Here is a 56,508-nt window from a genome sequence, read left to right as displayed (position 1 = left end):
CGTGGCCTGCGCGCTGGCGAGGAATTTCTCGAAGGCCTTGCGCGCCTGATCAAAGCTCGCTTCGGCCATCGAACGCATTTCCTTGGGGAACTCGAATCCACGCCCGTTTTCAGTCATCGTCCACCTCATCGCTGTTGCTGCTTGGATCGGCACGGCTGCGCCCCCAACCTGCCCATTGATGTCCGCTGACTTTGAAGCCCCTGAGCGAACAGGTTCGAAGATATCCCGCAATGGCTGCGCCGGTATGACGGGCCACGCGCTGGCCATATCGTGGACACCTCGGTTGGAATTGCAACATGCAACTTTTGCGTAACTGCGCGGCCGCGCGCCTGCGCAGGCGGAACCTTCGGGGCAGATTAAGGTTATCCAAGGTTTCGCTCAAACGGCCGTCGGTCGGACCGTGGACCTCGCGCTCAGAAACAGGCGATAGTAACGTATTGTTAAGGATGCCGTCCCGGGCGGCGATGTCGAGGATCTCACCAGGGCTGTTCAGCGACCGACCATCATGAACCAAACCGACCTCCAGCTGCTGGGCTTGAGCGATCCGCGGCTGGCCGTCCATGCCGTCGGCGCGCTTCCCGCATGGCTGTGGTCTGCCGATGGCCGCCGGGTGCTCTGGGCCAATCCGGCCGGCGCCAAGACGTTTGGCGCAGCCAGCGGCATGGCCTTGTCCGAGCGATCATTTGGTCCGGCCGATGTGCATCGGCGCCAGGTCGCCCAGCTCTGGCGCCGGCTGCCGGAGAACGGCGCGATCCGGCTGGAGCGGTTGCGCGGCTTCGGTGCGCGGCTCGGCACGCTGGCGACCTGCGGCTGCGCCAGGATCGATCTTGCCGACGGCTCGCATGCCGTGCTGATCACCGGCACCGATCCGGCCGCACGCAGCATGCCGCTGGGGGAGCGCTTGCAGCAGCTGGTTGCGGATGGCGACGCCGCGCTGATCGCTTTCACCCGCGACGGCGTGTTTGCCGGAGCGAGCGCTTCCGGCAGCCTCCTGTTCGGCTATCGCGATCTTGCCATTGCCGGTCTCGCCGAGGCCCGTGATGCAGCCCTCGCACACGGCCATGCGGAGGCTCAGCTCGGACTTGTGCGCGCCCTGCTTTATCGAGTCGGCAGCGGCCAGCAGATCGGGCTCGTGGCGGCGCTGATGCCAGTCGCGGCCGAAGCGTCGGCGCCGGATCCCGCCGCTGACGCAGAGCAGACAATTTCACCGCAAGAGGTGGCTGTGGAACCGGAAGATGAGAGCAAGCCCGCCGTCACAACGCCGGACAACGAGGCGCCGGCAGCACCGACCTATGAAGCCCCGGAGCTGACGAACGAGGCGCCCTCGGAAATCCTGCTGATCGATGATGCTGCGGAGACAATGACCGGTACGGACTTCGCGGATTTGCCGCAACAACCAACCCAGCCGAGCCTGGTCGACGACACTGCGGAGCACGCGCGCGCCGGCGACCGGATCGCCGATCAGCCGTTCGAGGCGGCGGCCGCAGCCGCAGCCGAACCGAAAGCTGTCCTCGCGCATCCCGGCCCGACCGACACCGAGCTCGCCGAATCCGAACACGGCACGGCCCTAGATGCGCCGCCGCCCCCCGCCACGATCGCGGCCGGGACGCACGAGAATGCGGCGCCCCCGCCAGTTCCAGCAGCCGCCGACGACAGCACGGAAGCGACCGACAATGTGGTGCCGTTCCGGCCGGCAAGCGAGACCAGACCGGCAAGCGAGAGCAGGTTTGCGGCGCTGACCCCGGTGGAGAAAAACGCGTTCCATGAACTTGCGCGGCAATTGTCGGCCCGGCTCGAAGGCGAGATGCGCGCAACGCCCACGGACCTGCTTGCCGCGCTCTCGGAGAAGGAGAGCAGCCTGCGTGTGAGCGAGCCCCCTTCCGAGCCACCGGATGGCGCCTGGCCGGGTGAGACCCAGGCCGCCGACGGGCTGGCGACCAACGGCCACGCCGAATGGCTCGCGCCCGAACCGCCGCCGGCACAGGGCGACAGCCAGCGTGACCGCATCCTGCTCGATCTCCTGCCGACCGGCGTGCTGATCTACCGGCTCGACCGGCTGCTCTATGCCAATGACGCGTTTCTCGCGCAGATGGGTTATGCCGATCTGGCGGCGCTGGAGCAGGCCGGCGGGCTTGATGCGCTCTATGTCGAGCCCGGCGTCTCCGCGAGCTCGAGCGGATCCGAGGCCGGAACCCCGGTCACGATCTCGGTCGTCGACGGCTCGGGGCGCGACGAAAAGAAAGCCACCGCCCGGCTGTTCACGATCGCCTGGGACGGCGACATCGCCCATGCCCTGGTGTTCACGCCGCGCCCGAATTCTCCGCCTCCGCAAAACACGGCACCACTCGAGCCGTCAGCGGCGCCCCCTGCGACACAGCCGCCGCCGCTGGTCATACCGCCTGCCGCCGCCAGCCACGCCGGCGCGGAAGATTTCGGCGCGATTCTCGACGTCACCGCCGAAGGCGTCCTGATGTTCGATGCCGGCGGCAACATTCACGCCTGCAACCGCAGCGCCGAGGCGCTGTTCGGTTATGACGGCGCGGAGCTGGTGCGCCGCAATCTCACCGAGCTGTTTGCGCCGGAGAGTACGCGGCTGGTGCTGGACTATCTGGACGGCATCCGCGAAGCCGGGGCCGCCAGCGTTTTGGACCAGGGACGCGAGGTGCTCGGCCGGGTCCGCCAGGGCGGCCTCATTCCGCTGGCGATGACGATCGGCCGGACGCGGCCGGATGGCCCGAACTTCTTCGCGGTGTTTCGCGACTTATCGCAGGCCCGCCGCGGCGAGAACGAGCTGTTGCAGGCGCGCCGGCTCGCCGATCGCGCGGCCAATGCCAAGGCCGACATGCTGGCGCGGATCAGCCACGAGATCCGGGCGCCGCTGAATGCGATCATCGGCTTTGCCGACGTGATGATTGGCGAGCGCTTCGGCGCGATCGGCAACGAACGCTACGTCGACTATCTGAAGGACATCCGCAGCTCCGGCGAGCGGGTGGTCGCCTTGATCAACGACCTGCTCGAACTGTCGCGGATCGAGACCGGCAGGCTGGAGCTCACCTTCACCAACCAGAACCTCAACGAGCTGATCGAAAATTGTGTAGCGGTGCTGCAGCCGCAGGCGAACCGCGCCCGCATCATCATCCGCAGCTCGCTGTCGCACGCGCTGCCGCCCGTGGTGGCGGATGCACGCGCGCTGCGTCAGATCGCGCTCAACCTGATCTCGAGCTCGATCTCGCTCGCCAATCCCGGCGGTCAGGTCATCGTCTCCACCGCGGTGTCCGATTTCGGCGAGGTCGTCCTGCGCATCCGCGACACCGGCCACGCGCTCAATGACCAGGAGGTCGCGGCCGCGTTGGAGCCGTTTCGGCCGCGGGCGCCCTCGGAGCGGACGTCAGAGAATGCCGGGCTGAGCCTCTCGCTCACCAAGGCGCTGGTCGAAGCCAACCGTGCGCAATTCCACATCAAGGCGGCGCCGAAATCCGGCACGCTGATGGAGGTGGTGTTCTCGCGCGCGATGGCCCGCAACCAGAGCCTAGGCTGAGCGCACCGCAAGCGCCCGGCGCTTGAGGCCGAGCAGCAGCGGACCATAGGCCAGCGCAAAGCCGAGAAACGCGGTGACCCAGGCGAAGGCCGCCACATGCAGCAGGAGCTCGCTGTGCGCAGGCTCCAGCACGGCGCAGATGCGCGCGAGCGCCGCAATGACGATCGCAGCATAGATCGCCTGCGTCGCGGCCGATGCCGTCAACTGCTGGCCGGTATGGCCGAGGGTCGCGCGCGTCATCACCGCAAGCGTCATGACGCCGGCCGCACCCGCCATCCAGGCATGCAGGCCTGCGCTCGGCAGCACCGCGCCAAAACTTGCCGCCGCATTGATCAGGAAGCCGAGCGGCACGAAGGCGTAGCCGACATGCAGGATCACGAGCAGCCGCTCCCGCAACGTGCGGTCGCCGGCCCAGCGCGCCAGACGAATGAGATGCAGCACGCCGGCCAGGGCGAGCGCGATGCCGGTGAATGCATGATCGGGGACGATGATCCAGGCCAGCAGCACAAGCGCACTGACCAGCACGACGACGACATCGAAGCGGCCGAACGGCACCGGCAGGCGCCCCGGATTTTCGCGGACCAGCCAGTTTCGGGTGAAGCTCGGGGTGATGCGCCCGCCGATCAGCGCAATCAACAGCACGACGACGGCGACACCGATGCGAATGCTGGTGTCCGCCGCGCCGCGAACATGTGCTTCGACATGGAAGCCGATATTGCCGGCCAGCAGCATGGCGACCAGCAGCACCACCTGCAGATTGCGCCAGTTCCTGCCGGCGATGATCTCGCGCGCGGCAGCGCCGACCACGAGCAGCAGGAAGCCGCAATCGACCGCGGCCACCAGCCACCAGCTCGCGCCTGCCGAGAAGGTGACGGCGATCCGGCCTGCGATCCAGGCGATCACCAAGGTCAGCAATGGCATGCCCTGCAGCGGCAGCCGCCCGGTCCAGTTCGGAATCGCGGTGAACAGAAAACCGGTGATGATGGCCGGCAGGTAGCCGTAGAGCATCTCGTGGACATGCCAGTCGCGCGGCGCAAAGGCTGAGGTGAGTTTCAGCTCGCCATAGAATACCGGCAGCCAGACCAGGATCGTCAGCGCCGACTGCACGGCGCCGAGCAGGAAGAACGGCCGAAAGCCGTTGGCGAGAATGGGCAAGCCATGATGCTCACGGAAGCGGGGTATCGCCATCTGCTCTGTCCTGCTCGAATTGATTGCGTCAGCGAACAACCTATTCGGCCGCAGCCGCAACCAGATTGTCCCTGCGCAAACTTCCATCTGGTCCGGCCGCCGTGCTATTCACGGCTCGGTGACAAGACCCGGGCGGAGAACTCATGGCTTCGATCGACCGATCGCTGGTGGCTCATCTGCCATTGTTTGCGGGGCTCTCCCCCGACGATCTGACCGAGGTGCTGCGCGAGGCGCGTTCGATTCGCGTGGCGCGCAACGGCGCCGTGTTCGAGCAGGGCGCGGACGCGCATTCCTTCTTCCTGCTGCTGCATGGTCACGTCCGCGCCAGCAAGGCCACGCCGGCCGGTGATCAGGTGGTGGTCCGCTATGTCGTGCCCGGCGAAACCTTCGGCGTCGCTCCGGCGATCGGGCTGAAGCACTATCCGGCGACTGCGCTCGCCGTCGACGACAGCATCGTGCTGGCCTGGCCGTCGGCCGCCTGGCCGCGGCTGGTGGCGAAGTTCCCCTCGCTCGCGGCCAACACGCTGCAGGCGGTCGGCAGCCGTCTGCAGGAAACCCACGACCGCGTGATCGAGATGTCCACCCAGCAGGTGGAGCAGCGCGTCGCGCATGCACTGCTTCGGCTCGCCACACAGGCCGGCCGCAAGCTCGATCACGGCGTGCAGATCGACTTTCCGATCAGCCGGCAGGACATCGCGCAAATGACCGGCACCACCCTGCACACGGTGAGCCGCATCCTCTCGGCCTGGGAACAGATGGGCCTGGTCGAGAGCGGACGGCAACGCATCGTGCTCCGCGAGCCGCACAAGATCGTGCTCTTGGCCGAGCAAGCCTCCGACAGCACCTGATCCCGCCATCAACTGCAGGCGCAGAGCGCGGCCAGGAACTTGCCCGGATCGACACCATGCTCGCGGCTGGCGTCGGCCACATTGTGGAAGCAGGCGATCGGACAGCCGACGCAACGCATGCGAAACGCCAGGAACACGCGGATCGTTTCAGGTGCCCTGCGCATCACATCGTCGACCAGATCATCAAAGGTAAACGGCATGCGTCCCTCCTTTTTGAAGGAAGCATATCGCCGCCGACAACAGCGCTCTTTGTCGGCGGACAAGCAGGAACAGGCTTGAGTTAAACGGCGCGGCTGTGCAGCTGCCTGGAGGCATCGAGATGCGCGTCGAACGCTGCGGCGACGCTGCGCACCAGGAAGCGGGAGCCTTCGGCAACCGCAAGCGTGGCGCCCTCGAGCTCGACCACGCCGTCCGAGAGCAGCGCCTGCAGCCGCGGCGCCGAGTTCAAGACCGCGTCCGGCTCGACGCCATGACGCGCACAGGTCGCCTGGAGGTCAACACCATAGTCGCACATGATGCGCTCGATGATGTCGGCCCGCAGCCGGTCGTCGTCGGTCAAGGCGTACCCCTTCGCGGTTGCGAGCCGACCGGAGGCGATCATTTCCTGATAGGCGCGGACCTGCGTCGCGTTCTGGACGTAGCCCTGCGGCAATTGTCCGATCGCCGAAGCGCCGAAGCCGATCAGCAATTCGCTCTCGTCGGTGGTGTAGCCCTGGAAATTGCGGTGCAGCCGGCCCTCACGGAACGCGACCGCCATCGCATCCGTCGGCAACGCAAAATGATCCAGGCCGATCTGGATATAACCGGCGTCCTTCAGTGCATTCGCAATCGCGCAAGCCTGGTCATAACGCTGCGCGCTGTCCGGCAGCCATGCATCCGCGATCTTGCGCTGATGTTTCTTGAACGACGGAACATGCGCGTAGCCGAACACCGAGAAGCGATCGGGGCGAAGCTCGACGCTGCGCCGCACGGTGTCCAGGCAGGAGGCCACGGTCTGGTGCGGCAGCCCGTAGATCAGGTCGAAGTTGATGCCGGTGATCCCGGCCTGCCGCAGGCCGGCCGTGGCCGCTGCGGTCTGCGCCAGCGTCTGCACACGGTTGATCGCCTGCTGCACCACGGGGTCGAAGCTCTGTACGCCGAGGCTGGCGCGATTGACGCCGCCGAGCGCCAGCGCATTGATCATCGCAGGAGTCAGCGTCCGCGGATCGATCTCGATGGCGATCTCGGCCGACGGCAGCACGAAGAAGACGTGGCGCAGCAATCCGACCACGTCGAGGAAGGCTTCGGGCGTCATGATGGTCGGCGTGCCGCCGCCGAAGTGGATATGGCCAACCTGGAGGCGGCGCCCGATTTGCCGCGACACGAGGTCGATCTCGCAACGCAGGGCCGACTCGTAGACCGCGATCGGCTCATCCTGCTTGGCCACCATCGTGTTGCAGCCGCAGTACCAGCACATCCGCCGACAGAACGGGACGTGCAGATAGAGCGACGCCTTGGCATTCGTCGGAATCGCGCGCAGCCAATCAGCGTAAGTGACAGGTCCTACGGCGGGCGAAAAATGCGGCGCAGTCGGATAGCTCGTGTAGCGCGGCAAGCGCTCCTGCCCATAATGGACTGCCAGATCTGGCCTCATGTTCTACCTGCCTCATTGCAATATCAAATCTGCTTTTGGACATAAGGGCGCGCCCAGAATCCGCACTGCAGCATCCAATCAAACCGTATTTTTCGGTGTGGACTTTGAGCTTGCTCAAAGCCGCAGCCTGAATTTGCTCGGATATAGTGTTGAGGATCAAGGATTCGGGGGGGCGACATGCACGGTCTGGAAATACTGATCCGGTTCTTCGCTGTTCTGTCCGAGATTCGCGGGCACATTCCGCAATCCGACGGATTTCCGGCGTTCCCAAATCATTCCAGGCCAGATGCGAGCTTGGCCGGCACCTTCATCAAGGTGCTGGGCTTCGTCGCAGCCGCCGGCGGTGTTGCTGCGGCCCTCGCCACCATCAGCGTGGCGGCGCTCCATTGGCTCAGCTAAGCCCGCTTAGCCGTTAACACATCATTCATCATGTTGCTCGCCGGGCGCGCGCTGTTGCCTCCGGCTTGCATCTTCCTGCCTTGCGCCATGAGCGGCACCAATCCGCACTAAATCAGATCAAGCTCGATGGGATCAGGCTTGGTCTCTATCGCAATTGCACACAAGATTGCTGCAGCACAAACAAGCTTGCAGCGAACAGGCGCATGGTGATCGCGGCACCACAACAGATCCGATCTAAGGAGCGATCACATGTTGACCCGCCGAGCCGCGATGTTCAGTGCAGCCGTTGCAGCGATGATGCTGGCAACGCCTGTCAACGCCGATGACCTCAAGCTGCCGCGCCAGAAGGTGGATCTGGTTGCGCCGCCCTTCGTGCATCCGCACGAGCAGGCCACCAAGCAGGGCCCCAAGATCATGGAGTTCAAGCTCGTGATCCAGGAAAAGAAGGTGGTCATCGACGAAAAGGGCACCACCTTCCAGGCCATGACCTTCAACGGCTCGATGCCGGGTCCGCTGATGGTCGTGCATGAGGGCGACTATGTCGAGGTGACGCTGGTCAATCCCGCGACCAACACCATGCCGCACAACATCGACTTCCATTCCTCGACCGGCGCGCTCGGCGGCGGCGCCCTTACCCTGGTCAATCCCGGCGAGCAGGTGGTGCTGCGCTGGAAGGCGACCCGCACCGGTGTGTTCGTCTATCATTGCGCGCCGGGTGGCCCGATGATCCCCTGGCATGTCGTGTCCGGCATGAACGGCGCCGTCATGGTGCTGCCGCGCGACGGTTTGAACGACGGCCACGGTCACGCGCTGCGCTATGACAAGATCTACTACATCGGCGAGCAGGACCTCTACGTGCCGCGCGACGAGAAGGGTAATTTCAAGTCCTACGACTCGCCCGGCGAGGCCTATGCCGATACCGAAGAGGTGATGCGCAAGCTGATCCCGACCCATGTCGTGTTCAACGGCAAGGTCGGCGCGCTGACCGGCAAGAATGCGCTGACCGCCAATGTCGGCGACAACGTGCTGATCGTGCATTCGCAAGCCAACCGCGACAGCCGTCCGCATCTGATCGGCGGCCATGGCGACTATGTCTGGGAGACCGGCAAGTTTTCCAATGCTCCGGAAACCGGGCTCGAGACCTGGTTCATCCGCGGCGGCTCGGCGGGAGCTGCAATGTATAAGTTCCTGCAGCCCGGCATCTACGCCTACGTCACGCACAATTTGATCGAGGCCGCCGACCTCGGCGCGACCGCCCACTTCAAGGTCGAAGGCAAGTGGAATGACGATCTGATGACCCAGGTGAAGGCGCCAGCCGAGATTCCCAACGGCGCTACCAACTGAAGACCGATCAGGGGCCGGCACCGCCGGCCCCTGCTTCTTGGTTCGGAGGCCATCATGCTGCTCGCCCTCAAGATCAAACTGACGCTCGCTTGTGTTGCGGGACTGGCTGGCCCGCTTGCCGTGGCGCCGCTGGTCGGCGAATTCAACGCAACGCGGGCTCCAGGACTGCTCGCGCCGGCGCTGGTCGATATCTCGCCGGGCGCTGTGACCTATCGCGACTCCGGCGATTTCACCCGCAACGGCAAGCAGAGCGACGCGCCGTTGACAACGGTTCGCTTCGATCGCCCCTTCGCCATCATGAAAACCCAGGTCAGCGCCACGGACTATCAGGCCTGCGTCAATGATCATGCGTGTCGCGCCCTCGACCGCGATGTCGCCATTGCCGTGGACCGTCCGGCGGTGCAGGTGAGTTGGCACGATGCGGTGGCTTATGCTGCCTGGCTGTCTGTCAAGACCGGCGAGACCTATCGGCTTCCGACTGACGCCGAATGGGCCTATGCCGCCGGTGGTCGTTTCCACGACGACGGGATCGTCGGAGACGATCAAGACCCGTCCCGGCGCTGGATCGAACGTTACGAGCGTGAACAGGGCAAGTCCGAAGAGCAGGAACCGCAGGCCTTTGGCAGCTTCGGCGTCAATGAGAACGGCATCGCCGATCTTGCCGGCAATGTCTGGGAATGGACCTCGACCTGCTTTACCCGCAACATCCGCGACGAGACCGGTCACACGATCAAGAGCCATGCCAATTGCGGCGTCCGCATCGCCGAGGGCGCGCATCGCGCTTACGTCACGGACTTCATCCGCGACGCCCGCGCCGGCGGCTGCGCCTCCGGCACGCCGCCGAGCAATCTCGGTTTCCGACTGGTGCGGGAGCAGAGATCATGGCTCGGCCCGATGGTAGCCCGGATCAAAGCGAGGCTGACGACGCTGCGCTCATAGCGCCGCGGCACGAACCGTCCGCGGAGAAAAGAGAAAGGGGAAGACGACAGCATCTTCCCCCTCAGCCGGGATCTTCAGGAATATCTGCGCTTAAGTGTTCGTCAGCGCGACGCGGAATTCGGCTTCGGTCTTGGCCTTCACCTCGTCGAGCGTGACGCCCTCGGCGAGCTCGATCAGCGCCATGCCGTCATTGCCATGCTTGTCGATCGTGAACACGGCGAGGTCGGTGACCACCATGTCGACCACGCGCTCGCCGGTCAGCGGCAGCGTGCACTTCTTGAGCAGCTTCGGGCCGTCCTTGGCGGAGTGCTCCATGACGACGACGACCCGCTTGACGCCCGCGACGAGATCCATCGCGCCGCCCATGCCCTTGACCATCTTGCCGGGGATCATCCAGTTGGCGAGATCGCCGTTCTGGGCCACCTGCATGGCGCCGAGGATCGACAGGTCGATATGGCCACCGCGCACCATCGCGAAGGAATCGGCCGAGGAGAAATAGCTGGTGATCGGCAACTCGGTGACGGTCTGCTTGCCGGCGTTGATGAGGTCAGGGTCCTCTTCGCCCTCGTAAGGGAAGGGTCCCATGCCGAGCATGCCGTTCTCGCTCTGCAAGGCGACGTCGACGCCCGGCGGGATGTAGTTCGAGACCAGGGTCGGGATGCCGATACCGAGGTTGACGTAGTAGCCGTCGCGCAGTTCCTTGGCGGCGCGGGCCGCCATCTGCTCTCTGGTCCAGGCCATCAGACTTCCTCTCCGGTTGCGGCGGCGTTCTCGCGCTTGCGCACGGTGCGCTGCTCGATACGCTTCAACGCAGTACCGACCTGAACGATGCGCTTGACGAAAATGCCGGGCGTGTGGATGTGGTCGGGATCGATCTGGCCGGCCGGCAACAGATGCTCGACCTCCGCCACCGTGATCTTCGCGGCCGTCGCCATCATCGGGTTAAAATTGCGCGCAGTCTTGCGATAGACGAGATTGCCCGCAGTGTCGCCCTTCCAGGCGTGGACGATGGCGAGGTCCGCGAACAGCCCGCGTTCCATCAGATATTTCTCACCGTCGAACTCACGGACTTCCTTGCCCTCGGCCACCAGGGTTCCAACCCCGGTCTTGGTGAAGAAGGCCGGAATGCCCGCGCCGCCCGCGCGGATGCGCTCGGCAAGCGTGCCCTGTGGACAAAACTCAAGTTCCAGCTCGCCGGCCAGATATTGCTGCGCGAACAGCTTATTCTCGCCGACATAGGATGAGATCATCTTCTTGATCTGGCGCGTCTCCAGGAGGCGGCTCAAGCCGATGCCGTCAACGCCGGCATTGTTGGAGATCACCGTCAGATTCTTGACCCCGGAATCGCGGATCGCGTCCGACAAGGTCTCGGCAATGCCGCAGAGGCCGAAGCCCCCCGACATGATGGTCATGCCATCCTTGAGAAGGCCAGCGAGGGCCGTTTTGGCGTCGGGATAGACCTTGTTCATGGAAATGACCTGATCGAAAGTACGGCCATGCGCCGGATGATCCGGATTATTAGGCGAAATCTTCGCAACGCGTCAATGACACCCTCCCGGACGTTCTCCCGTGCTTCGGGAACGCGCCGGCGCTCCCTCATCCACCCCCGCCGTGGATCTACGGAACGCCGCACCTTAAGGGATCGCCGTAATCCGGCCACATCCGAGGCGCGGCCTTGAAAGCGTCAAGAAATCCGATCAAGTTGTTGATGTTGGCACGGGTTTCGGCGCGCCCTGCCCATCTCCCTGAAACAGCGATCCGACGACAATCCAGGACATGTCAGTGACCATGGCCCAAGGAATGAGGCGCCTCGGCACGCCGATTGCGGCACTGCTCGGGCTCGCCCTGATCGGCATGGTCACCAGCTCCTGGCTGATCAATCGCGACGCGTTGCGTCGGGCGGTGGAGACACAGATCCGCGCTGTCACCGGGCTTGAGCTCCTGGTCAACGGCAATATCGATGTCTCGGTATTTCCGGGCAGCTACGTCTCCTTCCACGATGTCGGCCTGAAGGGCGGCGCTGCGGGCGACCCGGCGCTGCGTGTCGACGTGTTGACCGCCAATCTGCGGCTGTTGCCGCTGCTGCTGCAGCGCTTCGAGATCGCCGATCTGATGATGTTGCGGCCGCATATCAATGTCATTCACGATGCCGACGGCTCCAGCAACTGGACGCCCTTCATCCAGACCATCACGCGCACGATGCGGCCCGGCTCCGAGAGCCAGATGTCGTTCTCCGAGATCCGCATCCAGGACGGCACGCTCGCCTACGAGAATGGCGGGACAGGCGCATCGGAAAAGCTCGACGACATCGACCTGTCACTGGCCTGGCCATCGATCTCGCGGTCCTTCGCCGCAACCGGGCAATTCGACTGGCGGGGCCAGCGCATCGAGGGCTCGATCAGCGTCAGCGATTTCCTGGCCGCGCTCTCGGGCGACCGCTCGGGCCTGAAGATGCGGCTGGCCAGCCCGCCGGTGAAGGTCGCGTTTGACGGCACCATTGCCAACCGCACCAGCGCCCTGATGGAAGGCACGCTCACCATCGACAGCCCATCGCTGCGCGAGGCGCTGCGCTGGACCGGGCAGACGCCGCTCGGCGGCAGCGGCTTCGGCCGCTTCGCGCTCCGCGCGCGGGCCAATGTGGTGGGCGCCTCGATCGCGCTGACCAATGTCAATGTCGAGCTCGACGGCAATTCGGCCGAGGGCGTGATGACCTATGCCAATAACGGCCGGCAGACCTTGCAGGCCACGCTGGCCGCCGACGGCCTCGACTTCACGCCTTACATCTCGACCTTCCGTCTGCTCGCTAATGGCGCGCGCGACTGGAATCGGCAGATGTTCGACCTGAAGGCGCTCTCGACCACCGACCTCGACATGCGCCTGTCGGCGGCGCGCGTGACGGTGGGCCCCTCCAAGCTCGGACGGACAGCTTTCGGGGCGAACTTGCGCAACGGTGTGCTGGCGCTCTCGGTCGGCGAGGCGCAGATGTGCGGCGGCATCATTCGCGGATCGTTCGGGCTCGCCCGTGCCGACACCATGGCCGACATCAAGGCCGAATTGCAGTTCAGCGACGTGGACCTGCAGGCCTGCGCCAGCGAATTGTTCGGCGTCTCGTCGTTGTCCGGCCACGGCAATCTCAACGTCTCGCTGACCGCATCCGGGTCGAGCCCGTTTGGATTGGCGCAATCGCTCGACGGCAACGCCACATTGCAGGGGCACGACGGCGCCATTTCCGGCTTCAATGTCGAGCAGTTGTTGAAGCGGCTGGAGCGGCGGCCGCTGTCGGGCAGCGGCAATTTCCGGACCGGCGCGACGCCCTATGACAATCTCACCATCGCGGTCAAATTCGCCGAGGGCATCGCTACGGCCGAAGACATCCGCGTCGACGGCCCGACCGCACGTATCACGATGACCGGCACTGCGTCGGTGCCGACACGGGAATACGATTTCAAAGGCACCGCCAGCCTGCCCGCGGCAGCCAATGGCGGCAACGGCTTCGAATTGCCGTTCGTCGTGCAGGGACCTTGGGAAGACCCGCTGATCTTCCCCGACCCCGAGAGCCTGATCCGTCGCGCGCCGGCGGCCGCGCCGCTCTTGGACGCGCTGAAAGACCGCAAGGTGCGCTCCATGATCGAGCGCTTCACCGGCGGCCTGCGGCCGACGCAGCAGGAGGCACCACAGCCTTCCACCACCGATGCGCAAGGCAACAACGATTCCCCCAAGTCGAACTAAATGTCGAATTGAGCGTCGCATTGAACAGCGACCTTCTGCCTCACCTCTCGCGCACGACCTATGTCTGATATCTTGCAACTGGATCGCACCAACGTGCTGCGCTAGTGTCCGCTCCGGCCGACCAGACAAGATCGGCAGAACAGGGAGAGACACGTGAAATCCAGAGGAATGGGCGCGCTTTCGCTCGCGGCTGCAGTGGCCGGACTGTTTTGCGCTGCAGCACCAGCCATCGCACAGGACACCATCACCGTCTGGTGGGGCAAGGGCTTCTACAAGTCGGAAGACGATGCGCTCTTGAACGTCGTCAAGAAATTCGAGGCCAAGACCGGGATCAAGGTCGAGCTGTCGCAATACGCGATCCAGGACATGATTCCGAAGACCGTGGCGGCGCTGGATTCCGGCACCGTGCCCGATGTCGCCTATTCCGACACCTATGATGTGCAGGCGCAGGGCAAATGGGCCTACGAGGGCAAGCTCGAGGATCTCAGCGACATCCTGGAGCCGATGAAGTCGGCGTTCGCACCCAACACGATCGAGACCGCCTATCTCTACAACAACGTCGCCAAGAAGAAGGCCTATTACGGCTTCCCGCTGAAGCAGCAGAGCATGCATGTGCAGATCTGGGGCGACATGCTGGAGAAGGCCGGCTTCAAGCAGAGCGACATCCCGACCAAGTGGGAGGACTACTGGTCGTTCTGGTGCGACAAGGTGCAGCCGGCGATCCGCAAGGCAACCCGCGAGCGCATCTATGGCGTCGGGCAGCCGATGGGCGTGGAATCGACCGACTCCTTCCAGTCGTTCTACACCTTCATGGACGCGTATAACGTCAAGCTGGTCGACGACGACGGCAAGCTGCTGGTGGACGATCCCAAGGTCCGCGACGGCTTGATCCACGCGCTGAAGGATTACACCGACACCTACATCAAAGGCTGCACCCCGCCCTCCTCGACCACGTGGAAGGACCCGGACAACAACGTCGCGTTCCACAATAAGACGATCGTGATGACCCACAATTTCACGATCTCGATCGCGGCGAAGTGGTTCGAGGACTCCACCAATCCGGCACTGACGCCCGAGCAGCGCGCCGCCGGCAAGAAGGCCTATGAGGAGGACATCATCACGGCGTCCTTCCCCAACAAGCCGGATGGCACGCCGATCAAATACCGCTCCGACGTGAAGACCGGCCTGATCTTCGCCAACGCCAAGCACAAGGAGCAGGGCAAGGAGTTCATCAAATTCCTGATGCAGGAAGAGAACCTCGGGCCCTATGTCGAGGGTGCGCTCGGCCGCTGGTTCCCGGTCACCATCGCAGGCCAAAAGAGCCCGTTCTGGCAGGCCGACCGTCATCGCAAGGCGGTCTACACCCAGTTCACCGGCGGCACCTCGCCGTTCGACTTCACCAAGAACTACAAGTTCACCATCCTCAACAACGAGAACGTCTGGGCCAAGGCGATGAACCGCGTGGTCAGCGAGAAGGTGCCGGTCGACAAGGCGGTCGATGAGCTGATTGCGCGGATCAAGGAGGTCGCGGGTTAAGTAGAATGGCCGCCCGAACAACAACTGGTGTCGTCCCCGACTAGCGCGCAATTGCGCGCGCGGAGCGGGGACCCATAACCACAGGCCGTTGTGATAGGAGGGGACGTCGTTGACGCCGTCTTTCAAAATGACTGCCGCGGCGTATGGGTCCCGGCGTTCGCCGGGACGACACCGCCACTGCAGCAGCATCACCGCGAGAAAGTAACCGATCATGGCGATCACGCTCTCAGCATCGGATCAGGCGATAGCCGTCGCACCACGCCCGCCGCGGCTGACGTCACCGCAGGTCTGGGGCATCGTGATGCTCGCCCCCTACCTGCTGGTGTTTCTCGCCTTCGTGGTCTATCCGGTCGGCTACGGCCTCTGGCTCGCCCGCCATCCGGCGAGCTATGTCGCGCTGTACAACGATCCGATCTTTGCGCGCGCGGCGATCAACACGCTGATCTTCCTCGTGATCGGCATCAACGTAAAGATGGTGATCGCGCTGTTCCTGTCCGGCTTCTTCGTCCAGCAGCGCAGCTGGATCAGATGGCTGTCCGTCATCTTCATCCTGCCCTGGGCGGTGCCGTCGATCCCGACCATCCTGTCGGTGCGCTTCATGCTCAACCCCGAATGGGGGGTGATCAACCAGCTCATCTTCCAGTTCACCGGCGATGATGGGCCGAACTGGCTGAACGATCCGGCGGTGGCGCTGTCGATGGCGATCGGCGTCCACATCTGGAAATCGCTGCCGTTCTGGACCCTGATCCTGATGACGGGGCGGCTTGCGATCTCGCACGACCTGTTCGAGGCCGCCGATGTCGACGGCGCCACCTGGTGGCAGAAATTCCGCTACATCACCTGGCCGTCGATGCAGACGCTGTATGTGACCTGCACGCTGCTATCGATGATCTGGACGCTCGGCGACTTCAACAGCGTCTATCTCCTGACCGGCGGCGGACCTGCGGACCTCACCCATGTGCTGTCCACGCTCGGCATCCGCTATCTCCGGCTCGACCAGCTCAGCCTCGCGATGGCCTCCATCGTCTGCGCGCTGCCGCTGGTATTGCCCCTGGTCTATTTCATGATGAAGCGGTTGTCCCGATGAAGCTCCCCGTCGTTGGCGAACTCACTTGGCCCGAACTGACTTGGCGGGATGTTGGTACCGAGGCGCGGCTGCTCCTCATCGGCATCCCCGTCTTCATCTGGACCATGGTGCCGATCTACCACATGTTCCTGTTCGCGATCTCCCCGAAGGAGGACGCGTTCTCCGGCAAGCTCTGGCCGGACCATCCGACGTTGCATAATTTCTCGATCGTCTTTCACCAGCAGCATTACTTCCTGCGCGACTTCTGGCTGCAGTTCGGCAACTCGGTGCTGATCGCAGCCGCCGTCGGCGCGCTGACGCTGGTGGTCGCGACCTGCGCCGCGTTCGCGATCTCGCGGCTGCGCGTGCCGGGCAGCCGCATGGTGATGAACCTGGCGCTGTTCACCTATTTCATCCCGGCGGCGTTCCTGGCCGTGCCGATGTATCGCACCATGGGCAAATACGGCCTGCTCAACACTCACTGGTCGCTGATCCTCGCGATGGTGACGATCGCGGCGCCTTACGCGATCTGGGTGCTGAAGCAGGCTTCCGACAAGCTGCCGGTCGAGCTCGACGAGGCCGCGATCATGGACGGCGCGAGCCCGTTGCAGATCTTCCGCCTGGTCTATCTGCCGCTGATGATGCCCTCGCTGGTCGCGATCGGCACCTATGCGGTGCTGCTCGCCTGGAACGAATATCTCTACGCCTTCCTGCTGCTGTCCAACGACAAGGACATCACGCTTCCCGTCGCGCTCGGTAACTTCCTGGCCGCGGACGATTCGCCGTGGGAGCTGCTGATGACCACCGGCTTCATCTATGCGCTGCCGCCGGCCGCAGTCTATTATGCCTTCAAGCGCTACATGGTGGGCGGATTGACCGCCGGCGCGGTGAAGTCGTGATGGATTGATGCCGATTGGATTTGTGCACGGCCGGTTCGACGATCCGGCGCGTCCGAACTGGGATGGTGATGCACCGAGGCCCGTCACCTGGGCTGCATGGTACCCGGCCGCGGCGGGCGCTGTCGAGGTAGCGTTACCGCTCGCGCCGCTGCCGCGGGGCTGGTTCAAGGCGGATATGGCCGCGCTGAATGCGCCGCTCAACGAGGGGCGCTATCCCCTGGTGGTGTTCTCGCACGGCACCGGCGGCCACGGCCTGCAGCAGGAATGGCTGGCGCGCCATCTCGCCCGCCGCGGCTTCATCGCGGTTGCGGTTGATCATCACGGCAATAGCCATGCCGAGCCCTATCGCGCCGAGGGCTTCCTCTCCTCCTGGGAGCGGGCGCGCGACATCAGCTTGCTGCTCGACCGGCTCGGCACCGTCCCCGCATTCGCAGACCGCATCGATCCCGATCATATCTTTGCCGTCGGCTATTCGCTGGGCGGCGCGACGATCACGGCCCTGCTTGGCGCGATCATGGTCCGCTCGCCATTCGAACCGGGCGCCAATCTCGGCCGCGGCCCGCGCGAATTCCCTGATCTCGCCGATCACCTGCCGCGCCTGCTCGAGCGGAGCCGCATCTTCCGCGAGTCGTGGGCGAGCATGTCGAACTCCTATCGCGACATCAGGATCAAGGCGGCGCTGCTGCTGGCGCCCGGGCGCTCGGTGCAGGGGTTTTCAGAGGCGAGCATCGCCGCGATCGAGGTGCCGGCCCGCATCATGGTCGGTGGCGGCGATTTTCTCGCACCCACGGCCCGCTGGCTGCACGAGCGACTGCCGAACAGCAGGCTCGACATTGTCGCTCCCGAGGCCGGCCACTACGTGTTCCTGCCGGAGAGCACAGCGATAGGTCGCAGCACCGATCCGACGTGCTGCATCGATCCGCCGTCGGTGGATCGCGGTGCGATCCACCGCGAGGTGAGTACCGCTGCTGCCGAACTGTTCTCAACGGCGAACACGCTCCCGGTGGATGCTTCGCTATAACGGTGCGGCACTCTCGCCGCGCTCGCTGGACAGTTTGGAGGCGAGCGAGGCCACGACGATCACGACCGCGATCAGGCCGATGACCAGCGTGCAGATCGCGTTGATCTCCGGCTTCACCCCGAGACGCACCTCCGAATAGATCCGGATCGGCAGGGTCGCCGAGCCGGGTCCGGTGGTAAAGCTTGCGATCACGAGGTCATCCAGCGACAGCGTGAACGCAAGCATCCAGCCGGCGGCGACCGCGGACGCGATCAGCGGCAACGTCACCAGCACGAAGGCACGGAACGGGTCGCAGCCGAGATCCATCGCAGCTTCCTCAAAGCTCTTATCGAGCACGACCAGCCGCGATTGCACCACCACCGCGACGAAGCACATGGTCAGCGTGGTGTGCGCGATCGTCACGGTCCAGAAGCCGCGCTCGGCGTTCAGCGCGACGAACAGCAGCAATAGCGACAGGCCGGTGATGACCTCGGGCATCACCAGCGGCGCATAGAGCATGCCAGAGAACAGCGTGCGGCCGCGGAAGCCCTGTCCCCGCGACAGCGCAATGGCGGCCAGCGTGCCGAGCACGGTGGCGATGCTGGCGGAGCTCGCAGCGACACGCAGGCTCATCCAGGCCGCATCGATCATGGCGCGATCGTTGAAGAACTCACGGTACCAGCGCAGCGACCAGCCGCCCCACACCGTCACCAGCCGCGAGGCGTTGAACGAATAGATCACGAGGATCAGGATCGGCAGATAGAGGAAAGCGAGGCCGAGCGACAGCGCCGCGATGTTGAAGCGGGACAGGCGGGTCGGTTTAGGAGCCATCGTCGGACTCCGCTGCACTCCCCTCCCCCTTGTGGGGAGGGGTTGGGGGTGGGGGTTTCACAGCGGCAGTGTCGCTTCGGGCTACCCCCCTCCCTAACCCTCCCCCACAAGGGGGGAGGGAATAGAGCGGCGCGAGTGGCGAGATCGAGAACTGCATCACCTGCCGGCCTCCAGTTGCCGGCGCTGCAGCCGGTCGTAAAGCAGCAGTGGCAGCAGCAACACCACCAGCAGGACCACGGCGATGCTCGAGGCCACCGGCCAGTCCTTGTTGGTAAAGAACTCCAGCCACAGCGTCTGGCCGATCATCAGCGATTGCGATCCCGCGAGCAGATCAGGAATGACGAATTCCCCGACGATCGGGATGAAGCACAGCAGCACCCCGGCGCCGACACCCGGCAGCGACAGCGGAAACGTCACCAGCCAGAAGGTCTCTCGCGGCGAGGCGCCGAGATCGGCCGCCGCCTCCTCCAACGCAGGCTCCATCTTCGCCAACGTTGCATAGAGCGGCAGGATCATGAACGGCAGATAGGAATAGACGATGCCGAGATACATGGCGCTATCGGTCGAGAGCCACACCACCGGCTGCGACACCAGGTGCAATGCGAGCAGGATCTGATTGAGCAGCCCATCATGCTGCAGGATGTTGATCCAGGCATAGATGCGGATCAGGAACGAGGTCCAGAACGGTACGATGACCAGCAGCATCGCGATCGCCTGCCAGCGCCTCGGCAGGCGCGCCATGCCGTAGGCGATGGGATAGCCGATCGCGAGCAGGATGGCGGTGGAGGTTGCGGCCACCACGACGCTGCGCAGATAGGACAGCAGATAGATGTCGTCCGAGCGCAGCAGCCGGAAATTATCCGCCGACAGCGCCGCGAAAGCATCGCTGATCGCCACCCAGCCGTCGGTGATGGAAAACACCGGCGTGTAAGGCGGCTGCGCGATCACCGTCTGCGACAGGCTGATCTTCACGATGAAGCCGAACGGCACCAGGAAGAACAGCACCATCCAGACATAGGGCGCGATCGCGGCCAGCCGCGCCGGGCGGGAGAAGGTGTGGCGTGTGCTCACCGGTCCAGCACCACGCAATCGTCGGGCGTGAACCACGCCACCACGCGATGGCCGACGCCGTAGGCATCGACGTCCAGCCGCGCGGTATTGGCCGCCGCGGCGCGGACGATCGCGCCGCCGTCGAGCTTGAGCTTGTACACCGTGGTGCCGCCCAGATAATTCGCCTCGACGACCACGCCATCCATGCGGTTGATCGCGTGCGCGCTCAGGGCATCCGTCGCGGGTCCACGCCGCGCCAGCCGCACTTTCTCTGGCCGGATCGCAACCACGACCGCGGATTCGGAGAGCGGCATCAAAGGCGCGGCCGCGACGATCTCGCCGGTGTCGCCGGTTGCGATCGTGAGGCGATGCGGCTCGCGCCCTGTCACCTCGCCTTCGAACACATTGACGTCGCCGACGAACTCCGCGATCCAGCGTGAGGCCGGCTCCTCATAGAGCCGCCGCGGCGTTGCCACCTGTTCGAGCCGACCGGCATCCATGACGCCGATCCGGTTCGCGACCGTCATCGCCTCGTCCTGGTCATGGGTGACGATGATGAAGGTCATGCCGAGCCGGCGCTGCAGCTCCATCAGCTCGGTTTGCGTGCTCTCGCGCAGCTTCTTGTCGAGCGCGGCCATGGGCTCGTCGAGCAGCAATACCTGCGGTCGCCGCGCCAGCGCGCGCGCCAACGCCACCCGTTGCTTCTGGCCGCCGGAGAGCTGATCCGGCTTGCGCTTCTCCAGGCCGTCGAGCCTCACCAGCGCGACCATCTCGGCCACGCGGGAGGCGATCTCGCCCCGCGCCATGCCGGCCCGCCGCAAGCCGAAGGCGATGTTGTCGTAGGCCGACAGATGCGGAAACAGCGCATAGTTCTGGAACATCATGTTGACCGGACGCTCATGCGGCAGCATCGGTGCAATGTCATTGCCGGCAAGCAGGATGCGTCCCTCGTCCGGGGTCTCGAAGCCGGCCAGCATGCGCAACAGCGTGGTCTTGCCACAGCCGCTCGGGCCGAGCAGCGCGAAGAACTCGCCGGAGTGGATGTCGAGCGAGACGCCGTCGATCGCGCGGAAACTGCCGAACGCCTTGACCAGGCCCTCGATGCGCAGCACCGGCGTGGTCGGATCCGGCAGTGGCACTGGTGTCGCCGGCTTTACGGCGATCTCGATATTCGCGCTGTCCTCAGCCATGTCCCAATGCGCGTTGCGATGCTGGTCGCAAGCTAGCGGCGGATCGGCAGCGGCTCAACCGTGCCGGCTTCGCTATCCCCGCTCCTGTCGTCGTCCGTGAAGCAGCCGCCGCTTCCATTGCCGATGCCCGCCATGAAGGTCTCTAGCGCGTCCCGCTCTGCCGGTGTCATGGTCAACCCGAGCTTGGTCCGGCGCCAGAGGATATCATCGGCAAACCGTGCCCATTCCCTGGTCATGAGGTAGCGCACTTCGGCCTCCGTGAGCTCCGCGCCGAAGCTCCGGCCGAGATCGGCGCGGGTCCCGGCATCGCCCAATATTTCGGCCAGCCGCGTGCCATAGGCGCCGACCAGCCGCTGCGCCTCGGTCTCCGTCAGGAAGCGCCAACGCTCGCGCGCAAGGTCGACCTGGTCGTCGAAGCGGTCCCAGGCGAAATCGCCGCCCGGCAGCGGCGCGCTGGCGGTCCAGCGCGGCGCCATCGGATAGAACCGCGTGAGCCGGTCAATGGCCCGCTCGGCGCGGCGCCTGGCCGTGGTGACATCGCCGCCTGACACGGTCAGGAGCGGCGCCAGGCGCCGGCCGGCGTGAAAGCTCATCGCCGCTGCCAGGGGCGTCTGGCGACCTTTGCGGGCCGGCACCATGTTGGCGCCCGAGATGGTCCTGACCACGTCGGCAGGCTGGATCTCGGCTCGGAAGTAGCGATTGGTCGCGGTACAGAGATAGGCGACATCCGGGGCCGGCGTCGTCACAACAGCCGGATCGCCCTTGAAGGCGTGGGAGACGGTGCCGATCAGCGTGAAGTCCCGCGCATAGGGGCTTGCGAAGATCAGCTGTCCGTCCGGATTCTGGAACACGTAGACCGCGTCGACATCAAACAGGCGCGGCACGATGATCTGGCTCACCTGCCTGGCGACGCGTTTGGGCAACGGCTGGCGCAGCACGGTTTCCGCGGTCGAGGCGCTCCAGGCGCCGGTGGCGTTGGCCAGCGCACGTGCGGTCAGGATGCGACGGTGGCCGCGGTCGATCAGCGCAATCCGCCAGATATGATCGCGGTCGGCGCGCACGCAGCGCGCGCCGGTGCAGATGGTGGCTCCGCGCTCGGCCGCATCGCGTGCGGTGAGCACGACCAGCCGGGAGTCATCGACCAGGCAATCGGAATATTCGAAGGCGGTGCCGATCGGGCGCTTCAATGCATTGCCGAGCGGGTGATGGGTGACATCCAGGGTCGTTGCGGCGGCTAAGCGGTCGCCCGAGCCCAATCGATCATACAGCCACAGTCCGGCACGCAGGCGCCAAGGCGGACGCTCATTGGCATGCGCAGGGATCGCGAACCGGATCGGCCGGACCAGATGCGGCGCGGTCTTAAGCCAGACATCCCGTTCCGCAAGCGCCGCACGGACGCGCAGGAAACCGCGCCGTTCCAGCATGGCAAGATCGCCATGAACCAGTCTGGAGGTCGCCGAGGAAGCGGCAGCGCCGAGATCGCCCTGTTCGACGAGAATGACGCGCAGACCGCGCCCGGCCGCATCGCGCGCCAAGCTCGCGCCGTTCAACCCGCCGCCAATGACCGCCAGATCGTAATCCGCCATGCGCAACTTCGTCGGTCGCGTGCGCAAACAATGATGCGCACTTCACCTAGCCCGTCTTGCGCACTGACTCCATCACATTGGCATGATTGCGACCGACCAGCGAATCATACTTCTCGATCGGCAGCGGCTTGCCCAGGAGATAGCCCTGAACGGAGTCGCAGCCTTCCTCGGCCAGGAAGCCGAGCTGTTCCGCCGTCTCGACGCCCTCGGCCACGATCGACATGTTCATGCCATGGCCGAGGTCGATCACCGCGCGGACGATGGCCGCGGATTGCGGGGTTCGCCCCAGATTCATGACGAAGGCACGGTCGATCTTGATCTTGTCGAACGGGAACGCCTGCAGATAGCTCAGCGACGAATAGCCGCTGCCGAAATCGTCCATCGAGATGCGGACGCCGAGCGCCTTCAGGCGGCGCAGCAGGCCAAGACCGCGATCGAAATCCTCGATCAGCACGCCTTCGGTGATTTCGAGCTCCAGCCGGTCCGGTGCCAGACCGGTCTCGATCAGGATCGAATGCACCAGCCCGACCAGATCACCGTGAACGAATTGCGCCGGCGACAGGTTGACGGCGACCTGCAGCGGCTTCGGCCAGGAGGCCGCCTCGCGACAGGCCTCGCGCAGGATCCACTCGCCCATCTCGACGATCAGGCCGCTCTCCTCGGCAAGCGGGATGAAGTCGCTCGGCGGGACGAAGCCGCGCTGCGGATGCTTCCAGCGGGCGAGCGCCTCGAAACCGATGATCTCGCTGGCGTCGACGGTGCGGCCAGAGCTCGCCTGCGGCTGGAAATACAACGACAGCTCGCCGTTCTTGATCGCGACCGAGAGCTCCTGGTGCAGCACGCGACGATCGCGGATCTGCTGGTCCATCTCCGGTTCGTAGAAGGTGATGCTCCCGCGCGACTTGGCCTTGGCGCGGAACAGCGCGGCGCCGGCATTGGCGAGCAGCGAGGCTGGGTCCGAACCGTTGTGCGGGAAGACTGAGATGCCGGTCGTCAATGCGGTGCGGATCGATTTGCCGTCGATCTGGAACTCGATGGCGATCGCCTCCGCCAGCTGCTCGGCCAGCCTTTGGCCAGCGTCGGGCTGCTTGCCATCGATGATCAGGCCGAACTCGTCGCCCGAGAGCCGCGATACGACGCCGCCCCGCGCGGCGTCGTGGACCCGATGGGCGACCTCGATCAGGAGCTTGTCGCCGATCGCGTGGCCGAAAACGTCGTTGACCTCCTTCAAGCCCTTGAGGTCGACATTGAGAACCGCGAACTCCTCGCCCGTCCCTGCGCACGCCTCGATCATTTGGCTCAGCGCCTGCAGGAACGCGGCCCGGTTCGGCAGATCGGTCAGACCGTCGTGATAGGCCATGTGGGCCATCCGCGACTCGGTCTGGCGCCTGTCGGTCACGTCCTCATAGGTCTTGATCAGATATTGCGGCTCATCATTGTCGTCGAGCACCGTCATTCGCCGGGTCAGGAACAGCCGCAGGCCGTCCTTGGTCGAGATCGGATGCTCCTCGGTGATCAGGCTGCGCTTCTTGATCGCGGCCTCATCGCGGGCGATGATCAGCTTGGCCTCGCGCGGATTGAAGATATCGGCCGTCGTCAGCCCGGTGACGTCCTCGCGCTTGCGGTTGAGAATGATCTCGGCGCTGCGATTGGCCAGCAGATAGCGACCGTCGCTGACGCGCTCGACGATCAGCGAGACCGGAATATTGTCGACCACGAGCTCAAGGAACTTCTTGGCGTTTTCGAGCTCATAGCCCAAGGCGCGGCGCTCGGTATCGTCATCGAGCAGCGCAATCAAGAATTGCGGCTCGCTCTTCTCGTTGCGAGCGATCACGCGGTTGGAGGCGAGAATGCGCCGTTCCTCGCCGCGCTTGATCATCAGTTCGCTGCGATAGGTCCCGCCCGACGCCAGCAATGCCGCGCGGTCGGCGGCCTCGATATTCGCGGCGGTTTCAGGCGAGAACAGCTCGCTCGCGCGCCTGCCCTTGATCCGCTCGCGGGAGATGCCTGAAAACTTCTCAAACGCCCGGTTGGCGAAGATATAGCGACCATCCTCGATATTCTTGGCGGCAACACAGACCGGCACGTGGTCGAGCACCGACTCCAGGAACTGCTTGGTCGAAGCCAGCTCCCGCTCGAGCCTGCGCCGCTCCGTGCACTCCTCGTGGACGCCAATCGAGCCGCCATCCGGCAGACGAAACAGCTTTGCAACCACCGCGCGACCACCCGGCAGCTCGGTCACATAGCCCTCCGGCTCGCGTGCACGGCGAGCATATTCCTCGATCGGCAGATCGAGCAGGCCTCGCCTGCGCCGGAGCTCGGCAAGCTCGCGGCCGGTCGAATTGCGCGGGATATCCGACGGGCTGAGGCCGTAGATGTCCAGGAACTTCTCGTTGTAGAAGACGATGCGGTTGGCCGCATCGGTCATCATGATGCCCTGGCCGAGATTGTTCAGCGCGGAACTGATGAATGCGTTGCGGTGCAGCTGTTCGCGCTTGTAGCGGCGCAGCGCCGCATGGACCCACAGCAGGACCGAAGCCAGAAAGGCGCAGACGACCACGCCTCCGAGCAGAATTTCCCAGAGCACGTTCGCATCAAGCTCGCCGAAGGGGCGCTGCTGCAAGACGTTTGCAGCCAATGCCCGCCCAGGCGCAAGCGACATCGCCGCGGCAAAGCCTGCAATGGCCTGCGCAGGAATCAAGTTCTTGCCGCCTGCCTGCCAATTCTTGCCAGCCATCAATCACCCGCGGATTTCGGGAGTACAATCTCTGGCCTGACGCGTTTGGATCGGGTAAACGGCTGCCAGCGCCTTCCCGAAAGGCGGCGCGAAAATCCGCAATTGATCTGTGATGATGAATGCTTCCTTAACATCGCCGTTCGAGCGTCGGGCCACAACATCGATACGCCCTGCGGTGTGTCGGCCCAGCTCGGCGATCTGCCGCCGGTTCCTCCATGGATAAGGTCGATTGCGTGGTCATCGGCGCGGGCGTTGTCGGGCTCGCCATCGCCCGACGGCTGGCAACAGCCGGTCGCGAGGTGGTGGTCCTCGAGGCGGCCGAGGATATTGGCACCGTCACCTCTTCGCGGAATAGCGAGGTCATTCACGCCGGAATCTACTACAAGGCCGGCAGCCTGATGGCGCGCTTCTGCGTGCGCGGCAAGCACTTGCTTTACCGCTATTGCGACGAGCGCGGCATTCCCTACCGCAACTGCGGCAAGCTGATCGTCGCCACTTCGGCAAAGGAAACAGAGAAGCTGCAAGGCATTCGCGCGCACGCGGCCGCCAACGGCGTCGATGACCTCGAGCTTCTCTCGGGCGAAGCAGCGCGCGCGCTGGAGCCCGCGCTCGCCTGCGATGCGGCGCTGCTGTCGCCGTCGACCGGCATCATCGACAGCCACGCCTATATGCTGTCGCTGCGCGGCGAAGCCGAAGCGGCGGGTGCTGCATTTGCCTTTCACACGCCTTTGCTGCGTGCCAAGGCCGATGCTGGCCATATCGAACTCGATGCCGGCGGCGAGCAGCCGATGACGCTCGCCTGCGGGCTGCTCGTCAACGCAGCCGGGCTGAATGCCTCCATGGTGGCGCGCATGATCGACGGCATGCCGCTGGAGCTGATTCCGCCGGCCTACCTGGCCAAGGGCAACTACTTCAGCTGCAGCGTCAGGGCGCCGTTTGCACGGCTGATCTATCCGGTGCCGGAGCCCGGCGGGCTCGGCGTGCATCTGACGCTGGATCTGGCCGGACAGGCTCGCTTCGGCCCGGACGTCGAATGGGTCGATCACATCGACTATGCGGTCGATCCCGCGCGGGCCGAACGCTTCTATCCCGCAATCCGAAAATACTGGCCGACGCTGCCTGACGGCGCGCTGATGCCGGCCTATTCGGGCATTCGCCCCAAGATCGTTCCACCCGCTGTTGCCACGCAGGACTTCCTCATCCAGGGGCCGCGCGATCACGGCGTTGAAGGGCTGATCAATCTGTTCGGAATCGAATCGCCGGGACTGACGTCATCGCTGGCGATTGCCGATCACGTCGGCGAGCTCGCCGGCCTTTAGATCGTGCCCTGAGAGATGGGTGCCTTTAAGCGATCCGTGCCTCAAGCGATCACCCAGCGGTTCGGCCAGACCGAACAGAACTAATAACGAGTAACAACGACAGCTACTCGCCCCTCACGCGCGTCCACACACGAGGACGCTGGGGGATCGCCAGAATGAAATGATACCAACTTGATCTGGGATGGGACAATACCGTCCATCCCAGATCACGTACTGACGTGATGTATTCAACCTCAGTGAAGCGTTTCGGAAATGGTGGTCTGCTTCAAGCGCTCGATCTCATCCTTTACCATCAGCTTTCGTCGCTTCAATTCGGCAATCCGCAAGTCGTCAGTTGATGGGTGTAGGAGAGCTTCATGCAATTCGTTTTCAAGAACTTTGTGCTTACGTTCCAGTTCAACGAGATGCGCCTGAATGGCCATTCGAAACCTCCTCGGTAAGTTAACCTGAGATTCGACCAGGACTCTGGAGTGTACACAAGTCGCGTATCGTGTCGATGGGCCAGTCGACCGCAGGTGTAAATTTGCGCCTCGAATTCCCGCGCCATGTGTAACGAACCGTGAGCAGATCGCGCGCAAATCGTGGCCACTGCGAACTTGAAATTCAGTAGGACAACACCATGAGCCGGACGTTCATGGCTTGCGTCGCAGCTTCGCTGCAGCAATATTCGATTGTCCCTCCCGCAAGCCTTTTCCTCCCTCCCTGCTTTTTTGTTATTATAGATCATGGCCGACCAGGACGAGCGCGAGCTGCACGCAGAACTCGCACGCTTGCAGCAGGAACACCGCGACCTCGACGCGGCGATTGATGCATTGCATCAATCCCCGGCGCCCGATCTCTTGCGGTTGCAACGGCTGAAGAAGCGCAAGCTGTTGTTGCGCGATCGGATCGCCTTCATCGAAGACCAGATCACACCCGACATCATTGCCTGATGCGAGGTCTCTACGGTGCGGGCCGGTGGAGGCCTACTTGACAATTTAGAACAAAAAGAGAACAATCGAATTGTGATTGTCGTCCGGCCAATTTGACCCAGGAGTCTCCGATGCCCCCAGCCTCCTCAACAGAAGCTTTTTCGACCGACGCCTTTTCAATCGACAATGCCATTTATGAACGCGCCTGCGATCAGGCAATCGCGATGTGTGACGGCAACCTTCGCTCGACCATCAAGGCGCTGATCATGGCCAACGAATATCTCGAGATTGAATTGCAGGAACTGCGCGCCGCGGTGGCCTGCGGCTGCATACCGAACGCAATTGATGGCGCGGTGATCGACGCCGCCTGATCGGCGGCTTCTCGGGATTCCCGCGAGATTCGCGCGCCGTTCACCACTGAAAGGAGTTCGAGGAGACCGCGCAATGTCTGAGATCACCTACTACGTTGCCATGCCGTTTACGCAGGATTCCTCCGGGGCTCTGATTGCAGGCACGGCAGAGGAATGCCAGAGTTCGACCACGGCGCTGCGCCGCGCCGAGATGATGTCGCGCCTGGACGGGAATATCGGCGCCGTCGCCTTCAGCCGCAGCGGCGATCCCATGATTGGCGCGTTCAGCGACGCACGGCTGCTGCGCACGTTCGGACAGGTGCCGGACGATCTCGGCGAGATGTAAGCGCCTGTCCTCGGCTACCTGCTACGCTCGGATCAGTGTGCCACATGGGTGCCGCCGCTCTGCCTTGCGGACATACATAGCGCGGTCGGCCTGTTCCAGCGCGCGCGCGGGATCGGCGTGCATGTCCAGAATTGCAATCCCGGCCGAGGCTCCGGCGTGGACCGTGCGCTGATCGAATTCGAAGCTCAGCGTATCGATCGCGTGCTCCAGCGATCGAGCCTTGGCGTCGGCATCCGCCGCGCTCAAGTTCCACAGCAGCACGCCGAACTCGTCGCCTCCCAAACGCCCGACCACATCTGACGAGCGCACTTGCGCGGTCAAAGCTCGCGCCACCGCCTTGAGTACCTTATCTCCCGCCGCGTGACCGAAGGTATCGTTGATCGGTTTGAGATGGTCGACGTCGAGGAGGATCAGCGCCCCGGTTGCTCCGTACCGTTTGATGTAGGCGATCGAGCGATCCACTGCGCGGACAAAAGCGCGACGATTGAAGATGTCGAGCAGGACATCCCGATCCGCGCTGGCCCTGAGGTCCTCGATCTGCCTCCGCGCCTGCGCAAGTTCCAGCCGCAACCGGTGAATGGTCTGGCGTGCGCCTTCGGGGCGGGTAGCGGGTTCCCCCTCGTCCCTTCCGCGTCTGGGCAGCCCAACCCGGGCTCCCGGTTTCGCGGCTGTTCCGGCGCGCCAATTGCGGTGCTTTTTCATCGAATACCTGACCGCGCCCTGCTTATAGGCTTGCCGCGATTTGCCAAGACAGGATAGTGCATTCCCGTCTCCTTGCCACGCCTTGCCGCTGTCGGGCCGGACCCTATAATCCGGCTCATGTTTATGGATTCCTGAGAAGAATTGAGCTGATGACTGCCCCGATCGCCATTATCATGGGAAGCCAGTCGGACTGGAATACCATGCGTCATGCCGCCGATGCGTTGGCGGAGCTGGGACTTGGCTACGAGACCCGCATCGTCTCGGCGCATCGGACCCCCGATCGGCTTTACGCATTTGCCAAAGGGGCCAAGGCAGCTGGCTTCAAGGTCATCATTGCCGGCGCCGGGGGCGCCGCTCATTTGCCCGGCATGACGGCTGCGTTGACCGAATTGCCGGTATTCGGCGTGCCCGTGGAGTCCAAGACCTTGTCCGGCCTCGATTCGCTCTATTCCATCGTCCAGATGCCGGCCGGCGTTCCGGTCGGCACGCTGGCAATCGGCAAGCCCGGAGCGATCAACGCAGCACTGTTGGCCGCGAGCGTGCTCGCATTGAGTGATTCGGCGTTGGCCTCGCGCCTTTCCGCATGGCGGATCCAGCAGAGCGAGCAGGTCGCCGAGCGTCCGGAGGGATCGGCGTGACCGCGTCCCATCGGGTGCGACTGAAGCCCGGCGATACCATCGGCATTCTCGGCGGCGGACAGCTGGGGCGCATGCTGGCGCTTGCGGCGGCACGGCTTGGGTTGCGCTGCCAGGTGTTTTCGCCGGACCCGGATTCGCCGGCCTTCGACGTCGTGCTCAACGCCACCTGCGCCGAATATGCCGACGTCGAGGCGCTCGAACTGTTCGCCAACGACGTCGACGTGGTGACCTACGAATTCGAGAACGTCCCCTCTGCGGCGGCCATGGTGCTGGCTGCGAGACGGCCGGTGCTGCCGAGCCGTTCGGTGCTCGAGACAACGCAGGATCGCCTGGCGGAAAAGGATTTCGTCACCTCGCTGGGCATTCGGACTGCGGCCTATGCCGATGTCTCTTCGGTCGCCTCCCTGCGCGAGGCGATCGTGCGGATCGGCCTGCCCGCCGTGCTCAAGACCCGCCGCTTCGGCTATGACGGCAAGGGGCAGATCAAGATCCGCTCCGGCGACGATCTCGAACGCGTCTGGGCCGAACTCGGCACCCGATCTGCGATCCTGGAGGCCTTCGTCCCCTTCGATCGTGAGATCTCGGTGGTCGCGGCGCGCGCCGCCGACGGGCAGGTCGAATGTTTCGATGTGACCGAGAACGAGCATCGCGATCACATCTTAAAGATCTCGCGAGCGCCGGCCGCGATCCCCGATGCGCTCGCCGATCAGGCCCGGGACATCGCCAGCCGGATTGCCACGGCGCTCGACTATGTCGGCGTGCTCGCGGTCGAGATGTTCGTGGTGCCGGACGACGACGGACCGCGCGTGCTGGTCAACGAGATCGCGCCGCGGGTCCACAATTCCGGGCATTGGACGCTCGACGGCGCCTCGATCTCACAGTTCGAGCAGCACATCCGCGCCATCGCCGGCTGGCCCTTGGGCAAGCCGCTGCGGCACGGTCATGTCACGATGACCAACCTGATCGGCGAAGAGATCAACACCTATGAGCAATGGCTCACGGTCCCCGGTGCAACCGTGCACCTCTATGGCAAGGGAACGCCGCGGCCCGGCCGCAAGATGGGTCATGTGACGCAGGTAACCCCGGGGCCGGCCGAATCCAGGTGAGCGGGTCGGCTTCGGCCCAAATACTGCTAAACTTTGCGTTAGGGCCCACTGCGGCGGGTGGACATCCGTTCCGTTGTCTGATACATCGGCGCGCTCAAGGTTAAGGGCGAGGCCATTTGCCAGCCCTGGCTTCACCAGATTCCAAACCGATGTACTGAGAAAGAGGATGCCGCGTGCAGGTTCTCGTTCGCGATAACAATGTCGATCAAGCCCTCAAGGCGCTCAAGAAAAAGATGCAGCGCGAGGGCATTTTCCGCGAGATGAAGCTCCGCGGACATTACGAGAAGCCCTCTGAGAAGAAAGCCCGGGAAAAGGCTGAAGCCGTGCGCCGCGCACGCAAGCTGGCGCGCAAGAAGCTGCAGCGTGAAGGTCTGTTGCCGATGAAGCCGAAGCCGGTGTTCGGCGCTGGCGCCGGGGGCGACCGGGGTGCGGGCCGTGGTCCGGGCGCGGGTGCGCGCAGCGGCGGCGTGCGCTGATCGCAACTCTCTCTCAATTTCTGAGATGAACGGCGCGGGCCTTGCGGCTCGCGCTTTTGTTTTGAGCCGATTTGTTTTTGAGCCGGTTGTCGGCGCAGACTTGGTTCCGCTAACCTGGCATTCATGATGGCAGCAGCGAGGCTGGAGCAATGAGCCCCTTAAGCGGCCACATCAACGCGCGACGCCAAAAACGGCAGGCAATTCGCGCACCTTCTCCTGATTTCCGGCTCTTGCTTCCCGACCTTGAACGCCGGCCCGGCTTCCTCCGAGCGGAAGCCCCGTTCGGCTACTTCGGAATCACGGCGTGGAACACCGACTTGGCCGCGGAGATCATGTCCTCAGCCACATTGTGCATCCGCTCCTTGGCCGATTCCGTGTCGGCCCGCAGATCGAGCGGCCGAAGCGGAGGCGCCAGAGGGATATCAGCCGGCGGCGTCGGCCGGCCATCCGGCTGAACCGAGCCGGTGTAAGCCGGGTTGCCGGGCGCCGGGCCAAGCGCAACCGGAGCGTCGGCCGGCGGCGTCGACACCGTGATCGGCGGCGGCAGCGGACGCACGGGCGAGACCGGCGGGGCCGCCGTCACGACACGGGGCGGATCTGCCGGCACGCGCGCCGCATCGGAAGACTTCTCAGCCGGTTTCTCGGAGGATGGCTTCTCGGACGATTTGGCCGCCTCGCTCGCCCGCAGCCGTTCGATCGCGGCCCGCGCCAGATCGGCTGCGTCACGATGCTCCTCCGGAGCCGGAGTTTCAGTCGGCGTGCTCCGTGCAATCAGCTTTTCCCGCGCCGGCGTATGGCGCGGCGTCTCGGCCGGCGCACTTGCGGTGTCGGCAGGCTTGACCTCGGCCGGCTTGTCAGCCCCGCCCTTGTCGGTCACCGACTTTTCGGCAATGCCCTTGGCCTTGATCCCGGGCGCGGGGATATTGGAGAGCTCACCCGACGTCTCAGCGGGCTTGGAATCGGCTTTCGCCGCATCCGTCTTGGAAGAATCAATTTTGGAATCGGTCGCCGTCGGCGCCGCGGCCGCGACGGTTGCTGCCGGGGTGGTCGGCTTGGCGTTGATGTAGTGGTTAACGATATAGGCCCCGAGGATGGTCGCAACCACCGAGGGGACGATCTCCAGGGCGAGCTTATTCAGGTATTTCAGCATGCTAACCACTCCCCGCCGGTATTTGCGGGAACTTTGAGGCACAATTAAGGGATCAGATACGACACATCCGTGGCAATTCAGTAAACAAAAGCTTTAAGGCTTCAACTCAATTTCTAGGAAGACGATCTCGGCTGACGTTTCGTTCAGAACGTCATGTTCCACACCGGCTTTGCGGAAATAGGATTTTCCGGCCGCGAGCTGCGCCTTGGTCCGTTCTCCGCTCGGGGCCACGATGGTCATCTCGCCCGCGGTCACGGGAACAATGACATAATCCATCTCATGAATGTGGCGGCCGGTGGCACTGCCGGGCGCAAGGCGCCATTCGGTGACCCGGACTTCCGGGGCGTCGACCTGGACATCGGATTGGGCGCTCAGCATCTCGTCTTCCCCCTCAAATCACGGCACGAACAACAGCAACAGGAATACGGCGAACACGACCATGTGCACCAGCCCAAATAAGATATTGGTCCTGCCGGTGCCGAAGGTCAGCATGCTCAGCGCGAATGTCAGCAGCAAGAGCACCATTCCCTGCGAATCGAGGCCGAGCACCAGCTGCTTGTCGAGCGCGGATGCGGCAGCCGCCACCGCAGGGATCGTCAATCCGATGGTCGCGAGCGACGAGCCGAGCGCGAGGTTGATGCTCTTCTGCAGATCATTGGCGCGCGCGGCCGAAATCGCCGCCACGCTCTCGGGCAGCAGGATCAGCAGCGCGACCAGGACACCGGCGAGGGCCGGCGGCGCACCCGTGGCGGCGACGCCCGCGTCGACCACCAGGGAGAACTTCTTTGCAAGCAGGACGACCGAGAGCAGCGCGACCATCAGGAGCACGATACTGAAGACCAGCATCCGCCGGGGCAGCTTTGGACCGTCCTCGGTGAACCCCAGCGAATCTCTGATGAAATAATCTCGGTGCCGTTCGGTCTGGGTGTACAGGAAGACCGCATAGAGCAGGATCGTGACCACGCTGACGAACCCGAGCTGGCCCAGCGAATACACCGGACCCACACTGGTCAGGGTAAAGTTGGGCAGCACCAGCGTGATCGTCGCCAGCGTGAACAGCACGCTCAGATAAAGATTGGCCCCCGAGACCTGGACGTCCTGCTCGCGATAGCGCAGCCCCCCGATGAAGATGCAGACTCCGACCAGGCCGTTGCACACGATCATCACCACCGCAAACACGGTGTCGCGGGCGAGCGCTGGCGCCGCCTTGTCGCCGAGCATGATGGTGGCGATCAGCGCAACCTCGATCACTGTCACGGCCAGGGTCAAAAGCAGCGTGCCGTAGGGCTCGCCGATCTCGTGGGCGATCACCTCCGCATGGTGCACGGCCGCAAACACGGTGCCGAACAGGACGATCAGCAGGACGGCCGCGAACACCAGCCCGGCCGGCGTGGGTGTGAACGCGTATCCCGTCCCGATCACGAGCGCGACCAGCAGCACGGCCAGGGCGGGAAAGATCACGGCCGATCTCGGCGTGGCGTTGTGGGCGCTCATCTGGCAAAGGTCCTCATGATTTGCGGGCCATCGAAGCCGGAGGAGCAGCTCAGTTGGTGCTGAGCAGCGGGGGAATCGGCAGCAAGGTCAACAACAGGAATAGCGGAATCAGCGCCGCCGCAGCCCATAGCATATAGCCGAAGAAGCTCGGCATCCTGATCCCGCGCTCGCGAGCGATCGCCTCGACCATGAAGTTGGGCGCATTTCCGATATAGGTCAGCGCCCCCATATAGACCGCGCCCATCGAGATCGACGCCAGCGTCCCGGACAGCTCGCGCATCAGCACCTGCGCATTACCGCCGGCCAGTTCAAAGAACAGCAGGTAGGTTGGTGCATTGTCCAGGAATGCCGACGTCAGGCCCGTGAACCAAAAATAGGCCACTTCACGCGGCGCGCCGCCAGGCGTGGTGACCGCGTCCAACAGCCAGGCGAAGCTGCCGTTGCGTCCGGCCTGCAGCATCGCCACCACCGGAACGATCGCGGTGAAGATCGCCGCGAACAGCTTCGCCACCTCGCGGATCGGCTCCCAGGTGAAGCCGTTCGCCTCCCGATGCTCCTCGGGCGTCAGCCACAGCGACAAGCCAGCAATGACGACAAGAAGCGCATTGCGCACCAGGTTCTGCAATTCCAATCGCGTGCCGAACACGTCGAACGCCACGCCCGGCTGCCAGGTCGCCGACAGCAGAATGTTCACGACGATGGCGCCGACCAGCACGACATTGACGAGCCCGCGAATGCGCACCGGGTGGCGCGCGATCGTCTTGTCCGGCGGCGGCTCGACGCGGGACAGCCGCCAGTCGAGGCAGGCAAAACAGACCAGCAGCAATCCGGCCACGATCGCCGTCTGCAACCAGATGTTCCGCGTGGTCCAGAAGAAGTCGACCCCATGCAGGAAACCGACGAACAACGGCGGGTCGCCGAGCGGGCTCAAGGCGCCGCCGATATTGCCGGCCAGGATGATGAAGAAGACCAGCACATGGACGTTGTGCCGCCGTGTCAAATTGGCGCGGATCAGCGGCCGCACCAGGATCATGGCCGCGCCGGTGGTTCCCACCACCGACGCAATGATCGTTCCCAGCATGAGAATGCCGGTATTGGTCACCGGCGTGCCGCGGATGCTGCCGGTGATGAGAATGCCGCCGGTCACGGTGTAGAGTGCAAACAGCAGCAGGATGAAGCTGAGATATTCGTCGAGCAGCACGTGAATGAAGGATTGCAGTGCAGGCACGAATCCGGCGAACCCTGAGAGCGCGGCAAGCGTCAGGAGAGACCAGAAGGCTGCAGCCTTGCCGTAATGGTGATGCCAGAACTTTGGCAACAACAGCGGGCCGAGCGCGATCGAGAGCAGCAGGCCTGCGAACGGCAATGCGAATGGCCAGCGCATGGCAGCGCCATCAAGGCCGGAGGCGGCCTGCGCGCTGGCAGGCCAAATTGCGAGCGGCACGGCAGCAGCGAGCGATCGCAACAAACGGGTGGCGACGGCCCTATGAAGCGTCGATGAATCTCTTTGCCGTCTCCGTTGCACCAAATGAATCCAGATCGTTGTGCCCGCCTTCAGGAAACCGTACGAATTGCTTGGGGTCATGCGCAAGCTGGTACAGTCGTTCCCCGAAGCGAATAGAAATCGCGGGATCCTTCTCGCCGTGCATGATCAACAGCGGCACTTTGACGCGCGCGATGCGCAGGTCGGAGCGGAACTGATCCAGCATCAGCAGGCTGACCGGCGCGAAGGGGAACATCGCGCTGGCGACTTCGACGGTCGACGCATAAGGGGCTTCCAGGATCAGCTTGGCAATCGGCTTGTCGGCCGCGATCGCGGTGGCAACGCCAGTGCCAAGCGAGAATCCCCAGATCACGATGCGATCCGCCGCATAACGCTCGGCCGTGAAGGCATAGGCGGCGTTGGCATCCAATAGCAGCCCGTGCTCGCTCGGGCTACCGCTCGATCCGGCATAGCCGCGATAGGACAGCGCAACCAGACCGGTGCCATCGGCCGTGAGCGCCTTCAAGCGGGGAACGACACCGGCGAGAAAGTCGCCATTGCCGGGAAAATACAGCACGACCTTGCGGCCGGCCCTTGCCGGCACGTGCCAGACGATGACCTTCTCGCCATCGGCCGAGGTCAGCACATGTTCTTCGGCCTGTGGAAACCCGGCCTGGTCAGGCGCAATGCGCCCGACCGGCGGGATCGGGAACAGCATCGCGCGCTGCCGCACGAACAGCACGGCAAGGCCGCAGGCGTACAGCCCGGCGAGAACAATCATGAGCCATTTGAGGAGAGCCATCTTGATCTAGCTATGGCTCCCTGCGGCGACTTACATCGCCTTGACGATGCTTTCCGTCATCTTCTTGGCGTCGCCGAGCAGCATCATCGTGTTGTCGCGATAGAACAGCGGATTGTCGATGCCGGCGTAGCCGGACGCCAGAGAGCGCTTGATGAACATCACGGTGCCCGCCTTCCAGACCTGCAGCACCGGCATGCCGTAGATCGGTGAGGACTTGTCCTCTTCCGCCGCCGGATTGGTGACGTCGTTGGCGCCGATCACGAAGGCGACGTCGGCCTGGGCGAATTCGGAGTTGATGTCCTCGAGCTCGAACACCTCGTCATAGGGGACGTTGGCTTCGGCGAGCAGCACGTTCATGTGGCCGGGCATGCGGCCGGCCACCGGGTGGATGGCGTATTTCACCTCGACGCCTTCCTTCTTCAGCGTGTCCGCCATCTCGCGCAGTGCGTGCTGGGCCTGCGCCACCGCCATGCCGTAGCCGGGCACGATGATGACCTTGGACGCGTTCTTCATGATGAAGGCCGCATCCTCGGCCGAGCCGAGCTTGGCCGGCTTCTGCTCACCGGTACCGCCGGCCGCAGCGGCGGTCTCGCCGCCGAAGCCGCCGAGGATGACCGAGATGAAGGACCGGTTCATCGCGTGGCACATGATGTAGGACAGGATCGCGCCCGAGGAGCCGACCAGCGCGCCGGTGATGATCAGCGCCGAATTGCCGAGCGTGAAGCCGATGCCGGCCGCGGCCCAACCGGAATAGGAGTTGAGCATCGAGATCACGACCGGCATGTCGGCGCCGCCGATCGGGATGATCATGAGCACGCCGAGCGCCAGCGCCAGGATCACGTTCAGCCAGAAGAAGACCGCGCTGCCGGTGGCGACGAGGCCGACGATGCAGGCCACCAGGGCAATGGCGAGTGCGACGTTGATGAGGTGACGCGCCGGCAGGATGATCGGGGCGCCGCTCATGCGCGCCGACAGTTTCAGGAACGCGATCACCGAGCCGGTGAAGGTCAAGGCGCCGATGGCGACACCCAGCGACATTTCGACCAGGCTCTGGGTGTGGATGTTGCCGGGCGAGCCGATGTCAAAGGCTTCCGGCGCATAGAACGCGCCGGCTGCGACCAGCACCGCCGCCATGCCGACCAGCGAGTGGAACGCCGCCACCAGTTCCGGCATCGCGGTCATCGGCACGCGCCGCGCGACCAGCGCGCCGATCGTACCGCCGATCGCGATACCGACCACGACGAGCAGCCAGGCAAGCCCATCCGCCGGAGGATGATTGGCCAGCGTGGTGGCGACCGCGATCGCCATACCGACCATGCCGAGCAGATTGCCCCGGCGCGACGTAGCCGGGCTCGACAGCCCCCGCAGCGACAGGATGAACAGCACACCCGCCACAAGATACAAAAATGCCGACAGATTGGCGCTCATCTCAGGTCCCCATTCGCCTCTTCAACCCCGAGGGGCCGCCTACCTGGCCTTCTTCTTGTACATCGCCAGCATGCGCTGGGTGACAAGGAAGCCACCGAAGATATTGATGCAGGCAAAGATCAGCGCGACGAATCCGAAGGCGCGGGCCCAGCCGCTGCCGCTCGAAACGTTTGCAACCCCGCCGGCGAGCAGCGCACCGACCACGATGACCGAGGAGATCGCGTTGGTCACCGACATCAGCGGCGTGTGCAGCGCGGGGGTCACCGACCACACCACGAAGTAGCCGACGAATACCGCCAGCACGAAGATCGAGAGCCGGAACACGAAGGGATCAACGGCTTGGGCGACATGCTCCATGACTTTTCTCCTGATGCCTCTGACTATGCCTTCGGCTGGAAATTCGGATGGACGATGGCGCCATCCTTTGTCAAAGCCGTGGCCTTGACCAGTTCATCATCCCAATTGACGGCGAGCGCCTTGGTTTCTTTGTTGACCAGGGTCTCGATGAAGGAGAACAGGTTGCGCGCATAGAGGCCGGAGGCCGAGGCCGCGACGCGGCCGGCAAGGTTCGGAATACCGACGATCTTGACGCCGTCGATCTCGACGGTCTCGCCGAGCTTGGCGCCCTCGACGTTGCCGCCGCGCTCGACGGCGAGATCGACCAGCACCGAGCCCGGCCGCATCGACTTGACCATGTCGAGCGTGACCAGCCGTGGCGCCGGCCGCCCCGGGATCAGCGCCGTCGTGATCACGACGTCCTGCTTCTTGAGATGCTCGGCGGTCAGCGCCGCCTGCTTGGCCTGGTACTCCTTGGACATCTCCTTGGCGTAGCCACCGGCGGTCTGCGCGTTCTTGAACTCCTCATCCTCGACGGCAAGGAATTTGGCGCCGAGACTCTCGACCTGCTCCTTGGTCGCAGGCCGCACGTCGGTGGCGGAGACGATCGCGCCCAGACGGCGCGCCGTGGCGATCGCCTGCAGGCCCGCAACGCCGACGCCCATCACGAACAGTTTCGCCGCCGGTACGGTGCCCGCCGCGGTCATCATCATCGGAAAGGCGCGGCCAAATGCCTCGGCGGCCTCGATCACGGCGCGATAGCCGGCGAGGTTGGCCTGGCTCGACAGCACGTCCATGACCTGCGCCCGGGTGATGCGCGGCATCAGCTCCATGGCGAACGCCGAGACGCCGGCATCGGCCATCGCTTTCAGCGCGGCATCGTTGCCATAGGGGTCCATGATCGCGATGACCAACGCGCCGCGCTTGTATTGGGCAAGCTCCGACGGCTCCGGCCGCTTCACCTTGATGACGATGTCAGCGTCCTTGAGCGCATCAGCACTGACGGTCGCGCCGGCAGCAGTGAATTCGGCGTCCGGCACGCCTGACTTGAGGCCGGCGCCCGGCTCGATCGCGACCTCGGCGCCTAAGGATTTGAATTTCTTCACCGTATCGGGAGAGGCGGCAACCCGCGGCTCCGACGGGTCGATTTCCTTGGCGACGGCAATCTTCATGAGGCCTCCGGCGCGGATGCGCGCGCGAGCTGTAGAGGGGCGGAATTCCAGGGATTTCAGCCAGGCGGCTGAAAGCCCGCCAGCGACTTGTGGCGGGCAAACCGACTTAAGTGAGGAAAATCGCCATCAAGATGACGATGAGCGCGACGGTCACCGTGCCGTACTTCACGAGCTTGATGAAGCCGAGGTAGGTCGCCTCATGCTCTGCGTAGTCGTTACCGTCCGCCGTCGAATAGGCGACTTCGCCGTGATCTGCCATCTGGGTCCCCCAAAAACGTATCGTTTAAGAAGGTCGCATAGCGCAAAGCGGGTCTGAGGGCAACGGCGCCCGGATTGCACAACTTTGCTGATCAGGCCTGCTTATCAGCTCATTCGGCCGGCCAATTGTCCAGGATCCAGCGCGTCAGGCTTTGCTCGCTGACCTCGTCCGCGGCCAGTGAGAGGATCATGGCTGCAGCTTCCGCCTCCGGCACGTCGAAGTCGAAGCCGTTCACGCCGAGAAAGGTATAGAGCGCCAGCAATGAGGTCCGCTTATTGCCATCGACGAACGGATGATTGCGCGCGATGCGATAGGCATAGGCCGCTGCGAGTTCGGGAAGTTCAGCGCCTTCATAGGCCCATTTGTTCTTGGGCCTATCCAGCACTGACTCGAGCATCCCCTCGTCGCGCAAGCCGCTCGCCCCACTATGGATCGCGAGCTGCTCGTCGTGGATCGCTATGATCATCTGGCGGGTGAGCCAAAATGGCTCACTCACTTAGCCAGCTCGGCAAGTGCGTTATGATACCGCTTCATGCCGCGCCGCGCGACTGTCATGGCTTTCTCAAAATCCGGATCGTGCGGGGTCAGAACGAGGCCGCCACCAGGCTGCTCGTGAGGAAACAGCTTGTCGCCTTCCTTGAGATTCAACCGGGCAGCCATCTCCTTCGGCAAGATGAAGCCGATGGAGTTACCGATCTTCCGAACCTGAAGAACCACGCTGGAATCGGGGCGAAGCTCTTTGGGATTTTCATTCATGGCACGCGCTCCGTTATACAATCCGTATAACACGCCTCCTGCATCCGTTCAACAAATGTTTTACGCTCCAGTTTCCCTCAGCCCATTGCCTCCAGCTCGTCAATCATGCCGGCAATGACGGACAAGCCGCCGTCCCAGAACTTCGGGTCCTTGGCATCCAACCCGAACGGCCTGAGCAGCTCGGAATAATGCTTGGTGCCGCCGGCGGCGAGCATCGCCAAATAGCGCTCGGCGAACCCTTCCGCGGCATTCTCGTAGACCGCGTAGAGCGAGTTCACGAGACAGTCGCCGAACGCGTAGGCGTAGACGTAGAACGGCGAATGGATGAAGTGCGGGATGTACATCCAGAAATTCTCATAACCCGGCTTGATCTCGATCGCCTCCCCCAAGCTCTCCGTCTGCACCGAGAGCCAGATCTGGCCGATCCGCTCGGCCGTCAGCTCGCCGTTCTTGCGCTCGGTGTGCACGGCGCGCTCGAAGGAATAGAACGCGATCTGCCGGACCACCGTGTTGATCATGTCCTCGACCTTGCCGGCGAGCAGCGCCTGGCGCTGCTTGGGGTTCTTGGTCTCGCGCAGGAGCCGCTTGAAGGTCAGCATCTCGCCGAACACGCTTGCGGTCTCCGCCAAGGTCAACGGCGTCGGCGCCATCAGCGCGCCGTTCTTGGCCGCCAGCACCTGATGCACACCATGGCCGAGCTCATGCGCGAGCGTCATCACGTCACGCGGCTTGCCCTGGTAGTTCATCAAGACGTATGGGTGCGCCGACGGCGTGGTCGGATGTGAGAAGGCACCCGGCGCCTTGCCGGGCCGCACCGGCGCGTCGATCCAGCGATCGTCGAAGAATCGCTGCGCAATGTCGGCCATGTCGGACGAGAAGCCGCGATAGGCCGAGAGCACCATGTCCTTCGCCTCGGGCCAGGCAATGGTCGAGGTCGCGGCGAAGGGCAGCGGCGCATTGCGGTCCCAATGCGCGAGCTTCTTCTTTTTGAACCAGCGCGCCTTCAGCTGATAGTAGCGATGCGACAGCTTCGGATAGGCCGCGCGTACCGAGGACACCAGCGCATCGACCACCTCGCGCTCGACGCGGTTATTGAGATGGCGCGAGTCCGCGACGTCCTGGAAACCGCGCCAGCGGTCGGAGATGTCCTTGTCCTTGGCCAGCGTGTTGGTGATCAGCGCAAAGCTGCGCTCATTGGCCTTGAAGGTCTTGGCCAATGCTTCCGCGGCCGCCTTGCGCTTGGCGCCGTCGCGATCCTGCAGCAGCGTCAGCGTCGGCTCGATCGCAAGCTCCTTGCCCGCGACCTTGAATCGGAGGCCGGCGATGGTCTGGTCGAACAGCCGGTTCCAGGCCGAATAACCGGTCTGCGACTTCTCGTGAAACAGCTGCTCGACTCGATCCTCGAGCTGATAGGGCTTGTCCTTGCGCAGGTCTTCGATCCAGGGCCGGTAATGGTTGAGGGCCAGCGTCTGCATTGCACGTTCGATGACCTCATCGTCGATGCGGTTGAGCTCGAGCGGAAAGAACAGAAGATGGGTCGAAGCCGCCGTCAGCCGTTCCGAGATATCGCCGTAGAATTTGGAGATCGCGGGATCGACGCTGTCGCCGGCATGGATCAGGCCTGCGAATGACCCGAGCCGTCCTGCGAGATCGTCGATCGCCTCATAGCGCCGGACGGCGCGTGCGAGCCATTCGCCACCATCGTCGCGCGCGGTGTGCTCGGCGAGCTTGCCTTTATAGTCGGCCTCGAACGCGATGCAGTCGGCGTCCATCTCCTCGAGATCGCGCTCGATCTCCGGCGCATCGATCCCGGAATAGAGATCGTCCAGGTTCCATTCGGGCAACGCGCCGGCCTTCGCGGGCGCCTTGGCGACACTCCTCTTCGCCGGTTTCGCGGGAGCCTTGTTCTTGACGGCAGACTTGACGGCCGACTTGGCAGCCGATTTGGCGGTCTTGCGGAGAGCGGAAGAAGAAGCGCGCGAGGTCATCGTGTGTCCGTAACCTGTGTTCAAACGTTGTCCCGAACCGCAACGATTAAGGTTGCGTTAATCGGTGTCGGCGAGAGTGACCCGATTCGAGACAGATAGTTGTAGCGTGCGAGGAAAGCCATGGCTGCCAGCATTTTGATCGCCGACGACGATCCAGTCCAGCGTCGGCTGGTAGAGAACATGGTGCAGAAATGCGGCTATGAGGCGATCGTCGTCGATACCGGCGATGCGGTCATCGACAAGCTGACCGGCCCCAACGCACTCGCGATCGACGCGCTCGTGCTCGACCTCGTGATGCCCGGTCTCGACGGCATGGGCGTGCTCGCCAAGATGCGGGAGGCCGGCCTCTCCATCCCGGTGATCGTGCAGACTGCCCATGGCGGCATCGACAATGTCGTCTCTGCGATGCGTGCCGGCGCGCATGATTTCGTGGTCAAGCCGGTCGGCCTGGAGCGACTCCAGGTCTCGCTTCGCAATGCGCTCAACACCTCGGCGCTGCAGGGCGAATTGCAGCGCATCCGCCACAGCCGTGAGGGCCGGCTGACCTTCGCCGACATCGTCACCCGTAGCGAGGCGATGGCGCCGATCCTGCGCATCGCCGAGAAGGCTGCGTCCTCCGCGATCCCGGTGTTGATCGAGGGCGAATCCGGCGTCGGCAAGGAGCTGTTTGCGCGCGCCATCCACGGTTCGAGCGAGCGCAAGACAAAGCCGTTCGTCGCGGTCAATTGCGGCGCGATTCCGGACAATCTCGTGGAATCGATCCTGTTCGGCCATGAGAAGGGCGCATTCACCGGCGCGACCGAACGCCACATGGGCAAGTTCGTCGAAGCCCATGGCGGCACCCTGTTCCTTGACGAAGTCTCCGAACTGCCGCTCGCCGCGCAGGTCAAGCTGCTGCGCGCGCTGCAGGAAGGCGCGGTCGAGGCGGTCGGCGGCCGCAAACCGGTGAAGGTCGATGTGCGCATCATTTCCGCGACCAACCGCCGGCTGCTCGATCGCGTGAAGGAAGGGCATTTCCGCGAAGACCTGTTCTACCGGCTGCATGTGCTGCCGCTGACGATCCCGCCGCTGCGGGCGCGCCGCGACGACATCCCGCATCTGCTGCGGCATTTCCTGGCGCGCTTTGCCGCCGAGGAGAATCGCAGGCTGACCGGCATCGGCGGCGAGGCGGTGGCCTATCTCACCCAGCTCGATTGGCCTGGCAACATCCGCCAGCTCGAAAACGCGGTCTATCGCGCGGTGGTCATGAGCGAGGGCGACCAGCTCGACATTGCCGATTTCCCGCTGATCCCGACCCACGCGCCGCCGGTTCAGCCGGCGCCCCCGCTGGTGATGGAGCGGCCGGCCCAGCCGGCCGTGCCCACCATGGTGTCGGGTAACGATATACCCATCGCCCCGCTGCCCGCACACGGCAGCTTGGCCATGCTCACTCCGGCGGGCGAGATGCGTCCGTTGGAAGAGCTCGAAACTGAAATCATCCGCTTCGCCATCTCGCACTATCGCGGACAGATGTCGGAAGTGGCGCGGCGGCTGAGGATCGGACGTTCCACGCTCTATCGCAAGCTCGACGAGGTCAACCGCAGCGATCTCGATGGCGAGGACGCCGCGGCGAATGGCCCGTCGGTCGAATGAGGCAAGCGCAAGGCGCTAGCACATGCACCAAGACCACAAGACAAGATGGCCCCGCGATTGACTGAAAAACGCCGCAAGGTCGCGCAATAAATGGAACATCTGAACCGTTGCCGTGCGGTGACAGACAAAGGAAAAAGCGCGTGGCACAAACGCACGATAGGTTTGATGGGGTTTCCCGGAGAGTCAGTCTATCGTGAGTCGTCCCGCGCGGCGCTGGCCGCGGAGCTGGGGCGTGGGTACCGTTTGGCGTGACTCGGTTGCGTGCAGGCGTGCCACTCACAAGCTTTGCGCTGAAGCCGGCCGACGATAACCGACGCTGTTCCATGCTGAAGCTGAACATCCAAAGGACGCGACGATGCGAGACTGTGTGAAGACCCGTGGTGGATATGACCGCGTGCTGATGGCCGTCGCGGCAAGCTTCCTCACGGTATCGGCGACATCGGCGCTGGCGCAGGGCGATGCGCCGCGCAGCAGTGCCGCTGAACTCGCAATCGAAGCCGCGATCCCCCGGCCGGAGCCCGCCAACGTGCCGCCGCCGACCGCTGCCGACATCAAGCTCGACACCACCGCGACGGTTTCGCCCGATTCGGCCAAGACGCCGGCAGTCCCGCAGGACACCGCTGCCGCTCCGGCCGCGCCCGCCATCAAGCCGGCCGACAGCGCGGCTGCGCCGGCGACCGAGCCGGACAAGGCTGCGACCGCGCCGGCCGCCGCTCCGAACGCTCCGGCCACGGCCGCCGCGCCCGCCACCGACACCGCAAAGGATCCGGTGAAGGCCGCAAGCAACGTCCCTGCGGCCGACCAGCCGGTCGCCGATCGCCTGCGCGATCTGATGACGACCAAGGGCGCGCGCTATCTCGATCGCAAGGCCGAGCGCGCCGCGGTCGAGAAGTTCTACACGACCCGCGACTACGCGCCGATCTGGACCCAGTCAGGCAATCTGACGGCGGCCGCCAAGGGCGTGATCGCGCGGCTGAAGGAGGCGGCCTCCGACGGCCTGAACCCTGCGGACTATCCGGTGCCGGATTTCGCGGCGGCTGCGACATCTCCCGATGCGCTCGCCGATGCCGATTTGAAGCTCACTGCCAGCATGCTGGACTATGCGCGGCAGGCGCAGAGCGGCCGCATGCACTGGTCGCAGGTCTCCGGCGATATCCAATATCCCGAGCACCCGATCGATCCGAACGAGGTGCTCGCCAATGTCACCGGTGCGAAGGATGCCTCCGCCGCGCTCGACAGCTACAACCCGCCGCAGAAGCTCTACAAGGAGCTGAAGGCCAAGCTCGCCGAATTGCGCGGCGGCGCAGAGGCTGCGGCGATCCAGATCGAGGATGGCCCCGCGCTGAAATACACGCCCGCCCGCGGCAAGAACGCGCCCGAGGCGGACGCCCAGATGTCGGACCCGCGCGTGCCGCAGCTGCGCGCCAAGCTCGGCGTCGAAAATCCGAGCGATGACCGTTACGACGCCAAGGTCGCCGCTGCGGTGCGCAAATTCCAGGACAGCGTCGAGCTCAAGCCGACCGGTATTCTCGACGACCGCACCGTCAAGGCGCTCAATACGCCCAAGCGCGACAAGCAGATCGATACCATCCTCGTCAACATGGAGCGCTGGCGCTGGCTGCCGCGCGATCTCGGCGCCCCCGCGATCGGCGACGCCTATGTGATCCTCAACATTCCCGACTATACGCTGAAGGTCATGCAGCACGGCGCCCAGGTCTGGACGACGCGGGTGGTGACGGGCAAGCCGGGCGTGCACGCCACGCCCCTGCTCAGCGAGACCATGAAGTTCATCACGGTCAACCCGACCTGGAACGTGCCGCCGTCGATCATCTACAACGAGTATCTGCCGGCGCTGCAGCAGGATCCGACTGTGCTGGAGCGGATGGGCCTGCGGCTCGAACGCGCGCGCGACGGCTCGATCCACATCTCGCAGCCGCCCGGTGAAGCCAATGCGCTCGGCCGCATCCGCTTCAACTTCCCGAACAAATTCCTGGTCTACCAGCACGACACGCCGGACAAATACCTCTTCGCCAAGGACGAGCGCGCCTTCAGCCACGGCTGCATGCGCGTGCAGTATCCGGATCAGTACGCCTCGGTGCTGCTCAACATCGCCGAGCCGAACCAGCACTACACGCCGGAGAAGATCCGCAGCATGTACGGCTCCAGCGAGATCGACCTCAAATTCCCGACCCCGATCCCGGTGAACATTACCTACCAGACCGCGTTCGTGGACGACGCCGGCAAGCTGCAATTCCGCAAGGACATCTATGGCCGCGACGCCACCATGATCGCGATGCTGAAGAACAACCGCGGCAAGGACCTCGAGAACGTGGTCGCCCATGCCCAGCCGAGCTATTCGCGCCCGACCGGCCCGCTCCCGAGTGCGGTCAGCGTCGCCGCCGGTAATGATTACTCGTCGGGGCCGAATTTCTTCGAGCGCCTGTTCGGCGGTGGCGGCTTCAACCCGACGCCGCCGGCCCCCATCGGACGCCGGGGCCAGCCGCGCGGGGTGTTCACCCGCTGATCTGCTGCCACGCCTAATTGTCTTGTGAAATCAACGACCTCGCCCCCGGCTCACAGCCTGGAGCGAGGTCGTTTTCTGTTAACCATTCCGGACAACCAAGAATCGCTGGCGCTTTTTCGCCACACTCAAGAGCTTATATTAAGCCTAATCTGGGGGGCGGGTCGGTCAATCTCCCTTAACCATCCCGCCTTAGGAACGCGTTTTCTCGCTCGCGACAGTTGGGGCTGGCACGAGCGGTTCAGGTGACGCTGGTCGACGGGGTGGACTTATCTTGCTGTCTGGTTTCGTGCGCCAATTGCATTCGCTTCCCCAATTCGCAGGGAAGGCCGGATGCCAGATCGGATTGGCTTCGCTGCTCCTGCTCGGCGCCGCCGGCTCGGTTCATGACGCGGCAGCGCTGAACGAAACCCGCACCCTCTCCTTCCACCACACCCATTCCGACGAAGATCTCACGATCACCTTCAAGCGCGACGGCCGTTACGACGAAGACGCGCTGAAGAAGCTCAACCATTACCTGCGCGACTGGCGCACCCAGGATGAGACGGTCATGGACCGTCACCTGTTCGACATCCTGTGGGAGGTCTATCGCGACGTCGACGGCAAGCAGCCGATCCAGATCATTTCGTCCTATCGCTCGCCCGGCACCAACGCGATGCTGCGCCGCCGCTCGGCGCATTCTGGCGTCGCCCGTCACAGCCAGCACATGCTGGGCCATGCGATGGACCTCTACATCCCCGGCGTGCCGCTCGAACAAATCCGTTATGCCGGCCTGCGCCTGCAGCGCGGCGGCGTCGGCTTCTATCCGACCTCCGGGTCGCCCTTCGTTCATCTCGATACCGGCAACATCCGCCACTGGCCGCGCATGAACCATGACCAGCTGGTGAAGGTTTTCCCGGACGGTCGCACCGTTCATATCCCCTCCGACGGCGTGCCGCTGAAGGGCTACGAGCTGGCGCGCGCCGAAATCGAGAAGCGCGGCGATGGCGACGGCGCGACCACAGGCAAGCCCACCCTGCTTGCGCGCCTGTTCCGGGGCAAGCCCGCCGAGGATGACGAGGAAGGCGCCTCAGAGGCAGACGCCAAGCCGGTGCACGTCGCGGCAGTGGTCGCCGCCAAGGCGACGACGGACGGCAAGACTTCACCGCGCGGCAAACTCGCAAACGCGCTGCAGCTTGCTTCAGCCGATTCGCAATTGGTTCAAACGGTCAAGGCGCAGCCGGCGCCAACAGCCGAGGCCCATGCGGCACCGGGGCAAGCCGTGCCACAGAGCGTGTCTGACATCATCAACGCGCGTGGCTTCTGGGGTGATGATCCCGCAAATCCGAAGCAGGCAACGCCCGAGCAGGTCGCGGCGATCACGGCCCGGCGCGCGGCCGACCCGCAAGCCACCGCCAGCGTTATGAATGCGATGGCGTTCGCCCCGCCGGCCTCGTCCCCGGTCGATCGCTCGCGCATTGTCGCAGCATCGGCGCCGATCCCGGTCCGCAACACGCGGTCCCAGGCGCGCAATGCCGAGACCAACACCGTGGCCGCCAGCGGAGCACAGGCCAAGGGCGCACAGGGTCAGGACAGCCCGGTCACGACCGCGACGCGGATTTCCGCCGCGAAGGAAAACAACTCCAGCTGGATGCGTATCATGCTGCTGGCGCCGAGTGCATCGACCTCGATGTCGGTGACGATGCTCGGCGATCCCGATCTCACGCTCATGCGCACCTATTTCGTCAAGCCGCAACTGGTGCTCGCGATGAGCTTCGCGGAAGACCCTGCCCCGGGCCTGAGCTACGACCAGTTCTCGGGATCGGCGACGGTGAAGCTCGAGACGAAGTCCTTCGTCCTGCGCGCCGCCTCGTTGCGCTGAGAGCGCCGCGCCGGCGAGAGCCGGGCGAAAAACATCATCAACCCGACATCCTGACATCCGCGCCTGTTCGAACGCGGCGGCGTGATGCAACGCCTCGTCCCCCTGTCGTCGCACAGAGCCGAGCGCACAAATGAAACGACGCCTCCCGTCACAGACGGAAAGCGTCGAATGCACGTCTCAATGTTCCAGGCTTAAAGCATCCCCAATGCCTGCATATAGGTCTCGAGGATGCTCTCCTCTTCCTGACGCTCGTTGGGGTCCTGTTTGCGCAGCCGGATGATGGTACGCAGGGCCTTGACGTCGAAGCCGTTGCCCTTGCTCTCGGCATAGACGTCCTTGATGTCCTCCGAGATCGCCTTCTTCTCTTCTTCCAGCCGCTCGATCCGCTCGATGATCGACTTCAGCTGATCTACGGCAAAGCGGGTTGCGGGCGAGTCGTCGTCTTTCGCGGCGGCGGCAGTGGCCATCTGGTACTCCCAAAAGAACTGGTGTGGCTGATGAAGGCGCCGGTCGTTCAAGGCGCGTGTCCGGACAGACCCTCAAATCTGGCGTGCCCCGCGTCAAGGCGACATCGCCCTCATCCACAGCGCGCCCACATCTTGTTGTGGCCACAATGGCTGCGGCCCGCAAAAGGCAGCGTACCGCTTGCGTTTTGGCTGCCTTTGCCGGATGAGCCGCGATTCGCGAGAGTCACGAATCGCACGCGGCGAATCTGACGTTTGCTCTCTCTCTCACCGCCAATCGGCCGCGCCGAAGCTCAATGTCCGGGATGCGCCTTCTTCATCGCCTCGAGCTGCGCCGGCGTGGCTTTGCGCTGGTACTTCGCCTTCCATTCGTCGTAGGGCATGCCGTAGATCGCCTGTCGGCTCTCATCCTTGCTCATCGACACGCCACTGGCGTCAGCGGCATCCTTGAGCCAGTTCGACAGGCAATTGCGGCAGAACCCGGCCAGGTTCATCAGATCGATATTTTGAACGTCGGTGCGCTCGCGAAGGTGCTCGACCAGCCGGCGGAATGCGGCGGCTTCGAGCTCGGTCCGGGTGGTGGTATCCATCGCCATCTCGTTCGTTTTCCGTTCCATTGTCACGTTGTTGCAGATTTCTGTTATATAGTGCGGCCTCGTCGCCGGGTTGGCCATATCGTGTTGCGGGCAAGCTTGTTACAGACAAGGGCTTGGGGGCTCGATCGCAGCGTTGCATCACGGCCACCTCCGCCGTTGACGTCGAACGGCCAAGCCACGCGACACCAGTCAAGGTTTGATATAGCGTCGCGCAATGATCCCCAAAACCTCCACCCTTCCCCAGCCCATGCTTTGCCGCCCGGGCCTCGGCCTGCTGTCGGTGCTTGGGCTGGCAACATTCTGTCTATGGACCAGCCCCGCGGCGGCGGATTTCCGCCTCTGCAACAACACCTCGAGCCGCGTCGGGGTTGCGCTCGGCTACAAGGATGCGGAAGGCTGGACCACCGAAGGCTGGTGGAACGTCTCCTCGCGCAGCTGCGAAACCCTGCTCAAGGGAACCCTGGTCGCGCGCTACTACTACATTTACGCGCTGGATTATGACCGCGGCGGCGAGTGGTCGGGCCAAGCCTTCATGTGCTCGCGCGACAAGGAATTCACCATCAAGGGCACCGAGAACTGCCTGGCGCGCGGCTTCGACCGCACCGGCTTCTTCGAGGTCGACACCGGCGATCAGCGCGCCTGGACCGTGCAACTGACCGAAGCCAATGAGCAGCCGTCGCAACAGCGGGTGCCGGGCATCCCGGGAACGCTTGGGCCTGGCGGCAATGTGCCGGGTCTGCCGGCTGCGCCGCAAGGCACCGCTCCTCCTCCGGCTGCGCCCGGCCAGCCGCCAGCCGCGCCAGCGCCCAAGCCATGAGGCGACTGCGCCGAATCAAGATTCTGGCGACGTTAGGCCCGGCGTCCTCGGACAGCGCGATGATCCGCAAGCTGTTCGAGGCGGGCGCCGACATGTTCCGCATCAATATGAGCCACACCCCGCATGACAAGATGCGGGAGCTGGTGGCCGCGATCCGCAATGTCGAATCGAGCTACGGCCGGCCGATCGGCATCCTGGTCGACCTGCAGGGGCCGAAGCTCCGCCTGGGCACCTTTGCCGAGGGCGCCGTGCAGCTGGCGAACGGCCAACCCTTCGTGCTGGATTCGGACAAGACGCCCGGCGATTCCAGCCGGGTTTATCTTCCGCATCCGGAGATTCTGGCCGCGCTGCGCCCCGGCCACGCTTTGCTGCTCGATGACGGAAAAGTGCGGCTGGTCGCCGAGGAGACTTCGGCGAATTATGCGATCACCCGCGTGGTGGTCGGCGGCCGCATGTCCGATCGCAAAGGCGTGAGCCTGCCCGACACCGACCTGCCGGTGTCGGCGATGACGCCGAAGGATCGCGCCGATCTCGATGCCGCGCTCAATACCGGCATCGATTGGGTCGCGCTGTCCTTCGTGCAGCGCGCCGATGACGTGCTGGACGCCAAGAAGATCATCCGCGGCCGCGCCGCCGTCATGTCCAAGATCGAGAAGCCGCAGGCGATCGAGCGGTTGCCCGATATCGTGGAGGCGTCCGACGCGCTGATGGTGGCCCGCGGCGACCTCGGCGTCGAGCTGCCGCTGGAGCGGGTGCCGGGCCTGCAGAAGCAGATGACGCGGCTGGCCCGCCGCGCCGGCAAGCCGGTCGTGGTGGCAACACAAATGCTGGAATCGATGATCCAGTCGCCGGTGCCGACCCGCGCAGAAGTCTCCGACGTCGCCACCGCAGTCTATGAGGGCGCTGACGCGATCATGCTGTCGGCCGAATCGGCGGCCGGCAAATATCCGGTCGAAGCGGTCTCGACCATGAATCGGATCGGCGAGGAAGTGGAGCGCGATCTAACCTATCGCGCAGTGATCACGGCACAGCGGCCGGACCCGGAAGCGACGGCTGGTGATGCCATCGCCGATGCAGCGCGGCAGATCGCCGAGACGCTGGATCTGCCCACCATCATCTGCTGGACCTCCTCGGGTTCGACCGCGATCAGGGTCGCGCGCGAGCGGCCGAAACCTCCCATCGTCGCCATCACCCCGAACATCGCCACAGGGCGCAAATTGTCCGTGGTCTGGGGCGTGCACTGCGTGGTCGCCGAGGACGCGCGCGACCAGGACGACATGGTCAACCGCGCCGGCTCGATCGCGTTTCGCGACGGCTTCGTCCGCGCCGGCCAGCGCGTCCTGATCGTCGCCGGCGTGCCGCTCGGAACGCCTGGCACGACCAACATGGTGCGCATCGCCTATGTCGGCCCGTCCGGCGACGCCCACATATGAGCAGAGTCAGGAACTAATTGGAGGCGCGCCCAGCGCGGTCGAGCTCCGCGGTCGAGGCCGATGCCGCGCGCGATATCACCGGACAAGCTTCGATGTCGATGCGATCGACACCGGCGATCCGCTCGCACGCTCTGCTCGGATCGATCTTCAGGTCATAGGACTCAAGGGCCTCGAGGCGGGGCGGATTGTCCGCCGAGCTCTTGGAGAAATAGAGTGCCCAGATCCCGCCCGGCAAGGGATCGGCAAGGCCGGCGCGGATGCGCCGGTCCAGCACGCCGCCCGGCACGATCGGCAGCACCAGCTCGGAGAGCTGATAGACCCGCGAACCGGCAGGAAGCCGTGACACGACGTGACCGAGTGGCTTCTGCAGGAGCAGGAAGGTCGCAGGGGTCTGCAAACCGGCCGCGAGCTGCGGACGATACGGATCAGACCACGGCCGCCGCGTCCAATCGGTCGGCCGTGACCACAGCGCGATCGCAAGCGCGATGATGACGGCGACAAGGTGCTGCGCGCGCGGACGCGCGCTCCCTTCGAACGATCGAGACAACTGCGGGGCCTCCATGAGCCGGGTGATCAGCAGCAGGATCAGCGGCGCCGATAGCAGTTCGAGCGCGATCAGGTAACGCTGGATCGAGAACGCCAGCATCCACAGCACATAGCTCACCCAGAAGAATATCAGGAACTGCCGGTCGCGCAGTTGCAAGAGCTCGCGCCGGCACCATGCGCCAACAGCAATCGTCGCGAACAGCAGCACGATGACCAGCGCAAAACGCGAATCGCGAAAGGCCCATTCCGACGAGGGATGTAGTCCGACCAGCCAATAGAACGGATAGGCCAACGCATCGGCGAGGCTCTGCGGCATGAAGCGGGTATCGACGATCGAGACCGGCGGCGCCTCCGACGAATGGAAGATCGTGTTGTAGAACGGAAACAGCGGGCTGCCGAAGTCGCGCCACATCTTGAACGCCCAGACGCCCCCGGTCGCGAGCACGCCGGCGACACTGCCGGCACCAAAGGACAGCACCGCCGCAAGCGGGCGCGCCGCGAGCAACAAACAGACCCCGGCCCCGATCAGGAACGTCGCGTTGGTGAGCTTCAGTCCGGTGGCGGCGCCGATCAGAAGCCCGGCAAGCAAAAGGCGCCGGCCGTCCTGTTCGCGGTCGATCAGGATCAGCCCGATGCCGGCAAGAATTGGTATGGCGGTGAGAATGTCGGCAAAGCTGGTGCCGACCTCCGACAGGCTCATCGGGCCGCACGCGGCGATCAGGACAGCAGCAACGAGGACCGGCGGCCGGGCCTGCGCGCCGAGCATCATGCGCGTGATCCAGGTGATCAGCGCGAGATTGAGGCCGTGCAGCGCGCCGAGCGCCACGCCCCACCAGGGCGCATCGAGGCCATGACGGAGCGCATAGGGCAGCAGATAGATCAGCGGGTTGAGAAAACTCTGGAAGCCGCCCGGCATGACGTCGATGTCGAAGCGGCCCTCGCTCAGGGCAAAGCCTGCATAGTCGTGATAGTTCTGCCAGTCCCAATTGATGTCTTCGCCGGCGACATACGCATAGAGGGCGCCGGCCAAAGCGGAGCCGGCGATCACGAGCGATATCGCCAATCGTCTGCGTGCAATCACCATCAGAGCGGAAGAGCCTGCATCACGGTTACGGCGACCGCGCGATTGCACGCGGAGGCATCAGCCTGCACCATGGCTGGGCTGAGTGAATCTCTGCTTAAAGCGGATCGAGGGGCGATCGCCCTCAGGCGCCGACCAGGGTCTTCACCGGCAGCACAGCCTGCACCACGAGCCCGCGGGCGCGGGCGTCCATGACGCCGACCGCGCGCAACGCCAGCAGGGTCACGGCTTGAACCGTGTCGCGCAGCCTGACGGGATCGTCGAGATTGTCCGGCGCCAATGGCCCGACCAGCGCCTCATGCAGCGCGCCGAGCAGCGCGGTCGCGGCGAGCGGGGTGTCCTGCGCCGGCAGATGACCGGCGCGAACCGCAGCCTCGATCCGGGAGGCGATTTCGTCGGCGATCTCGCGCCGGCTCGCGATTCGGGACGCCGTGACGTCGACATCGACCGGCTCGGCCAAGATCCCCCAGGCGAGCTTGCGCTGGGACAGGACATGCACGGCGACCGTGGAGATGGCGGCGGCGAGTGCCGAGGATGGTCCCGGCGCCGCATCGGCGGCGCGCCGGACTGCGGCAAGCTCGTCGCGGGAGACCTCGGCAATCAATTCGGAGATCAGATCCGCCTTGGACGGGAAGTAGCGGTAGACAGTTCCGGCGGCAACATTGGCTTTCACGGCGACCGGCGCGATCTGCACCGCGGCCATGCCGCCTTCGGCGGCGGCCTCTCGGGCTGCTGCCAGAATGGCGCTGCGGCGGGCAGCCAGCCGCTTCACGACCTGATGGGTCCGTCGGTACACCATGGAGCGCTTCTCATCCCGCCCCGTCGTCCCGGCGGTGCCGCGACGAACGGAAATTCACTGTTTTTGGAGGCAAGCCTCGCAATCTGCTCAATAAGAACTGAACACCTATTCAGAGGGAATGACAAGTCGCAAATCGTTGACTTGGCTACAGGCGACTTGGCTAAAGGTATGAGGCCGAGCAACAAAGCTTAGGCGGCCACGGCAACGGGAGCGCCAGCCGGTTCCCGCCGCCACCACGGCCCCGCCCGCCGCAATATGAGGCCGGCAACGATCAGATTCGTGGCCAAGCCGACGGGGATGCCGAACAGGATGAATGTGACGGGGAGCAGGATGGCGCAGCCGAGCGCGGCCAGCTCATGAGTCCGGAATCCGTCCTTGAGCCCGACCCGCACCAGGAAGGCAACGGCGACGGCCATCACCATCATGTCGTACATGAAGAGGTAGGGCGTGGTGAGCAGGGTCCCAACCGCGAGCGCTGCCGCCTTCAGACTGTAGCGCACCGGACTGCGCCACATCATCACCAGCACGACCGCAACGGCCGCCGTCAGCACCCATTGGAACGCCCAGGCGATCGCTTCCGAGCCGCCGCAGTAGCGGACCAGCGAGAAGATGCTCTGCAGCTTCCACCAGGTGGCCTTGCCCTCGGTGAGGAAGGCCTGCGAGAAATGCGGCATCCAATGCAGGAAGGCCTGCCAGCTCTCGAGCCCGAAGGCGACCGTGGAGATGCCGGCGAGCGCGACTGCGGTCACGCCGGCGGCGACGAAGGTGGTCCAACGGCCGGCCGCGATCAGCACGATCGGAAACAGCAAGCCATATTGCGGCTTGTAGGTCAGAAACCCCAAGCAGATGCCGGCCAACACGGGACGTACGGGGAGGAGATAGAGCGTGCCGCCGACCAAGGCTGCGGTGAGGAATCCGTTCTGCCCCACCAGCGTGTTGGAGAATACGACCGGAAGCCCGGCGGCGAGCAGGAAGCCGAAGGCCCGGCCGACGATCGCGCGCATCACAGCGAGATAGGGCACGAAGCTCATGGCCAGCCAGCCGATGAAGGCCACCGTATAAGGCAATTGCGCCAGCAACGCCGCCACGAACAGGAACGGCGGCGGATAGTGCCAGGCGAAATAACCGGGAAAGTCCTGCTTGAGCAGATCGAGCTCGATGGCCCGCTGAACGTCCCAGTCCCAGGCCAGCGCCGGATGTCCCTGCAGCGCGAGCTTGCCCGCGGCCCACACGTTGACGAAATCGGTCGGAATGCCGCGGCCGGTTTCGTCCCAGATCCAGCCGCCGGACACATAGGCCGTCGGGAAGAACGAGGCGTTGATGCACAGAAGTGCAAAGCAGACGACAAGCAGCCCAGTCGGCACGGCGTTCGGCTGCGGCTTTGCGGCGGAAGCAGGGAAGCTGTCGGCCATGCGGACCTCGTCCTCGCGCCAGGACGGCGCGTCAGCCAGGCAGCAATAGGCGAAAACCGCTTGAGGAAGGCTTAAGCGGCTCGACCCGCCCGAGACCCGCATCTCAAGGCCGACCATGTCGTGGGCACATGAAAAAGCCCGGCTCATCGCCGGGCTTTTCGTCACCTTAATAAGATGTCTCGCTTACGCCTGCGGCTGCGGCTCGAGACCGGGATCCGGATCGGGACGCGGCCGCGGCTTGCCGGCCGGCGGCACCGCGGAGGCACGCGGGGTCGACGGCTCGACCACCGACTCGCGGTTCGGCTTCTTGCCCTTCAGGAGGTCGATGATCTCCTCGCCCGTCAGCGTCTCATATTCGAGCAGCGCCTGCGCGATCATCTCCCATTGGTCCCGCTTCTCGGTGATGATGCGGCGCGCTTCCTGCTCACCGGCCTCGATCAGGCTGCGGATTTCCGAGTCGATCAAGCGAGCCGTGTCATCGGAGATGTTGGTCGAGCGCGCCACCGAGTGACCGAGGAAGACCTCCTGCTCATTGCTCTGGTAGCGCACGCGGCCAAGCTTGTCCGACATGCCCCATTCCATCACCATCGCCCGCGCCAAGCCCGTGGCCTGCTGGATGTCGCCGGTGGCACCGTTCGTCACCTTGTCGGCACCGAACTTCTGTACCTCGGCCTCACGGCCGCCGAACGCCATGGCCAGCTTGGAGACGCACCATTCGCGGGTGTGCGAGTGACGATCGCTCTCGGGCAGCGACTGCACCATGCCGAGCGCCCGACCACGTGGAATGATCGTGGCCTTGTGGATCGGGTCGTGGCTCGGCACGTTGAGCGCGACGATGGCGTGGCCCGCCTCGTGATAGGCGGTGAGCATCTTGTCCTCTTCCGTCATCACCATCGAGCGGCGCTCGGCGCCCATCATCACCTTGTCCTTGGCCTCTTCGAACTCGGCCTGGGTGACCATTCGCTTGTTGCGGCGGGCCGCCGTCAGCGCCGCCTCGTTGACGAGGTTCATCAGGTCGGCGCCAGAGAAGCCGGGCGTGCCGCGCGCAATGGTCTTCAGGTTGACGTCGGGAGCCAGCGGCACCTTGCGGACATGAACTTTGAGGATCTGTTCGCGG

Annotated in this window: 54 protein-coding genes (2 of these 54 running past the window's edge); 22 read left to right on the top strand and 32 right to left on the bottom strand. The window is 64.4% G+C overall.

Going from position 1 to position 56,508, the window contains the following annotated elements:
• Positions 1-117: the start of a phasin gene (locus ACQR1W_RS08250; RefSeq protein ID WP_008969567.1), read on the bottom strand. 264 nt of this gene lie to the left of the window's left edge; 117 of the gene's 381 nt are visible here — the first part of the coding sequence; its start codon is at positions 115-117; its stop codon lies beyond the left edge, outside the window.
• A complete protein-coding gene (locus ACQR1W_RS08245) occupies positions 110-514 on the bottom strand; it encodes a hypothetical protein (protein ID WP_434850298.1) in 405 nt (134 codons plus the stop codon). The genes ACQR1W_RS08250 and ACQR1W_RS08245 overlap by 8 nt, the downstream gene beginning before the upstream one ends.
• Between ACQR1W_RS08245 and ACQR1W_RS08240 the strand changes: the two genes are divergently transcribed.
• Positions 506-3,538 (top strand): PAS domain-containing protein, encoded by a 3,033-nt coding sequence (locus ACQR1W_RS08240; protein ID WP_434850297.1) that lies wholly within the window; start codon positions 506-508, stop codon positions 3,536-3,538. The genes ACQR1W_RS08245 and ACQR1W_RS08240 overlap by 9 nt on opposite strands.
• Here the strand turns inward: ACQR1W_RS08240 and ACQR1W_RS08235 are convergent.
• On the bottom strand, positions 3,530-4,726 hold the full coding sequence (locus tag ACQR1W_RS08235) for an NnrS family protein (protein WP_434850296.1): 1,197 nt from the start codon (positions 4,724-4,726) through the stop codon (positions 3,530-3,532). The genes ACQR1W_RS08240 and ACQR1W_RS08235 overlap by 9 nt on opposite strands.
• Before the next feature lie 143 nt (positions 4,727-4,869).
• Between ACQR1W_RS08235 and ACQR1W_RS08230 the strand changes: the two genes are divergently transcribed.
• The gene (locus ACQR1W_RS08230; RefSeq protein WP_008969563.1) at positions 4,870-5,574 is read left to right on the top strand and encodes a Crp/Fnr family transcriptional regulator; all 705 of its coding nucleotides are present in this window, start codon (positions 4,870-4,872) and stop codon (positions 5,572-5,574) included.
• Between the two features lie 8 nt (positions 5,575-5,582).
• Here the strand turns inward: ACQR1W_RS08230 and ACQR1W_RS08225 are convergent, their stop codons facing one another.
• Both ACQR1W_RS08225 and hemN read right to left on the bottom strand, forming a co-directional pair.
• Positions 5,583-5,774, bottom strand: a complete 192-nt coding sequence (locus tag ACQR1W_RS08225) for a DUF1858 domain-containing protein (protein ID WP_434850295.1) — start codon at positions 5,772-5,774, stop codon at positions 5,583-5,585.
• Positions 5,775-5,854: 80 nt separating this feature from the next.
• Entirely contained in the window at positions 5,855-7,207 is a 1,353-nt protein-coding gene (hemN, locus tag ACQR1W_RS08220; RefSeq protein ID WP_434850294.1) for an oxygen-independent coproporphyrinogen III oxidase, read from the bottom strand.
• A 177-nt stretch (positions 7,208-7,384) separates the two neighbouring features.
• On the opposite strand from hemN, the gene ACQR1W_RS08215 reads away from it, so the two are divergent.
• The 3 genes from ACQR1W_RS08215 to ACQR1W_RS08205 all read left to right on the top strand — a co-directional run bounded on the left by ACQR1W_RS08215 (position 7,385) and on the right by ACQR1W_RS08205 (position 9,889).
• Positions 7,385-7,606 (top strand): hypothetical protein, encoded by a 222-nt coding sequence (locus ACQR1W_RS08215; protein WP_434850293.1) that lies wholly within the window; start codon positions 7,385-7,387, stop codon positions 7,604-7,606.
• Positions 7,607-7,855: 249 nt separating this feature from the next.
• Positions 7,856-8,950, top strand: a complete 1,095-nt coding sequence (gene nirK, locus ACQR1W_RS08210; RefSeq protein WP_008969559.1) for a copper-containing nitrite reductase — start codon at positions 7,856-7,858, stop codon at positions 8,948-8,950.
• A 54-nt stretch (positions 8,951-9,004) separates the two neighbouring features.
• Positions 9,005-9,889 carry an SUMF1/EgtB/PvdO family nonheme iron enzyme gene (locus ACQR1W_RS08205; RefSeq protein ID WP_434850292.1) on the top strand — a complete coding sequence of 295 codons (885 nt, stop codon included), beginning with the start codon at positions 9,005-9,007 and terminating at the stop codon, positions 9,887-9,889.
• A gap of 90 nt (positions 9,890-9,979) precedes the next feature.
• On the opposite strand, the gene ACQR1W_RS08200 is transcribed toward ACQR1W_RS08205, so the two are convergent.
• Both ACQR1W_RS08200 and ACQR1W_RS08195 read right to left on the bottom strand, forming a co-directional pair.
• Positions 9,980-10,630 (bottom strand): CoA transferase subunit B, encoded by a 651-nt coding sequence (locus tag ACQR1W_RS08200; protein ID WP_008969557.1) that lies wholly within the window; start codon positions 10,628-10,630, stop codon positions 9,980-9,982.
• Entirely contained in the window at positions 10,630-11,358 is a 729-nt protein-coding gene (locus ACQR1W_RS08195) for a CoA transferase subunit A (RefSeq protein ID WP_434850291.1), read from the bottom strand. The genes ACQR1W_RS08200 and ACQR1W_RS08195 overlap by 1 nt, the downstream gene beginning before the upstream one ends.
• Before the next feature lie 319 nt (positions 11,359-11,677).
• Between ACQR1W_RS08195 and ACQR1W_RS08190 the strand changes: the two genes are divergently transcribed.
• The 5 genes from ACQR1W_RS08190 (at position 11,678) to ACQR1W_RS08170 (ending at position 18,140) form a co-directional block, all read left to right on the top strand.
• Positions 11,678-13,618, top strand: a complete 1,941-nt coding sequence (locus ACQR1W_RS08190) for an AsmA family protein (protein WP_434850462.1) — start codon at positions 11,678-11,680, stop codon at positions 13,616-13,618.
• Between the two features lie 153 nt (positions 13,619-13,771).
• Complete coding sequence (locus ACQR1W_RS08185) at positions 13,772-15,154, top strand: ABC transporter substrate-binding protein (protein WP_008969553.1); 1,383 nt, start codon at positions 13,772-13,774, stop codon at positions 15,152-15,154.
• 211 nt (positions 15,155-15,365) lie between these two features.
• The gene (locus ACQR1W_RS08180; protein ID WP_434850290.1) at positions 15,366-16,241 is read left to right on the top strand and encodes a carbohydrate ABC transporter permease; all 876 of its coding nucleotides are present in this window, start codon (positions 15,366-15,368) and stop codon (positions 16,239-16,241) included.
• Positions 16,238-17,119, top strand: coding sequence for a carbohydrate ABC transporter permease (locus tag ACQR1W_RS08175; protein ID WP_434850289.1), 882 nt, complete (start codon positions 16,238-16,240; stop codon positions 17,117-17,119). The genes ACQR1W_RS08180 and ACQR1W_RS08175 overlap by 4 nt, the downstream gene beginning before the upstream one ends.
• A 7-nt stretch (positions 17,120-17,126) precedes the next feature.
• Positions 17,127-18,140: an alpha/beta hydrolase family protein gene (locus ACQR1W_RS08170; protein ID WP_434850288.1), complete on the top strand. Its 1,014-nt coding sequence runs from the start codon at positions 17,127-17,129 to the stop codon at positions 18,138-18,140.
• Here the strand turns inward: ACQR1W_RS08170 and ACQR1W_RS08165 are convergent.
• From ACQR1W_RS08165 to ACQR1W_RS08145, 5 genes are all read right to left on the bottom strand, one after another.
• Positions 18,135-18,950 carry an ABC transporter permease gene (locus ACQR1W_RS08165; protein WP_434850287.1) on the bottom strand — a complete coding sequence of 272 codons (816 nt, stop codon included), beginning with the start codon at positions 18,948-18,950 and terminating at the stop codon, positions 18,135-18,137. The genes ACQR1W_RS08170 and ACQR1W_RS08165 overlap by 6 nt on opposite strands.
• 156 nt (positions 18,951-19,106) lie before the next feature.
• Entirely contained in the window at positions 19,107-20,021 is a 915-nt protein-coding gene (locus ACQR1W_RS08160) for an ABC transporter permease (protein ID WP_434850286.1), read from the bottom strand.
• The gene (locus ACQR1W_RS08155; RefSeq protein ID WP_434850285.1) at positions 20,018-21,190 is read right to left on the bottom strand and encodes an ABC transporter ATP-binding protein; all 1,173 of its coding nucleotides are present in this window, start codon (positions 21,188-21,190) and stop codon (positions 20,018-20,020) included. The genes ACQR1W_RS08160 and ACQR1W_RS08155 overlap by 4 nt, the downstream gene beginning before the upstream one ends.
• Before the next feature lie 32 nt (positions 21,191-21,222).
• Positions 21,223-22,776, bottom strand: a complete 1,554-nt coding sequence (locus ACQR1W_RS08150; protein ID WP_434850284.1) for a glycerol-3-phosphate dehydrogenase — start codon at positions 22,774-22,776, stop codon at positions 21,223-21,225.
• A 46-nt stretch (positions 22,777-22,822) separates the two neighbouring features.
• Positions 22,823-25,513, bottom strand: a complete 2,691-nt coding sequence (locus ACQR1W_RS08145; RefSeq protein ID WP_434850283.1) for a sensor domain-containing protein — start codon at positions 25,511-25,513, stop codon at positions 22,823-22,825.
• Positions 25,514-25,728: 215 nt separating this feature from the next.
• Between ACQR1W_RS08145 and ACQR1W_RS08140 the strand changes: the two genes are divergently transcribed.
• Entirely contained in the window at positions 25,729-26,832 is a 1,104-nt protein-coding gene (locus tag ACQR1W_RS08140) for an NAD(P)/FAD-dependent oxidoreductase (RefSeq protein WP_434850282.1), read from the top strand.
• A gap of 233 nt (positions 26,833-27,065) precedes the next feature.
• Here ACQR1W_RS08140 and ACQR1W_RS08135 read toward each other — a convergent pair whose 3' ends face one another.
• Complete coding sequence (locus ACQR1W_RS08135) at positions 27,066-27,254, bottom strand: YdcH family protein (RefSeq protein ID WP_035983919.1); 189 nt, start codon at positions 27,252-27,254, stop codon at positions 27,066-27,068.
• A gap of 303 nt (positions 27,255-27,557) precedes the next feature.
• Between ACQR1W_RS08135 and ACQR1W_RS08130 the strand changes: the two genes are divergently transcribed.
• From ACQR1W_RS08130 to ACQR1W_RS08120, 3 genes are all read left to right on the top strand, one after another.
• Positions 27,558-27,764 carry a YdcH family protein gene (locus ACQR1W_RS08130; protein WP_035983918.1) on the top strand — a complete coding sequence of 69 codons (207 nt, stop codon included), beginning with the start codon at positions 27,558-27,560 and terminating at the stop codon, positions 27,762-27,764.
• Between the two features lie 110 nt (positions 27,765-27,874).
• On the top strand, positions 27,875-28,114 hold the full coding sequence (locus ACQR1W_RS08125) for a hypothetical protein (RefSeq protein ID WP_434850281.1): 240 nt from the start codon (positions 27,875-27,877) through the stop codon (positions 28,112-28,114).
• Positions 28,115-28,187: 73 nt separating this feature from the next.
• Complete coding sequence (locus tag ACQR1W_RS08120; RefSeq protein ID WP_434850280.1) at positions 28,188-28,439, top strand: hypothetical protein; 252 nt, start codon at positions 28,188-28,190, stop codon at positions 28,437-28,439.
• Between the two features lie 21 nt (positions 28,440-28,460).
• Here ACQR1W_RS08120 and ACQR1W_RS08115 read toward each other — a convergent pair whose 3' ends face one another.
• Positions 28,461-29,141 (bottom strand): GGDEF domain-containing protein, encoded by a 681-nt coding sequence (locus ACQR1W_RS08115; RefSeq protein WP_434850279.1) that lies wholly within the window; start codon positions 29,139-29,141, stop codon positions 28,461-28,463.
• A 149-nt stretch (positions 29,142-29,290) separates the two neighbouring features.
• Here ACQR1W_RS08115 and purE point away from each other — a divergent pair, with 149 nt between their 5' ends.
• The 3 genes from purE (at position 29,291) to rpsU (ending at position 31,361) form a co-directional block, all read left to right on the top strand.
• Positions 29,291-29,779, top strand: coding sequence for a 5-(carboxyamino)imidazole ribonucleotide mutase (gene purE, locus ACQR1W_RS08110; RefSeq protein WP_008974176.1), 489 nt, complete (start codon positions 29,291-29,293; stop codon positions 29,777-29,779).
• Positions 29,776-30,885: a 5-(carboxyamino)imidazole ribonucleotide synthase gene (locus ACQR1W_RS08105; RefSeq protein WP_434850278.1), complete on the top strand. Its 1,110-nt coding sequence runs from the start codon at positions 29,776-29,778 to the stop codon at positions 30,883-30,885. The genes purE and ACQR1W_RS08105 overlap by 4 nt, the downstream gene beginning before the upstream one ends.
• A 173-nt stretch (positions 30,886-31,058) precedes the next feature.
• On the top strand, positions 31,059-31,361 hold the full coding sequence (rpsU, locus tag ACQR1W_RS08100; protein ID WP_008974174.1) for a 30S ribosomal protein S21: 303 nt from the start codon (positions 31,059-31,061) through the stop codon (positions 31,359-31,361).
• A gap of 286 nt (positions 31,362-31,647) precedes the next feature.
• Here the strand turns inward: rpsU and ACQR1W_RS08095 are convergent, their stop codons facing one another.
• From ACQR1W_RS08095 to ACQR1W_RS08040, 12 genes are all read right to left on the bottom strand, one after another.
• A complete protein-coding gene (locus ACQR1W_RS08095; RefSeq protein ID WP_434850277.1) occupies positions 31,648-32,511 on the bottom strand; it encodes a hypothetical protein in 864 nt (287 codons plus the stop codon).
• A gap of 93 nt (positions 32,512-32,604) precedes the next feature.
• Positions 32,605-32,889, bottom strand: a complete 285-nt coding sequence (locus tag ACQR1W_RS08090; protein WP_434850276.1) for a cupin domain-containing protein — start codon at positions 32,887-32,889, stop codon at positions 32,605-32,607.
• An 18-nt stretch (positions 32,890-32,907) separates the two neighbouring features.
• Positions 32,908-34,005, bottom strand: coding sequence for a calcium:proton antiporter (locus ACQR1W_RS08085; RefSeq protein ID WP_434850275.1), 1,098 nt, complete (start codon positions 34,003-34,005; stop codon positions 32,908-32,910).
• Positions 34,006-34,054: 49 nt separating this feature from the next.
• Positions 34,055-35,389 carry a sodium:proton antiporter gene (locus ACQR1W_RS08080; protein ID WP_434850274.1) on the bottom strand — a complete coding sequence of 445 codons (1,335 nt, stop codon included), beginning with the start codon at positions 35,387-35,389 and terminating at the stop codon, positions 34,055-34,057.
• 100 nt (positions 35,390-35,489) lie between these two features.
• Positions 35,490-36,290 carry an alpha/beta hydrolase gene (locus tag ACQR1W_RS08075; RefSeq protein WP_434850273.1) on the bottom strand — a complete coding sequence of 267 codons (801 nt, stop codon included), beginning with the start codon at positions 36,288-36,290 and terminating at the stop codon, positions 35,490-35,492.
• A 30-nt stretch (positions 36,291-36,320) separates the two neighbouring features.
• The gene (locus ACQR1W_RS08070; protein ID WP_434850272.1) at positions 36,321-37,718 is read right to left on the bottom strand and encodes an NAD(P)(+) transhydrogenase (Re/Si-specific) subunit beta; all 1,398 of its coding nucleotides are present in this window, start codon (positions 37,716-37,718) and stop codon (positions 36,321-36,323) included.
• Between the two features lie 39 nt (positions 37,719-37,757).
• The gene (locus ACQR1W_RS08065; RefSeq protein ID WP_008974167.1) at positions 37,758-38,075 is read right to left on the bottom strand and encodes a proton-translocating transhydrogenase family protein; all 318 of its coding nucleotides are present in this window, start codon (positions 38,073-38,075) and stop codon (positions 37,758-37,760) included.
• A gap of 23 nt (positions 38,076-38,098) precedes the next feature.
• On the bottom strand, positions 38,099-39,226 hold the full coding sequence (locus ACQR1W_RS08060; protein ID WP_434850271.1) for a Re/Si-specific NAD(P)(+) transhydrogenase subunit alpha: 1,128 nt from the start codon (positions 39,224-39,226) through the stop codon (positions 38,099-38,101).
• Between the two features lie 106 nt (positions 39,227-39,332).
• Positions 39,333-39,485 (bottom strand): aa3-type cytochrome c oxidase subunit IV, encoded by a 153-nt coding sequence (locus ACQR1W_RS08055; protein WP_434850270.1) that lies wholly within the window; start codon positions 39,483-39,485, stop codon positions 39,333-39,335.
• Between the two features lie 109 nt (positions 39,486-39,594).
• On the bottom strand, positions 39,595-39,981 hold the full coding sequence (locus ACQR1W_RS08050) for a type II toxin-antitoxin system death-on-curing family toxin (RefSeq protein ID WP_434850269.1): 387 nt from the start codon (positions 39,979-39,981) through the stop codon (positions 39,595-39,597).
• Positions 39,978-40,241: an AbrB/MazE/SpoVT family DNA-binding domain-containing protein gene (locus tag ACQR1W_RS08045; protein ID WP_434850268.1), complete on the bottom strand. Its 264-nt coding sequence runs from the start codon at positions 40,239-40,241 to the stop codon at positions 39,978-39,980. Before ACQR1W_RS08045 ends, ACQR1W_RS08050 begins: the two co-directional genes overlap by 4 nt.
• A 77-nt stretch (positions 40,242-40,318) precedes the next feature.
• Positions 40,319-42,229: a M3 family oligoendopeptidase gene (locus ACQR1W_RS08040; RefSeq protein ID WP_434850267.1), complete on the bottom strand. Its 1,911-nt coding sequence runs from the start codon at positions 42,227-42,229 to the stop codon at positions 40,319-40,321.
• A 120-nt stretch (positions 42,230-42,349) separates the two neighbouring features.
• Between ACQR1W_RS08040 and ACQR1W_RS08035 the strand changes: the two genes are divergently transcribed.
• From ACQR1W_RS08035 to ACQR1W_RS08025, 3 genes are all read left to right on the top strand, one after another.
• A complete protein-coding gene (locus tag ACQR1W_RS08035; RefSeq protein ID WP_434850266.1) occupies positions 42,350-43,861 on the top strand; it encodes a sigma-54-dependent transcriptional regulator in 1,512 nt (503 codons plus the stop codon).
• A 355-nt stretch (positions 43,862-44,216) separates the two neighbouring features.
• The gene (locus ACQR1W_RS08030; RefSeq protein WP_434850265.1) at positions 44,217-46,385 is read left to right on the top strand and encodes a L,D-transpeptidase family protein; all 2,169 of its coding nucleotides are present in this window, start codon (positions 44,217-44,219) and stop codon (positions 46,383-46,385) included.
• A 271-nt stretch (positions 46,386-46,656) separates the two neighbouring features.
• The gene (locus ACQR1W_RS08025; protein WP_434850264.1) at positions 46,657-48,243 is read left to right on the top strand and encodes a DUF882 domain-containing protein; all 1,587 of its coding nucleotides are present in this window, start codon (positions 46,657-46,659) and stop codon (positions 48,241-48,243) included.
• Positions 48,244-48,434: 191 nt separating this feature from the next.
• Here the strand turns inward: ACQR1W_RS08025 and ACQR1W_RS08020 are convergent, their stop codons facing one another.
• Entirely contained in the window at positions 48,435-48,710 is a 276-nt protein-coding gene (locus ACQR1W_RS08020; RefSeq protein ID WP_008974157.1) for a DUF2312 domain-containing protein, read from the bottom strand.
• Between the two features lie 290 nt (positions 48,711-49,000).
• Positions 49,001-49,303, bottom strand: coding sequence for a DUF1244 domain-containing protein (locus ACQR1W_RS08015; RefSeq protein ID WP_434850263.1), 303 nt, complete (start codon positions 49,301-49,303; stop codon positions 49,001-49,003).
• A gap of 214 nt (positions 49,304-49,517) precedes the next feature.
• Here ACQR1W_RS08015 and ACQR1W_RS08010 point away from each other — a divergent pair, with 214 nt between their 5' ends.
• Both ACQR1W_RS08010 and pyk read left to right on the top strand, forming a co-directional pair.
• Positions 49,518-50,120, top strand: coding sequence for a DUF1036 domain-containing protein (locus ACQR1W_RS08010; protein ID WP_434850262.1), 603 nt, complete (start codon positions 49,518-49,520; stop codon positions 50,118-50,120).
• Positions 50,117-51,553, top strand: a complete 1,437-nt coding sequence (gene pyk / locus ACQR1W_RS08005; RefSeq protein ID WP_434850261.1) for a pyruvate kinase — start codon at positions 50,117-50,119, stop codon at positions 51,551-51,553. Before ACQR1W_RS08010 ends, pyk begins: the two co-directional genes overlap by 4 nt.
• Before the next feature lie 13 nt (positions 51,554-51,566).
• Here the strand turns inward: pyk and ACQR1W_RS08000 are convergent, their stop codons facing one another.
• The 4 genes from ACQR1W_RS08000 to ftsH form a co-directional block, all read right to left on the bottom strand.
• Positions 51,567-53,183 carry a glycosyltransferase 87 family protein gene (locus ACQR1W_RS08000; protein ID WP_434850260.1) on the bottom strand — a complete coding sequence of 539 codons (1,617 nt, stop codon included), beginning with the start codon at positions 53,181-53,183 and terminating at the stop codon, positions 51,567-51,569.
• A 121-nt stretch (positions 53,184-53,304) separates the two neighbouring features.
• Positions 53,305-53,979, bottom strand: a complete 675-nt coding sequence (locus ACQR1W_RS07995; RefSeq protein WP_434850259.1) for a TetR/AcrR family transcriptional regulator — start codon at positions 53,977-53,979, stop codon at positions 53,305-53,307.
• A 188-nt stretch (positions 53,980-54,167) separates the two neighbouring features.
• On the bottom strand, positions 54,168-55,391 hold the full coding sequence (locus ACQR1W_RS07990) for a glycosyltransferase family 87 protein (protein ID WP_434850258.1): 1,224 nt from the start codon (positions 55,389-55,391) through the stop codon (positions 54,168-54,170).
• 183 nt (positions 55,392-55,574) lie between these two features.
• A protein-coding gene (ftsH, locus tag ACQR1W_RS07985) for an ATP-dependent zinc metalloprotease FtsH (RefSeq protein WP_008974149.1) crosses the window boundary here: on the bottom strand, positions 55,575-56,508 show its end. The gene runs 989 nt beyond the window's last position; only the last 934 of its 1,923 coding nucleotides appear in the window; its start codon lies beyond the right edge, outside the window — the gene reads right to left on this strand; it ends in the stop codon at positions 55,575-55,577.

This window comes from Bradyrhizobium sp. HKCCYLS1011, assembly GCF_051167795.1.
Classification (GTDB): Bacteria; Pseudomonadota; Alphaproteobacteria; order Rhizobiales; family Xanthobacteraceae; genus Bradyrhizobium.
This window is presented reverse-complemented; position numbering and strand designations above follow the sequence as displayed.

Coding starts and splice junctions, on each gene's coding strand:
- ACQR1W_RS08010 (WP_434850262.1), top strand. CDS start 49,518: ATGATCCCCAAAACCTCCACCCTTCCCCAGCCCATGCTTTGCCGCCCG.
- ACQR1W_RS08115 (WP_434850279.1), bottom strand. CDS start 29,141: ATGAAAAAGCACCGCAATTGGCGCGCCGGAACAGCCGCGAAACCGGGA.
- nirK (WP_008969559.1), top strand. CDS start 7,856: ATGTTGACCCGCCGAGCCGCGATGTTCAGTGCAGCCGTTGCAGCGATG.
- ACQR1W_RS08150 (WP_434850284.1), bottom strand. CDS start 22,776: ATGGCGGATTACGATCTGGCGGTCATTGGCGGCGGGTTGAACGGCGCG.
- ACQR1W_RS08240 (WP_434850297.1), top strand. CDS start 506: ATGAACCAAACCGACCTCCAGCTGCTGGGCTTGAGCGATCCGCGGCTG.
- ACQR1W_RS08035 (WP_434850266.1), top strand. CDS start 42,350: ATGGCTGCCAGCATTTTGATCGCCGACGACGATCCAGTCCAGCGTCGG.
- ACQR1W_RS08015 (WP_434850263.1), bottom strand. CDS start 49,303: ATGGCGATGGATACCACCACCCGGACCGAGCTCGAAGCCGCCGCATTC.
- ACQR1W_RS08090 (WP_434850276.1), bottom strand. CDS start 32,889: ATGCTGAGCGCCCAATCCGATGTCCAGGTCGACGCCCCGGAAGTCCGG.
- ACQR1W_RS08205 (WP_434850292.1), top strand. CDS start 9,005: ATGCTGCTCGCCCTCAAGATCAAACTGACGCTCGCTTGTGTTGCGGGA.
- ACQR1W_RS08130 (WP_035983918.1), top strand. CDS start 27,558: ATGGCCGACCAGGACGAGCGCGAGCTGCACGCAGAACTCGCACGCTTG.
- ACQR1W_RS08165 (WP_434850287.1), bottom strand. CDS start 18,950: ATGGCTCCTAAACCGACCCGCCTGTCCCGCTTCAACATCGCGGCGCTG.
- ACQR1W_RS08000 (WP_434850260.1), bottom strand. CDS start 53,183: ATGGTGATTGCACGCAGACGATTGGCGATATCGCTCGTGATCGCCGGC.
- pyk (WP_434850261.1), top strand. CDS start 50,117: ATGAGGCGACTGCGCCGAATCAAGATTCTGGCGACGTTAGGCCCGGCG.
- ACQR1W_RS08080 (WP_434850274.1), bottom strand. CDS start 35,389: ATGCGCTGGCCATTCGCATTGCCGTTCGCAGGCCTGCTGCTCTCGATC.
- ACQR1W_RS08175 (WP_434850289.1), top strand. CDS start 16,238: ATGAAGCTCCCCGTCGTTGGCGAACTCACTTGGCCCGAACTGACTTGG.
- ACQR1W_RS08085 (WP_434850275.1), bottom strand. CDS start 34,005: ATGAGCGCCCACAACGCCACGCCGAGATCGGCCGTGATCTTTCCCGCC.
- ACQR1W_RS08225 (WP_434850295.1), bottom strand. CDS start 5,774: ATGCCGTTTACCTTTGATGATCTGGTCGACGATGTGATGCGCAGGGCA.
- ACQR1W_RS08145 (WP_434850283.1), bottom strand. CDS start 25,513: ATGGCTGGCAAGAATTGGCAGGCAGGCGGCAAGAACTTGATTCCTGCG.
- ACQR1W_RS08075 (WP_434850273.1), bottom strand. CDS start 36,290: ATGGCTCTCCTCAAATGGCTCATGATTGTTCTCGCCGGGCTGTACGCC.
- ACQR1W_RS08195 (WP_434850291.1), bottom strand. CDS start 11,358: ATGAACAAGGTCTATCCCGACGCCAAAACGGCCCTCGCTGGCCTTCTC.
- ACQR1W_RS08040 (WP_434850267.1), bottom strand. CDS start 42,229: ATGACCTCGCGCGCTTCTTCTTCCGCTCTCCGCAAGACCGCCAAATCG.
- ACQR1W_RS08060 (WP_434850271.1), bottom strand. CDS start 39,226: ATGAAGATTGCCGTCGCCAAGGAAATCGACCCGTCGGAGCCGCGGGTT.
- ACQR1W_RS08200 (WP_008969557.1), bottom strand. CDS start 10,630: ATGGCCTGGACCAGAGAGCAGATGGCGGCCCGCGCCGCCAAGGAACTG.
- ACQR1W_RS08155 (WP_434850285.1), bottom strand. CDS start 21,190: ATGGCTGAGGACAGCGCGAATATCGAGATCGCCGTAAAGCCGGCGACA.
- ACQR1W_RS08095 (WP_434850277.1), bottom strand. CDS start 32,511: ATGCTGAAATACCTGAATAAGCTCGCCCTGGAGATCGTCCCCTCGGTG.
- ACQR1W_RS08235 (WP_434850296.1), bottom strand. CDS start 4,726: ATGGCGATACCCCGCTTCCGTGAGCATCATGGCTTGCCCATTCTCGCC.
- ACQR1W_RS07990 (WP_434850258.1), bottom strand. CDS start 55,391: ATGGCCGACAGCTTCCCTGCTTCCGCCGCAAAGCCGCAGCCGAACGCC.
- ACQR1W_RS08190 (WP_434850462.1), top strand. CDS start 11,678: ATGGCCCAAGGAATGAGGCGCCTCGGCACGCCGATTGCGGCACTGCTC.
- ACQR1W_RS08020 (WP_008974157.1), bottom strand. CDS start 48,710: ATGGCCACTGCCGCCGCCGCGAAAGACGACGACTCGCCCGCAACCCGC.
- ACQR1W_RS07995 (WP_434850259.1), bottom strand. CDS start 53,979: ATGGTGTACCGACGGACCCATCAGGTCGTGAAGCGGCTGGCTGCCCGC.
- ACQR1W_RS08170 (WP_434850288.1), top strand. CDS start 17,127: ATGCCGATTGGATTTGTGCACGGCCGGTTCGACGATCCGGCGCGTCCG.
- ACQR1W_RS08125 (WP_434850281.1), top strand. CDS start 27,875: ATGCCCCCAGCCTCCTCAACAGAAGCTTTTTCGACCGACGCCTTTTCA.
- ACQR1W_RS08070 (WP_434850272.1), bottom strand. CDS start 37,718: ATGAGCGCCAATCTGTCGGCATTTTTGTATCTTGTGGCGGGTGTGCTG.
- ACQR1W_RS08045 (WP_434850268.1), bottom strand. CDS start 40,241: ATGAATGAAAATCCCAAAGAGCTTCGCCCCGATTCCAGCGTGGTTCTT.
- ACQR1W_RS08135 (WP_035983919.1), bottom strand. CDS start 27,254: ATGGCCATTCAGGCGCATCTCGTTGAACTGGAACGTAAGCACAAAGTT.
- hemN (WP_434850294.1), bottom strand. CDS start 7,207: ATGAGGCCAGATCTGGCAGTCCATTATGGGCAGGAGCGCTTGCCGCGC.
- ACQR1W_RS08230 (WP_008969563.1), top strand. CDS start 4,870: ATGGCTTCGATCGACCGATCGCTGGTGGCTCATCTGCCATTGTTTGCG.
- ACQR1W_RS08030 (WP_434850265.1), top strand. CDS start 44,217: ATGCGAGACTGTGTGAAGACCCGTGGTGGATATGACCGCGTGCTGATG.
- ACQR1W_RS08120 (WP_434850280.1), top strand. CDS start 28,188: ATGTCTGAGATCACCTACTACGTTGCCATGCCGTTTACGCAGGATTCC.
- ACQR1W_RS08180 (WP_434850290.1), top strand. CDS start 15,366: ATGGCGATCACGCTCTCAGCATCGGATCAGGCGATAGCCGTCGCACCA.
- ACQR1W_RS08215 (WP_434850293.1), top strand. CDS start 7,385: ATGCACGGTCTGGAAATACTGATCCGGTTCTTCGCTGTTCTGTCCGAG.
- ACQR1W_RS08055 (WP_434850270.1), bottom strand. CDS start 39,485: ATGGCAGATCACGGCGAAGTCGCCTATTCGACGGCGGACGGTAACGAC.
- purE (WP_008974176.1), top strand. CDS start 29,291: ATGACTGCCCCGATCGCCATTATCATGGGAAGCCAGTCGGACTGGAAT.
- ACQR1W_RS08065 (WP_008974167.1), bottom strand. CDS start 38,075: ATGGAGCATGTCGCCCAAGCCGTTGATCCCTTCGTGTTCCGGCTCTCG.
- ACQR1W_RS08140 (WP_434850282.1), top strand. CDS start 25,729: ATGGATAAGGTCGATTGCGTGGTCATCGGCGCGGGCGTTGTCGGGCTC.